This window comes from Achromobacter sp. Root565 (genome assembly GCF_001427425.1).
Classification (GTDB): Bacteria; Pseudomonadota; Gammaproteobacteria; order Burkholderiales; family Burkholderiaceae_B; genus Achromobacter; species Achromobacter spanius_D.
The window spans coordinates 429-56730 of record NZ_LMGO01000010.1 but is presented as its reverse complement, the minus strand read 5'-3'; the positions used below and the strand labels follow the sequence as shown (position 1 = coordinate 56730).

52 protein-coding genes, 6 tRNA genes and 2 pseudogenes (1 of these 60 running past the window's edge) are annotated in these 56302 nt (G+C 66.3%); 24 read left to right on the top strand and 36 right to left on the bottom strand.

All coding sequences use genetic code 11. The annotated features are described in order from the left end of the window. The 3 genes in view from fdhF to ASD71_RS26975 are tightly spaced (at most 13 nt apart) and all read right to left on the bottom strand, a layout consistent with a single transcriptional unit that may run on beyond the window. Window positions 1-457 carry the beginning of a formate dehydrogenase subunit alpha gene (fdhF, locus tag ASD71_RS26985; RefSeq protein ID WP_056571762.1) on the bottom strand. It extends 2420 nt beyond the left edge of the window, so 457 of the gene's 2877 nt are visible here — the first part of the coding sequence; it begins with the start codon at window positions 455-457; its stop codon lies off the left edge, out of view. 13 nt (window positions 458-470) lie between these two features. Next, complete coding sequence (locus tag ASD71_RS26980; RefSeq protein WP_056571759.1) at window positions 471-2051, bottom strand: NADH-quinone oxidoreductase subunit NuoF; 1581 nt, start codon at window positions 2049-2051, stop codon at window positions 471-473. Next, window positions 2048-2605 carry a formate dehydrogenase subunit gamma gene (locus tag ASD71_RS26975; RefSeq protein WP_056571757.1) on the bottom strand — a complete coding sequence of 186 codons (558 nt, stop codon included), beginning with the start codon at window positions 2603-2605 and terminating at the stop codon, window positions 2048-2050. The genes ASD71_RS26980 and ASD71_RS26975 overlap by 4 nt, the downstream gene beginning before the upstream one ends. Before the next feature lie 158 nt (window positions 2606-2763). Here ASD71_RS26975 and ASD71_RS26970 point away from each other — a divergent pair, with 158 nt between their 5' ends. Genes ASD71_RS26970 through mobA form a run of 3 tightly spaced genes read left to right on the top strand, consistent with a single transcriptional unit; the run spans window position 2764 to window position 5609 of the window. Next, window positions 2764-3873: a substrate-binding domain-containing protein gene (locus tag ASD71_RS26970; protein ID WP_056571753.1), complete on the top strand. Its 1110-nt coding sequence runs from the start codon at window positions 2764-2766 to the stop codon at window positions 3871-3873. 7 nt (window positions 3874-3880) lie between these two features. Continuing rightward, window positions 3881-4981: a GTP 3',8-cyclase MoaA gene (gene moaA / locus ASD71_RS26965; protein ID WP_056571750.1), complete on the top strand. Its 1101-nt coding sequence runs from the start codon at window positions 3881-3883 to the stop codon at window positions 4979-4981. Window positions 4982-4988: 7 nt separating this feature from the next. Continuing rightward, on the top strand, window positions 4989-5609 hold the full coding sequence (mobA, locus tag ASD71_RS26960) for a molybdenum cofactor guanylyltransferase MobA (RefSeq protein ID WP_056571747.1): 621 nt from the start codon (window positions 4989-4991) through the stop codon (window positions 5607-5609). On the opposite strand, the gene glp is transcribed toward mobA, so the two are convergent. Genes glp through moaC form a run of 5 tightly spaced genes read right to left on the bottom strand, consistent with a single transcriptional unit; the run spans window position 5594 to window position 8528 of the window. Next, window positions 5594-6799 (bottom strand): gephyrin-like molybdotransferase Glp, encoded by a 1206-nt coding sequence (gene glp / locus ASD71_RS26955; protein WP_056571744.1) that lies wholly within the window; start codon window positions 6797-6799, stop codon window positions 5594-5596. The two genes, mobA and glp, sit on opposite strands and share 16 nt — an antisense overlap. Window positions 6800-6802: 3 nt before the next feature. Further along, window positions 6803-7324 (bottom strand): molybdenum cofactor biosynthesis protein B, encoded by a 522-nt coding sequence (gene moaB / locus ASD71_RS26950; RefSeq protein WP_056571741.1) that lies wholly within the window; start codon window positions 7322-7324, stop codon window positions 6803-6805. Continuing rightward, window positions 7321-7803 (bottom strand): molybdenum cofactor biosynthesis protein MoaE, encoded by a 483-nt coding sequence (locus ASD71_RS26945; RefSeq protein WP_056571738.1) that lies wholly within the window; start codon window positions 7801-7803, stop codon window positions 7321-7323. Before ASD71_RS26945 ends, moaB begins: the two co-directional genes overlap by 4 nt. A 4-nt stretch (window positions 7804-7807) precedes the next feature. Continuing rightward, entirely contained in the window at window positions 7808-8059 is a 252-nt protein-coding gene (locus tag ASD71_RS26940) for a MoaD/ThiS family protein (protein ID WP_056571920.1), read from the bottom strand. Next, entirely contained in the window at window positions 8040-8528 is a 489-nt protein-coding gene (moaC, locus tag ASD71_RS26935; protein WP_056571735.1) for a cyclic pyranopterin monophosphate synthase MoaC, read from the bottom strand. The genes ASD71_RS26940 and moaC overlap by 20 nt, the downstream gene beginning before the upstream one ends. Before the next feature lie 166 nt (window positions 8529-8694). On the opposite strand from moaC, the gene ASD71_RS26930 reads away from it, so the two are divergent. Together ASD71_RS26930 and ASD71_RS26925 are read left to right on the top strand one after the other, a co-directional pair. After that, on the top strand, window positions 8695-12300 hold the full coding sequence (locus ASD71_RS26930; RefSeq protein WP_056571732.1) for a DUF748 domain-containing protein: 3606 nt from the start codon (window positions 8695-8697) through the stop codon (window positions 12298-12300). A gap of 68 nt (window positions 12301-12368) precedes the next feature. Next, window positions 12369-13250: a dienelactone hydrolase family protein gene (locus tag ASD71_RS26925; RefSeq protein ID WP_056571729.1), complete on the top strand. Its 882-nt coding sequence runs from the start codon at window positions 12369-12371 to the stop codon at window positions 13248-13250. A 407-nt stretch (window positions 13251-13657) separates the two neighbouring features. On the opposite strand, the gene ASD71_RS26920 is transcribed toward ASD71_RS26925, so the two are convergent. Beyond that, window positions 13658-14080: a hypothetical protein gene (locus ASD71_RS26920; RefSeq protein WP_056571726.1), complete on the bottom strand. Its 423-nt coding sequence runs from the start codon at window positions 14078-14080 to the stop codon at window positions 13658-13660. Between the two features lie 247 nt (window positions 14081-14327). On the opposite strand from ASD71_RS26920, the gene ASD71_RS26915 reads away from it, so the two are divergent. Further along, window positions 14328-14831, top strand: coding sequence for a peroxiredoxin (locus ASD71_RS26915; protein WP_056571722.1), 504 nt, complete (start codon window positions 14328-14330; stop codon window positions 14829-14831). A gap of 86 nt (window positions 14832-14917) precedes the next feature. Continuing rightward, entirely contained in the window at window positions 14918-16339 is a 1422-nt protein-coding gene (locus ASD71_RS26910; protein WP_056571719.1) for an MFS transporter, read from the top strand. Between the two features lie 7 nt (window positions 16340-16346). Here ASD71_RS26910 and ASD71_RS26905 read toward each other — a convergent pair whose 3' ends face one another. The 10 genes from ASD71_RS26905 to ASD71_RS28120 all read right to left on the bottom strand — a co-directional run bounded on the left by ASD71_RS26905 (window position 16347) and on the right by ASD71_RS28120 (window position 21394). After that, complete coding sequence (locus ASD71_RS26905) at window positions 16347-17222, bottom strand: EamA family transporter (RefSeq protein ID WP_056571917.1); 876 nt, start codon at window positions 17220-17222, stop codon at window positions 16347-16349. Then, complete coding sequence (bioB, locus tag ASD71_RS26900; RefSeq protein WP_056571716.1) at window positions 17219-18238, bottom strand: biotin synthase BioB; 1020 nt, start codon at window positions 18236-18238, stop codon at window positions 17219-17221. The genes ASD71_RS26905 and bioB overlap by 4 nt, the downstream gene beginning before the upstream one ends. Window positions 18239-18490: 252 nt before the next feature. Further along, a complete protein-coding gene (locus ASD71_RS26895; RefSeq protein WP_056571713.1) occupies window positions 18491-19984 on the bottom strand; it encodes a helix-turn-helix transcriptional regulator in 1494 nt (497 codons plus the stop codon). A 240-nt stretch (window positions 19985-20224) separates the two neighbouring features. Further along, window positions 20225-20301 (bottom strand) — tRNA-Asp (locus ASD71_RS26890). 79 nt (window positions 20302-20380) lie between these two features. Further along, window positions 20381-20456: transfer RNA gene (locus ASD71_RS26885), tRNA-Glu, on the bottom strand. Between the two features lie 34 nt (window positions 20457-20490). Next, window positions 20491-20566 (bottom strand) — tRNA-Ala (locus tag ASD71_RS26880). 104 nt (window positions 20567-20670) lie between these two features. Then, a tRNA-Asp gene (locus tag ASD71_RS26875) sits at window positions 20671-20747 on the bottom strand. Window positions 20748-20810: 63 nt separating this feature from the next. Further along, window positions 20811-20886, bottom strand: a tRNA-Glu gene (locus tag ASD71_RS26870). Window positions 20887-20918: 32 nt separating this feature from the next. After that, window positions 20919-20994: transfer RNA gene (locus ASD71_RS26865), tRNA-Ala, on the bottom strand. Window positions 20995-21115: 121 nt separating this feature from the next. Next, the gene (locus ASD71_RS28120) at window positions 21116-21394 is read right to left on the bottom strand and encodes a hypothetical protein (RefSeq protein WP_156395337.1); all 279 of its coding nucleotides are present in this window, start codon (window positions 21392-21394) and stop codon (window positions 21116-21118) included. A 43-nt stretch (window positions 21395-21437) separates the two neighbouring features. Between ASD71_RS28120 and ASD71_RS26860 the strand changes: the two genes are divergently transcribed. Further along, window positions 21438-22445, top strand: a complete 1008-nt coding sequence (locus ASD71_RS26860) for an aldo/keto reductase (RefSeq protein ID WP_082579086.1) — start codon at window positions 21438-21440, stop codon at window positions 22443-22445. A gap of 69 nt (window positions 22446-22514) precedes the next feature. Here ASD71_RS26860 and lnt read toward each other — a convergent pair whose 3' ends face one another. From lnt to miaB, 5 genes are all read right to left on the bottom strand, one after another. After that, the gene (gene lnt, locus ASD71_RS26855) at window positions 22515-24143 is read right to left on the bottom strand and encodes an apolipoprotein N-acyltransferase (RefSeq protein ID WP_056571707.1); all 1629 of its coding nucleotides are present in this window, start codon (window positions 24141-24143) and stop codon (window positions 22515-22517) included. Continuing rightward, a complete protein-coding gene (locus ASD71_RS26850) occupies window positions 24140-25030 on the bottom strand; it encodes an HlyC/CorC family transporter (protein ID WP_056571704.1) in 891 nt (296 codons plus the stop codon). Before ASD71_RS26850 ends, lnt begins: the two co-directional genes overlap by 4 nt. Before the next feature lie 168 nt (window positions 25031-25198). Further along, window positions 25199-25672: an rRNA maturation RNase YbeY gene (ybeY, locus tag ASD71_RS26845; RefSeq protein ID WP_056571700.1), complete on the bottom strand. Its 474-nt coding sequence runs from the start codon at window positions 25670-25672 to the stop codon at window positions 25199-25201. Continuing rightward, window positions 25662-26687, bottom strand: coding sequence for a PhoH family protein (locus ASD71_RS26840; protein WP_056571697.1), 1026 nt, complete (start codon window positions 26685-26687; stop codon window positions 25662-25664). The genes ybeY and ASD71_RS26840 overlap by 11 nt, the downstream gene beginning before the upstream one ends. Then, a complete protein-coding gene (gene miaB / locus ASD71_RS26835; RefSeq protein ID WP_056571694.1) occupies window positions 26684-28126 on the bottom strand; it encodes a tRNA (N6-isopentenyl adenosine(37)-C2)-methylthiotransferase MiaB in 1443 nt (480 codons plus the stop codon). Before miaB ends, ASD71_RS26840 begins: the two co-directional genes overlap by 4 nt. 169 nt (window positions 28127-28295) lie before the next feature. Between miaB and ASD71_RS26830 the strand changes: the two genes are divergently transcribed. Next, window positions 28296-29063 carry a phosphatase PAP2 family protein gene (locus ASD71_RS26830; RefSeq protein ID WP_082579079.1) on the top strand — a complete coding sequence of 256 codons (768 nt, stop codon included), beginning with the start codon at window positions 28296-28298 and terminating at the stop codon, window positions 29061-29063. A 108-nt stretch (window positions 29064-29171) separates the two neighbouring features. Here the strand turns inward: ASD71_RS26830 and ASD71_RS26825 are convergent, their stop codons facing one another. The 8 genes from ASD71_RS26825 to queA all read right to left on the bottom strand — a co-directional run bounded on the left by ASD71_RS26825 (window position 29172) and on the right by queA (window position 36518). Further along, window positions 29172-29849, bottom strand: a complete 678-nt coding sequence (locus tag ASD71_RS26825) for a VOC family protein (RefSeq protein ID WP_056571688.1) — start codon at window positions 29847-29849, stop codon at window positions 29172-29174. A gap of 74 nt (window positions 29850-29923) precedes the next feature. Continuing rightward, complete coding sequence (locus ASD71_RS26820) at window positions 29924-30241, bottom strand: helix-turn-helix domain-containing protein (RefSeq protein ID WP_056571685.1); 318 nt, start codon at window positions 30239-30241, stop codon at window positions 29924-29926. Further along, window positions 30238-30606 carry a type II toxin-antitoxin system RelE/ParE family toxin gene (locus tag ASD71_RS26815; protein ID WP_056571682.1) on the bottom strand — a complete coding sequence of 123 codons (369 nt, stop codon included), beginning with the start codon at window positions 30604-30606 and terminating at the stop codon, window positions 30238-30240. The genes ASD71_RS26820 and ASD71_RS26815 overlap by 4 nt, the downstream gene beginning before the upstream one ends. Before the next feature lie 161 nt (window positions 30607-30767). Beyond that, entirely contained in the window at window positions 30768-31703 is a 936-nt protein-coding gene (gene secF / locus ASD71_RS26810) for a protein translocase subunit SecF (protein ID WP_056571679.1), read from the bottom strand. A gap of 54 nt (window positions 31704-31757) precedes the next feature. Beyond that, entirely contained in the window at window positions 31758-33638 is a 1881-nt protein-coding gene (gene secD, locus ASD71_RS26805) for a protein translocase subunit SecD (protein ID WP_056571676.1), read from the bottom strand. 111 nt (window positions 33639-33749) lie between these two features. After that, entirely contained in the window at window positions 33750-34094 is a 345-nt protein-coding gene (gene yajC / locus ASD71_RS26800) for a preprotein translocase subunit YajC (RefSeq protein WP_054451553.1), read from the bottom strand. A gap of 232 nt (window positions 34095-34326) precedes the next feature. Continuing rightward, a complete protein-coding gene (tgt, locus tag ASD71_RS26795) occupies window positions 34327-35463 on the bottom strand; it encodes a tRNA guanosine(34) transglycosylase Tgt (protein WP_056571673.1) in 1137 nt (378 codons plus the stop codon). Further along, window positions 35460-36518 carry a tRNA preQ1(34) S-adenosylmethionine ribosyltransferase-isomerase QueA gene (gene queA / locus ASD71_RS26790; RefSeq protein ID WP_056571671.1) on the bottom strand — a complete coding sequence of 353 codons (1059 nt, stop codon included), beginning with the start codon at window positions 36516-36518 and terminating at the stop codon, window positions 35460-35462. Before queA ends, tgt begins: the two co-directional genes overlap by 4 nt. Window positions 36519-36744: 226 nt before the next feature. On the opposite strand from queA, the gene dacB reads away from it, so the two are divergent. Both dacB and upp read left to right on the top strand, forming a co-directional pair. Further along, the gene (gene dacB / locus ASD71_RS26785) at window positions 36745-38193 is read left to right on the top strand and encodes a D-alanyl-D-alanine carboxypeptidase/D-alanyl-D-alanine-endopeptidase (RefSeq protein WP_056571668.1); all 1449 of its coding nucleotides are present in this window, start codon (window positions 36745-36747) and stop codon (window positions 38191-38193) included. Window positions 38194-38316: 123 nt separating this feature from the next. After that, window positions 38317-38952, top strand: a complete 636-nt coding sequence (gene upp, locus ASD71_RS26780; RefSeq protein ID WP_056571665.1) for a uracil phosphoribosyltransferase — start codon at window positions 38317-38319, stop codon at window positions 38950-38952. Window positions 38953-38973: 21 nt separating this feature from the next. Here the strand turns inward: upp and cysG are convergent, their stop codons facing one another. Both cysG and ASD71_RS26770 read right to left on the bottom strand, forming a co-directional pair. Continuing rightward, window positions 38974-40383 carry a siroheme synthase CysG gene (gene cysG, locus ASD71_RS26775; RefSeq protein ID WP_056571662.1) on the bottom strand — a complete coding sequence of 470 codons (1410 nt, stop codon included), beginning with the start codon at window positions 40381-40383 and terminating at the stop codon, window positions 38974-38976. A gap of 115 nt (window positions 40384-40498) precedes the next feature. Beyond that, window positions 40499-41080 carry an ANTAR domain-containing response regulator gene (locus ASD71_RS26770; protein WP_056571659.1) on the bottom strand — a complete coding sequence of 194 codons (582 nt, stop codon included), beginning with the start codon at window positions 41078-41080 and terminating at the stop codon, window positions 40499-40501. A 418-nt stretch (window positions 41081-41498) separates the two neighbouring features. Between ASD71_RS26770 and ASD71_RS26765 the strand changes: the two genes are divergently transcribed. From ASD71_RS26765 to ASD71_RS26725, 9 genes and pseudogenes are all read left to right on the top strand, one after another. Continuing rightward, on the top strand, window positions 41499-42797 hold the full coding sequence (locus ASD71_RS26765; protein ID WP_082579078.1) for a CmpA/NrtA family ABC transporter substrate-binding protein: 1299 nt from the start codon (window positions 41499-41501) through the stop codon (window positions 42795-42797). Window positions 42798-42822: 25 nt separating this feature from the next. Next, a complete protein-coding gene (gene ntrB, locus ASD71_RS26760; protein ID WP_056571656.1) occupies window positions 42823-43653 on the top strand; it encodes a nitrate ABC transporter permease in 831 nt (276 codons plus the stop codon). A 4-nt stretch (window positions 43654-43657) separates the two neighbouring features. Beyond that, complete coding sequence (locus tag ASD71_RS26755) at window positions 43658-44536, top strand: ABC transporter ATP-binding protein (RefSeq protein WP_056571653.1); 879 nt, start codon at window positions 43658-43660, stop codon at window positions 44534-44536. A gap of 10 nt (window positions 44537-44546) precedes the next feature. Next, a pseudogene (locus ASD71_RS26750) lies at window positions 44547-45755 on the top strand (NAD(P)/FAD-dependent oxidoreductase); the annotation flags it as partial. 12 nt (window positions 45756-45767) lie between these two features. Next, the gene (locus ASD71_RS26745; protein WP_056571650.1) at window positions 45768-48488 is read left to right on the top strand and encodes a nitrate reductase; all 2721 of its coding nucleotides are present in this window, start codon (window positions 45768-45770) and stop codon (window positions 48486-48488) included. Between the two features lie 106 nt (window positions 48489-48594). Further along, window positions 48595-49320: a hypothetical protein gene (locus tag ASD71_RS26740; RefSeq protein ID WP_082579076.1), complete on the top strand. Its 726-nt coding sequence runs from the start codon at window positions 48595-48597 to the stop codon at window positions 49318-49320. A gap of 84 nt (window positions 49321-49404) precedes the next feature. After that, window positions 49405-49722: a YqjD family protein gene (locus ASD71_RS26735; protein ID WP_056326638.1), complete on the top strand. Its 318-nt coding sequence runs from the start codon at window positions 49405-49407 to the stop codon at window positions 49720-49722. A gap of 68 nt (window positions 49723-49790) precedes the next feature. Further along, window positions 49791-50207, top strand: coding sequence for a phage holin family protein (locus ASD71_RS26730; RefSeq protein ID WP_056571644.1), 417 nt, complete (start codon window positions 49791-49793; stop codon window positions 50205-50207). Window positions 50208-50210: 3 nt separating this feature from the next. After that, window positions 50211-50573, top strand: a complete 363-nt coding sequence (locus ASD71_RS26725) for a hypothetical protein (RefSeq protein WP_056571642.1) — start codon at window positions 50211-50213, stop codon at window positions 50571-50573. 63 nt (window positions 50574-50636) lie between these two features. Here ASD71_RS26725 and ubiD read toward each other — a convergent pair whose 3' ends face one another. After that, a complete protein-coding gene (gene ubiD / locus ASD71_RS26720) occupies window positions 50637-52181 on the bottom strand; it encodes a 4-hydroxy-3-polyprenylbenzoate decarboxylase (RefSeq protein ID WP_056571639.1) in 1545 nt (514 codons plus the stop codon). 81 nt (window positions 52182-52262) lie between these two features. Between ubiD and ASD71_RS26715 the strand changes: the two genes are divergently transcribed. After that, window positions 52263-53081, top strand: a complete 819-nt coding sequence (locus ASD71_RS26715; protein ID WP_056571636.1) for a lytic transglycosylase domain-containing protein — start codon at window positions 52263-52265, stop codon at window positions 53079-53081. 56 nt (window positions 53082-53137) lie between these two features. On the opposite strand, the gene ASD71_RS26710 is transcribed toward ASD71_RS26715, so the two are convergent. After that, entirely contained in the window at window positions 53138-54298 is a 1161-nt protein-coding gene (locus ASD71_RS26710) for a pyridoxal phosphate-dependent aminotransferase (RefSeq protein ID WP_056571633.1), read from the bottom strand. A gap of 43 nt (window positions 54299-54341) precedes the next feature. Between ASD71_RS26710 and ASD71_RS26705 the strand changes: the two genes are divergently transcribed. The 3 genes and pseudogenes from ASD71_RS26705 to ASD71_RS27850 all read left to right on the top strand — a co-directional run. Further along, window positions 54342-55247 carry a hypothetical protein gene (locus tag ASD71_RS26705; RefSeq protein ID WP_056571629.1) on the top strand — a complete coding sequence of 302 codons (906 nt, stop codon included), beginning with the start codon at window positions 54342-54344 and terminating at the stop codon, window positions 55245-55247. Between the two features lie 132 nt (window positions 55248-55379). Beyond that, window positions 55380-55788, top strand: a pseudogene (locus ASD71_RS27855) (NADP-dependent malic enzyme); the annotation flags it as partial. A 1-nt stretch (window position 55789) separates the two neighbouring features. Beyond that, a partial coding sequence (locus ASD71_RS27850) for a malic enzyme-like NAD(P)-binding protein (RefSeq protein ID WP_304438800.1) occupies window positions 55790-56302 on the top strand: 513 nt, incomplete at both ends.

Here is a 56302-nt window from a genome sequence, read left to right as displayed (position 1 = left end):
TCAGGTGGTTGGCGCCGTCGTAGCCGTAACGCACGTTGCGCAGGCCCACTACGCCCGCCATGTCCTGCAGTTCGCAGTCGCCGTTGGCCGGACAGGTCAGGCAATCGAGCGGATGGTCCGAGATGTACAGTTCCATCACGCCGCGCCGCAGATCGTGCAGCTTGGGGGTTTCGGTAAAGACCACCATGCCATTCTCGGCGGGCGTCGTACAGGACGCCGGGTAGCCGCGGCGGCCTTCGATCTGCACCAGGCACAGGCGGCATGATCCGAAGGGTTCAAGGCTGTCGGTCGCGCAGAGCTTGGGGATGTTGATGCCGGCGTCCGCGGCCGCGCGCATCAGCGACGTGCCTTCGGGGACGGTGATCTCCTGGCCGTCGATGGTCAGGGTGACGGTCTTTTCGGACACGCGCGCCGGCGTGCCCATGTCGCGATCGCGCTTGATGACGGTTTCTAGCATGGCGGTCTCGGGTTCAGGCCACGTGGGCGGCAGACTGGGAGGACTCGATGCCGAAGTCCTGCGGAAAATGGTTCAGCGCGGACAGCACCGGGTAGGGCGCCATGCCCCCCAGCGCGCACAGCGAACCGCCAAGCATCGTGTCGCACAGGTCGCGCAGCAGATGCACCTGCTGCTCGCGCTGTTCGCGGCTTTGGTTGCCGCCTGCGATCTTGTCGATGGTTTCCATGCCGCGCGTGGAGCCAATGCGGCAGGGCGTGCACTTGCCACAGGACTCGATGGCACAGAACTCCATGGCGTAGCGCGCCATGCGCGCCATGTCCACGGTGTCGTCGAACGCCACCAGACCGCCATGGCCGATCATGGCCGAGATCTGGATGTAGGCCTCGTAATCCAGCGGCACGTCCCATTGCGATTCGGGCAGATAGGCGCCCAGCGGGCCGCCCACCTGCACCGCGCGCAGCGGCCTGCCGGACGCGCTGCCGCCGCCGAATTCATACAGCAGATCGCGCAGGGTCAACCCAAAGGCCTTTTCGACCAGCCCGCCGTGCTTGAGGTTGCCGGCAAGCTGGAACGGCAGCGTACCGTGCGAGCGGCCCACGCCGTAGTCGCGGTAGTACGCCGCGCCTTTGGCCAGGATGATCGGCACGGTGGCCAGCGAGATGACGTTGTTGATGACGGTGGGCTTGCCGAACAGGCCCGAGATGGCGGGCAGCGGCGGTTTGGCGCGCACGACGCCGCGCTTGCCCTCCAGGCTTTCCAGCAGCGAGGTCTCTTCGCCGCAGATGTAGGCGCCGGCGCCCTTGCGTACTTCCAGGTCGAAGCGGCGGCCGCTGCCATGGACGTCGTCGCCCAGCCAGCCGACGCTGCGGGCGCGTTCGATGGCCGCTTCGAGCGTGGCGATGGCGTGCGGGTATTCGGACCGGACGTAGATGTAGCCGTAGGTCGCGCCGACCGCCAGGCCCGCGATCGTCATGCCTTCGATCAGGACGTACGGATCGCCTTCCATCAGCAGGCGGTCGGCAAAGGTGCCGGAGTCGCCTTCGTCGGCGTTGCAGACGATGTACTTGGTGTCGCCGGGCGTGCCCGCCACGGTCTTCCACTTGATGCCGGTGGGAAACGCCGCGCCGCCGCGGCCGCGCAGACCGGATTCCACCATTTCGTCGACGATCTGGGCGGGCGCCATGGCCAGCGCGCGCTTCAGGCCCTGCAGCCCGCCATGCGCGGCGTAGTCCTGCAAGGACAGCGGATCGATCACGCCGACGCGGGCGAACGTCAGGCGCTCTTGATGCTTGAGATAGGGGATTTCCTCGGTCAATCCCAGGCGCAGCGCATGTTCGCCGCCCGTCAGCCAACCGGCGTCGAACAGCGACGCGACGTTTTCCGGCTGCACCGGACCGTAGGCGATGCGGCCTTGCGGCGTGGCGATTTCAACCAGGGGTTCCAGCCACAGCAGGCCGCGCGAGCCGTTGCGCACCACCTGCACGGACAGGCCGCGCTGGTCGGCGATGCGTTCGACCTCACGGGCCACGATATCGGCGTCCATGGCCAGCGCCGCGGCGTCGCGCGGCACGTAGATGACGACGGGGGCGCTCATGGCGTGTCCTCCAGCGTGCGGGCCAGCAGGCGGTCGAGCTTGGCTTCGGTAACGCGGGCGTGCGGCTGGCCGTCGATCATGACGGCGGGCGACTGCGCGCACAGGCCCAGGCAATACACCGGCTCCAGCGTGAAGTTGCCGTCAGGCGTGCTGCCGTGGAAGTCACAGCCCAGCGCGGTGCGCGCGTGGGCGGCCAGGCGTTCGCCGCCCATGGACTGACAGGCCTCGGCCCGGCAGACCTCGAGCGTGTGGCGCGCGGCCGGCTCGGTGCGGAAATGGGGGTAGAACGTGATGACGCCGTGGACTTCGGCGCGGGAAAGGTTCAGGGCCTCGGCGATGGTTTGCACCGCCTCGGCCGGAATACAGCCCAGTTCGTGCTGGACCGCGTGCAGCACCGGGAGCAGCGGGCCGGGCTGGTCTTGCAGCCGGGCAAGGATACGGGCCGTGGCCGCGATGGCCGGGGTGGTGGATGCCTGGGCGGCGTCCAGGGCCAGCTTGCCGCCCCGTGCCCCACCGCTGGATGCCAGATCGGATTTTGCCTCGCGCAGGTGCACGTCGGTCTCCTCCTGTGTTGCATGACCCCGTCAACGGGGGCTTATGTGGCGGTTGGATCACAGCCAATTAATATGTTTAAAAAAACATATTAACCGCGCGTCCGCCGCGTTATTTGTGTACTCTAACGAGGTACTTGAACGCCTTCAATAAGAAATAAATGACATATAAGTTCCGAATCGGCCTGCGGCCGCAATGGACATTGGGCGGAGACGACGAGGCGACCCCCGTGCCGTTGCAGGACATGCTTGCGTTGCTGGCAGCCATCGACGCCACCGGCAACATCGCAGGCGCCTGCCGCGCCTGCGGACTGTCGTACCGGCACGCCTGGGGCGTGTTGCGGCGCTTCGAGACCCTCTTTGGCACGCAACTCCTTATCACCAACCGTCGCCAGGGCACGCAGTTGTCGCCCTTTGCGCAGCGCCTGCTGTGGGCCAACCGCCGCATCGAGGCGCGATTGATGCCCACGCTGGACAGCATGGCATCCGAACTGCAAGAGGAACTTGAACGCCTGCTGCCCGAAAGCGGCCCGCATCTGCGTCTGCACGCCAGTCACGGGTTTGCGGTGGAATCGCTGATGCAGCACATGAGCGGCCGCACGCCCGGGCTGGAACTGCGCTATCGCACGGCGATCGAGGCGCTGGCGTCGCTGGAACGGCACGAATGCGACCTGGCGGGCTTCCAGGTGCCGCTGGGCGATTTTGAATCACCCATCATGGAACGCTACGCGCAATGGCTGCATGCGGACGACTACATGCTGATCCACCTGGCCGTGCGCAATACGGGGCTCTTCGTCACCGCCGGCAATCCCAAGCAGATCCGAGGCATGGCGGATCTGGCGCGCCGCGACGTGCGCTTCGTGAACCGGCAGATCGGTTCCAGCACGCGGTACCTGGTCGGCCTGATGCTGCAGCGCGCCGGCGTGTCGATCGGCGAAGTGCAGGGCTACGAGACCAACGAATTCACCCACATGGCGATTGCCGCGCACATTGCCAGCGGCATGGCCGATACCGGGGTGGGGGTGGAGACGGCGGCGTGCCGGTTTGGGCTGGACTTCATTCAGCTGGTGCGCGAGCGCTATTTCTTCGCCATCCGCAAGGCGTCTTTGGACACGCCAGCCATGCAGGATTTGCTGTCCATCATGCGCGGGCCGGATTATGTCGGTTACGTGGGCCAGCTCGTCGGCTACGACGCCCGCGATACGGGCCGGCTGCTGACTTTGGAAGAGGCTTTTCCCCGAGAACGCGCGCCGCGATCCGCCGGGATATGATGTGCCAATGAGCAAAGTGATTTTCCTTGCCGATCACCGCGGCGCACCGCTTTCCGTGGCGCCCGGGGAACTGCCGCCGCCCGGGCAGCCCGCGCTGGACCAGCGCGCGCGTCCGCTGCGTGACCTGCGCATTTCCGTCACCGACCGCTGCAACTTCCGCTGCACGTATTGCATGCCGCGCGAGGTCTTCGACAGCAGCTACAGCTTCATGCCGCATTCGGCGCTACTGTCCTTCGAAGAAATCAGCCGGCTGGCCGGCATCTTCACGCAGTTGGGCGTCGAAAAAATCCGCCTCACCGGCGGCGAGCCGCTACTGCGCAAGCACATCGAAAACCTGGTCGGCATGTTGGCCGACCTGCGCACGCCGCAGGGCCGGCCGCTGGACCTGACGCTCACCACCAACGGCAGCGTCCTAGCGCGCAAGGCCGCCGCACTGAAAAGCGCCGGGCTTACGCGCGTGACGGTCAGCCTGGATGCGCTGGATGCGGCCATGTTCCAGGGCATGAGCGACAGCGGCTTCACGCCGGACGATGTGCTGCGCGGCATCGATGCCGCGGCGGACGCGGGTCTTGCGCCCGTCAAGGTAAACATGGTGGTGCGCAAGGGGCTTAACGACGGGCAGATCCTGCCCATGGCCGAGCGCTTCCGCCACAGCGGCCACATATTGCGCTTCATCGAATACATGGACGTGGGCAACAGCAACGGCTGGAACCTCGACGAAGTCGTGCCGTCGCGCGAAGTGCTGGACCGCATCGGCGCCGTGCATCCGCTGGAACCCGTGGAGTCTGTGGAAATGGGCCGCGTGGCCGAACGCTGGCGCTATGTGGACGGCGGCGGCGAGATCGGCGTCATCTCCAGCGTCACGCACGCGTTCTGCGGAGGCTGTACGCGCGCGCGCCTGTCGCCCGAAGGCAAGCTCTATATGTGCCTCTTCGCCCACGAAGGCCACGACCTGCGCGCCCCGTTGCGCGACGGCGCGACGGACGAAGAACTGGCGCGAATCCTGGCGGGCATCTGGTCCGCGCGCGGTGACAACTATTCCGAGCTGCGCGGCCGGAACATGGCGGATCCGTCGCGCAAGATCGAGATGAGCTACATCGGTGGTTGAATCTTCATTGGCACGTGGTGCTGTCGCCGGGTTGATCCTGGCCGGCGGCCAGGGCACCCGCATGAACGGGCAGGACAAAGGGCTGGTCGTCTTGCGCGGCGAACCGATGGTGGCGCATGTGGCACGTTGCCTGGCGCCGCAGGTTGGACGCTTGATCATCAGCGCGAACCGGCACGCGCCGGTGTATGCGCAATACGGCGAGGTTGTTGCGGACGGCGCGCCTGAACTGGGCGAATGGCAAGGCCCATTGATGGGCATCGCGGCGGCGTTGTCGGCGGTTTCTGCGCAAGATACCGCCACGCCGCAATGGCTGGTTGTCTCACCGTGCGACACCCCGTTCGTGCCCGCCGACTTGGCAAGCCGCCTGATCGGCGCGGCGCGGGCGGCCAGTGCGCCGATGGCTTACGCCGTCGCCCAAGGCCAACGGCATTCCGCCTGCATGGCGCTGCGCACGGCATTGCTACCTGAATTGCTGGCCTACTTGCGTGGCGGCGATCGCAAGGTCGGGCTGTGGCAGGCAAGGGCGGGCGCGGTCGAAGCGGTGTTCGACGATGCGCCGCCGCATGCCTTCATGAACGTCAATACGCCAGAAGAGCTGGCGCTGGCTGAACGCTACGCCAGCCAGTGACGCAGGTCGTAGTAAGCGACCGTGTCCCTGTCCTGCACCAGCACGTCCGCTGGCAGGCGCGCAAGACCCGTGGACCACGGCAATGAGCTGATCACGCCCGACCCCTGATGACCGTACGGCACGAGCTCGCTGCCGCCTTCGTCCGCCACGCGGCATTGCACGCGCAGGAATTCCTCGCGGCCATCCTGGCGCGGCTGCGCGGTGCGCAGAGGCAATTGGCTGACCGGCGGGAAGATGTCCTCGCGGCCCTGCATGCGGCGCATCAGCGGCGTTACCAGCGTGGCGAACACGGCATAAGCCGACACCGGATTGCCGGGCAGGCTGACCACGGGCTTGCCGTCGATCTGCGCCAGCGCCACCGGCTTGCCGGGCTTCATGCGCACCTTCCACAGCGACAGCTCGCCGCCCAGCGCGGCCAGCGCGGGCTTGACCAGATCGCGCTCGCCCACCGACACGCCGCCCACGCTCAGGACCAGATCGCAATCGGCCAGCAGGGTCTTGAAGGCGGCCTGCAGGTCGGCCTCGGTGTCGCGCGCGTGCAGCACGTGGACGGGCAGGGCGCTCATGCCGCGCACCATCGCCGCCAGCATCGGGCCGTTGGAGTTGTAGATCTGTTCCGTGGCGCGCGGCTGGCCCGGCAGGACGAGTTCGTCGCCGGTGGTCAGGATGCCGACGCGCAACTGGCCGTAGACGGGCACGGTGGCCATGCCCTGCGAGGCCAGCAGTGCAACGTGCGCGGCCTGCAGCAGCGTGCCCGCCGGCAGCAGCGCGGCGCCGGCCATCGTGTCTTCGCCGCGGCGGCGGATGTGCTGGCCCGGCCGGGGTTCGCGCGAAATCTGCACGTGGTTGTCGGCTTCGGTCGTGTCTTCCTGCATGACGACCACGTCGGCGCCCGCCGGAATCACGCTGCCCGTAAAGAGGCGGATGGCGTTGCCGGGCTTCAGGGGCTCGGGCACGTCGCCCGCGTAGCAGCGCTGCTGGATGGGCAGGCGGGCCTCGGGACTCCAGTCGGCCAGGCGCAGCGCGTAGCCGTCCATGGCGCTGTTGTCGGCCGGCGGAATGTCCACCGTGGCGTCAAGATGGCTGGCGAGCACGCGGCCGCTGGCCTGCGCCAGGTCGACGTGCTCGATGCGTTGGAGGGGGGCGCCGGCGTTGGCCAGCAGGGTCTGGGCTTGATCGAAATCCAGCATGGGTCAGGCTTCTTCTTCGCGGTTCTTGAACTGTGAGGCGAAATTGCAGGGGCCATGGCCGCTGTCGAGCTGCTCGCGCAGAATCTTGGTCCAGGCGGTCTCGCACGCATTGTTAGAGCCCGGCAGGCAGAAGATCAGCGTCTGGTTGGCCGACCCCGCGAACGCGCGCGACTGGATCGTGGAGCTGCCAATCTCGGTGTAGGAAATCTGGCGGAAGAGTTCGCCAAAGCCAGGGATCTCGCGGTCCAGCAGCGGCATGATGGCCTGCGGCGTGTGGTCGCGATGCGAGAAGCCAGTGCCGCCGGTGGTCAGAATGACCTGCACTTCGGGGTCGGCGATCCAGTCGCTGATGATGCGGCGGATCTGATAGATGTCATCGCGCACGATGTCGCGCCGGACGCACTGGTGGCCGGCTTGCGCCAGGCTGTGCGCCAACAGGTTGCCAGACGTGTCATCGCCCGCGCTGCGAGTGTCGCTGATCGTCAGTACGCCGCAGCCCAACGGGATCGGAATGGCTTCGCTCATGGATTTTCCTTTTTGTCGGCAGTGTCTTCGTCCCAGGCATCCGTGCGGTCCTGGTCGGATTGGCGCTGTTCCACCCAGAAGCTGTTGCCGCCCGCCAGGGTTTCGCGCTTCCAGAAGGGCGCGCGCGTCTTGAGCGCGTCAATGATGTATTCGCAGCCGCGGAAGGCGTCGCCGCGATGGGCGCTGGCCGCCGCCACGAACACGATCTGCGCATTGCGGTGCAGCGCGCCCACGCGGTGCACGATGACCGTGCCGGCCAGATTCCAGCGCGCGCGGGCCGTGGCGGCGATGTCTTCGAGCTCGCGCTCGCACATGCCCGGATAGTGTTCAAGATAGAGCGTGTCGGTGGGCGTGTCCGGCGCGTAGTCGCGTACATAGCCCACGAAGGTCACGATGCCGCCCACCCCGGGACCGGCGGATTCCCGCAGCGCGGCGGTGAGCGAAGCGCCGTCGAAGTCGGCTTCCTGGACGCGGATCATGGCGTCAGCCCCCCGTGACCGGCTCGAATACCGCGACTTCGTCGCCGGCGCGGATCGGGGCGGTGGGCTTGGCGTGTGTCTGGTTGATGGCCAGCTTCAGGCGTGTGGCCGGTTCCAGCTGGGGATAGCGTTCGCCCAGCGCGGCCAGCAGTTGCGCGCCGGTGGATTCGCCCTGCACGGGCCAGATTTCGGTGCGCTTGCCGACCAGTTCGGCCACGCGCGCGAAGTACAGCAGATTAATCGTTGCGCCATTCACCACTTTTACCTCCCGCCTTGTACTTAAGACGAACTTGTTCGATCACGATGCCTTTGTCGGCCGCCTTGCACATGTCGTAGATGGTCAGCGCAGCAACGCTGCACGCCATCATGGCTTCCATTTCGACGCCCGTCTTGTAGCTGGTGCGGCAGGTGGACAGGATGTCGATGCGATGCTCGGCGTCGTCCAGCGAGAATTCCACACCGACGAAGGACAGCGGCAGGCTGTGGCACAGGGGGATCATGTCGGCGCAGCGCTTGGCGGCCAGAATCGCGGCCACGCGCGCCGTGTTCAGCACCTCTCCCTTGCCCTGGCCCGGCTGGGTCAGGAGGCCATAGGCCACGGCGTTCATGCGGATGGTGGCGGCGGCGATCGCCACGCGCTCGGTATCCGTCTTGGCGATGACGTCGACCATGCGGACCTGGCCGGCTTCGTCCAGGTGACTCAAGGTGGGGGTGGTCTCGGACATGGAAATCGGGATCAAGAATTGTTAATGAATGAAAAGAGCGGGGCCGGGCAGGCCGGCAGGGTCCGCTGTTCCGCCTATGATAGACGAGCGTTAAAGGGGGCGCGATAATCGCGCCTGCAGTCAGTGGAAGGTTGGATCGCCTTCAATATGTATCAGGAGACTTTCAATGCCCGTGCGGATGCCCAAGCTACGGTTCACCCGACGCGCCGGCAAGATTCTCCTGGGTATTGTGGCGTTCGTGCTGATTCTCTTTGGCGTTGCCGCCTGGCAAGTGCCGAAGGTGCTGCACGGCGTCCTGACCGACGATGTCTCGAAGATGATCGGGCGCGACGTTTCCGTCGGCAAGATCACGTTCAATCCCTTCACGCTGACCGTCCGCGCGCAAGACCTGGCTGTGGCGCAACCTGGCGCGCAGACACCGCTGCTGACCTTGGCCGAACTGGATGCCAGCGCATCGTGGACATCGCTGTTCTGGTTTGCGCCGGTGGTCGATCGTCTGACGCTGCGGCAGCCTAACATTGCCATCGTCCGCGAAGACGTCCTGCGCTTCAATTTCTCTGACATAGAACAACGCGTCGCCGAATTGGCCGCCGCCAAGCCCGACGAGCCGCCCAAACCGGACGAAGGCCTGCCGCGGTTCTCGCTCAACAACATGGTGATCGAGAACGGCACGATCACGCTGGACGACAAGGTCACCGGCCGCAAGCAGGTCGTGGACGAATTCACCATCGGCATCCCGTTTATCTCGACCTTCGGCTACGCCACCGACATCGACGTGCAGCCGCGCCTGCATCTGCGCATCAACGGCAGTCCCTTCGACCTGACCGGCGTGGCGCGTCCGTTCGACGTGGTGCCCTCGTCCACGCTGCGCGTCGCCTTCGATGGCCTGCAGCTCGAAAAATGGGCCGACGTCTGGCCCATGCCGCTGCCGTTCAAGGTCGAGAGCGCGCTGCTCGATTCGAACCTGCAGGTCGTTTTCGAGCAGCCCAAGGACGCGCCGCCCAAGATCCGCGTGGTCGGCGACCTGGGCTTGCGCCGCCTGGACGTGCGGGATCCGTCCGGCGGCAATCTGGCCGCGTGGAGCGCGTTGACCGTCAGCCGGCTGGAACTGGAGCCCATCGCGCGACAGGTCTACATTGGCGAGGTCGGGCTGTGGGCGCCGCAGATTCACGTGCGGCGTCATGCCAATGAACATCTGAACTGGCAGGATGTTGTCGCCGGGCTGAAGGCGCTGGGCGGCGTGGAGCCGACGGCGACGCCCGTTCGCGATGAAATGCGCAAGGCCAGCGGCTTGAAACCACTGGCCGCGAGCGGGACGCCGGCTGCGCCCGAAGCACAGTCTTCGGCTACGTCATCGGCTTCGACGCCAGCCCCCGCCGCCAAGGCTGACGCGGGCACGGCCTCAACGGCGCAAGCGCCCGCGGGACAAGCGCCCGCCGGACAATCACCGGACACGCAACCACCCGCTGACCCGGCCGCCGCGCCCACCGAATGGAAGGTCACCCTCGATGCCTTCAACCTGCACGAAGGCGAGGTCTACGTCACCGACGCGGTCAGCAAGCTCGACTACGTGATGACCGGCCTGGCCGCCACTGTCGAAGGCGTCGAGCTGCCGCAGCAGCCGGACCGGCCCATCAACCTGTGGCTGACCATGGACAACAGCGCCGACGGCGGCTGGCTGCGCGCCAAAGGGCCGCTGGTCATCAAGCCGCTGTCGCTCGACATGAACGTGCGCCTGGGCAACGTCGCGCTGGCGCCGCTGGCGCCGGCCGTACGCAGCGCCGCGCCCATCAGCCTGCTCGATGGCCGGCTGGGCGCCACCGCGCAGCTCCATGTACGTGAAAAGGGCGGTGCGATCGACGCGTCCGCCACGGCCGTCCAGGCCGACCTGACCCAGTTCAAGGCGCGCGACGAATCGCTCAAGCCCGCGCTGGACGTCGCGATGCAGTCGTTGCGAATCACCGCCGACCGCCTCGCCCTCGGGCCCGGCCCCAGCAACTTCACGGTGGCCGCCGCGGGCGTCCAGGGCGAAGGCAAGCTGGATCTCAAAGGCGTCTTCACGCCGCAGCCGCTCACGCTCAAGACCGCCGTCGACCTGTCCGGCCTGAACGTCGCCAGCTTTGCGCCGTACTTCGCCTCCAGCCTGAACGCCACCGTCCGCGCCGTCACGCTGGGCGCCAAGGGCAACGCCGAATTCACCGCCGCCGCCGGCAACGCGCCGATGAAGGCCGTCTGGAAGGGCGCCGTCGACGTCACCGACCTGGATTTGCAGGATCGCGTCAACAAGGACGACTTCCTGAATTGGAAGCGCCTCGGCTTCACCGGCATGGACATCTCCGTGGCGGGCGAGAAGATCGGCGCCAAACTGGGCGACATCGTCCTCGAAGACTTCTACGGCCGCATTCTGCTCAATGCGCAAGGACGGCTCAACGTCATGGATCTGGTGGCCGCGCCCGGACAGGCCGGCGGCTCCATCACGCAGGACACGCAGACCCCCGGACGCAGCGCCGATACGCCGGCCGCGCCGCCGGCTGCCGCCGCGTCCACTTCCTCTGGCAGGGGCCGCGGGGCGAGCGCCATGCCCGACATCTCGGTCAATAGCGTCACGCTGACACGCGGCCGCATGACCTTCACCGACCGCTTCGTCAAGCCCAACTACGTCGCCGAACTGTCCAGCATCGAAGGCGATATCACCGCCGTCTCCTCCACCAATCCCCAGCCCGCCAAGGTCAAGGTCACGGGACGGGTGTACACCACGGCGCCGCTCTCCATCAGCGGCGTCGTGCAGCCTTTCGCCCAATACCTCTCCTTGGACCTGAAGGCCTCCGCCAAGGGCGTCGACCTGCCGCGCTTCAACACCTATTCGGCCAAGTACGTCGGCTATCCCATCAAGCGCGGCAAGCTCTCGGTCGACCTGGAATACAAGATCAAGAACCGTGCGTTGCAGGCCTCCAACCACGTCGTGCTCAACCAGCTCACCTTCGGCGACAAGACCAACAGCCCCGACGCCACCAAGCTGCCCGTGCTGCTCGCCGTGGCGCTGCTCAAGGACTCGCGCGGCAACATCGACATCAGGCTGCCCATCGCCGGCTCGCTCGACGACCCCGAGTTCTCGGTCGGCGGCATCGTCGTGCGCGTGCTGATGAATCTGGTGGTCAAGGCCGTGACCTCGCCCTTCAGCCTGCTCGCTTCCGCGTTCGGCGGCGGCGAAGAGCTGTCCTATGTCGAATTCGCGCCCGGCAGCGTCGTCCTCACCGACGACACCCTCCAGCGCATCGACACGCTCACCAAGGCGCTCACCGACCGCCCGGCCCTCAAGATGGACATCAGCGGCCGTGCAGACCCCAAGACCGACACCGACGGCCTGCGCCAGGCCTGGGTCGACGCCAAGATCCGCGCCGCCAAGGCCGCCGACGTCGCGCCGCGCGGCAAGAAGCCCGACCCGAAGGGCGTCACGGTCTCCAACGCGGAACGTGCCAAGTACCTCGAAGCCGTCTACGATGACGCAGACCTCAAGGACAAACCGCGCAACTTCATCGGCATGGCCAAATCCATCCCGGCCGCTGAGATGGAAGCGATGCTGCGCGCGGCGGCCCCGGTCGGCGAGGAGCAACTGCGCCAATTGGCCGATGCCCGCGCGCAGGCTGTTTATGAGAAGTTGCAAGCCCAGGAAGGACTCGCGGATCGCGTGTTCATCGTTGCGCCGCAGCTGGACGCCGATGGCATCAAGGACGAGGGACAACCCTCACGCGTGGACTTCTCCCTGAAGTGAACTCGGCGGGCTCAGGCAGGGACGCTAGGCGCGTCCCTCCGTGCCCGTCTTTTACCAGGAGATTTTCGATGAAAGACCAGGACGACGCGCACTTCGACAGCCTGCTCCCGCCCTTGCGGCTGGACCGCCGAGGGTTCCTCGCCACCACTGCGGCGGCGGGTTTCTCGCTGGCGGCAGGCCCGGTGGCGGCGCAAACCGTCATCACCACAGACGCCAAGGGCCTCGTGGCCGGCAAGATCGAAATCCCCACCTCCGATGGCAAGATCCCGGCCTTCCGCGCCGCGCCGGATGGCAAGAAGAATCTGCCCACGATCATCGTCGTCCAGGAAATCTTCGGCGTGCACGAATACATCCAGGACGTCTGCCGACGCCTGGCGCATCAGGGTTACCTCGCCATCGCGCCGGAACTCTATGCGCGCCAGGGCGACCCGTCCAAGTACACCGAAATCCCCAAACTGCAGGCCGAGATCGTCAGCAAGGTCCCGGACAAACAGGTCATCGCCGACCTGGACGCCACTGCCGCCTGGGCCGCCGCCAACGGCGGCAATCCCGACCGTCTGGGCATCCTGGGCTTCTGCTGGGGCGGCCGCCAGGTCTGGCTCTACGCCGCCCACAACCCCAAACTCAAGGCCGGCGCCGCCTGGTACGGCCAACTGGCGGGCGACCCGACCGAACTCAAACCCAAGTCGGCCCTGGTGATCGTCAATGACCTGAAAGCCCCGGTCCTCGGCGCCTACGGCGGCAAGGACGCCGGCATCTCCCAGGCCGACGTCGACCGCATGCGCGTCGAACTCGCCAAGGGCTCCGCCGCCGCCAAGGCCTCCCGCATCGACATCTACCCCGATGCCGGCCACGCGTTCCACGCGGATTACCGGCCGTCGTACCGCAAGGCTGAAGCCGAACAGGCGTGGACGCGAATGCTGGACTGGTTCAAGCAGAACGGGTTGTAAAAAACCCAAGCCCACGGGAAGGCCCCTAGACGCGCAGCGGCAGTACTCCGATACAAGACTCTGCGTAAGCCCCCGAAGGCCGCCCGCGCGGCCGACCGGGGGCGGGCACCGCGAGATATTCCATTGCTCACGGAACGCGGCTAGAACCTCAAGAACACGGCCGCCCCGGCGATGTCCAGCATTCGAAATAAGAGCCCGGTGCATCGGCCTTTCAGCGCGCGTGGGGCGTCGATAAGCCCGAGGGAATCTGAAGGCAGTCGCCGAAGGCGACAACGAAGATGACGAAGGGGAAGCCCGGAGCGAAGGCTCCGGGCCGCTATCGTGGACCCACGCGCGCTGAAAGGCCGATGTGCCGGGCGTCGAAAGAACTCAAATCATCCAAACCAGGATCCCAGGCTTTCAAGGAATTACCGAGCCTTCTCCCCCGGCAGCCCATCACTCACCTCCGCCAGCGCCCGCTTCATATCCTCGTACTTCATCACCCGCTCGCTCTGAAACCCGCCCAGCACACCCCGGCACCCATCCACACCAGACCGCTTCATCTCCTCCATCATCGTCTTCCCGTCGGCCTGCCCTTTGGCAAACGCCGCATCGAAGCCGCCAGTGGGAAACCCATATTCCTCGGCATACCGCGTCAGATTCTTGCGAGCCGTCTCCTGATGCTGCGCCAGATCAGGCTCTGAAGCCCCGCACGAACGCGCCGCGCCGTTGGAAGCGCCAGCGGCGATAACGAAGGAGTCGTATTGAGCCTGCTCCGCAGCATCGGGGGCCGCCCACGCCGGGGCAGCAGCGGCCAGCGTCAATGCCAGCCCGGTCAGGAATTTGCGCATCGAAAGTCTCCTGGTAAGACCCGCCACAGTGTTCGGTCTCTCGCGGACGCAGCGGGCGATATCTAACACGGCATTATGGCAACCGCGCGTTTCCACCCCGTGTACTCGCCGTGTGGAGTCGTTTCGAACTGTTCATCTTCTTTTCGCCTTCCGCCAAAGGCAGCAAGCCGGCCTCGCTCGAACTATGATGGGGGCTGTGAGGCGCTCCTGCCTCAATGCATTGCCCCCTTTCATTCTGGAGATCTACATGACGATCAAAGTCGGCGATCGCGTGCCTGATGGCACGTTGACCGAATTCATCGAAACTGAAACCGCTGGCTGCTCGCTCGGCCCCAACGCGTTTCAGGTGGCCGACCTGACCCGCGGCAAGACCATTGCGCTGTTTGCCGTGCCGGGCGCCTTCACGCCCACCTGCTCGGCCAAGCATCTGCCCGGCTACGTCGAACAGGCCGCTGCCCTCAAGGCCAAGGGCATCGACGAAATCTGGTGCGTGTCCGTCAACGACGCCTTCGTCATGGGCGCCTGGGGACGCGAACAGAAGACCGACGGCAAGGTTCGCATGCTGGCCGACGGCTCCGCGCTGTGGACCAAGGAACTCGGCCTCGAACTGGACCTCGTCCAGCGCGGCATGGGCGTGCGCTCGCAGCGCTACTCCGCCCTGATTGTCGACGGTGTTGTGAAGCAACTGAACGTGGAAGCCGCTGGCAAGTTTGAAGTCAGCGACGCGGCCACCATGCTCTCGCAAGCCTGATCCCCGCAGGTTCCTGTTTTACCGCCAGTGTTGCGGGCCGCCCCGGCGGCCCGCGGCGCTGAAAGCCAGCAGCGGTTGTCGACGCCATGCTCTCCACGATCTCTTCGTTTTCGTCGCTTTATTTTGCGACCTTGCTGATGCTTATCGGCACGGGTCTCTTCAATACTTACATGGGCCTGCGGCTGACTGCGCAGTCCGTCAGCGAAGTGTGGATCGGCACCCTGATCGCCGGCTACTACCTCGGGCTCGTGTGCGGCGCGCGGCTTGGACACAAGCTCATCATCCGCGTCGGCCACATCCGCGCGTTCGTCGCGTGCGCGGCCATTGCCACCAGCATGATCCTGGCGCAGACGCTGGTCGACTCCATGCCCATGTGGCTGGTGTTCCGCATCGTCTCCGGCATCGTCATGGTGACCGAGTTCATGGTCATCGAGAGCTGGCTCAACGAACAGACCGAAAACCACCAGCGCGGCCGCGTGTTCTCTGTCTACATGGTCGTCTCCGGCCTGGGCACCGTACTTGGCCAGTTGGCGCTCACGGCCTACGCCACGCTGGACCTGCGCCCGCTTACCCTGGTCGCCATGTGCCTCGTGCTGTGCCTCGTGCCGCTTGCCGTCACGGCCCGGTCCCACCCGCCGACGCCGCTGCCCGCGCCGCTGGACGTGCGCTTCTTCATGCGGCGCGTGCCGCTGTCGATGACCGTGCTGTTCGTGGCGGGCAACCTGTCCGGCGCGTTTTACGGCCTGGCCGCCGTCTATGGCGCCAAAAATGGCCTGACCACGTCGCAGGCCGCCATCTTCGTCGCCGCCGCCGTGACCGCGGGCTTGTTGTCGCAGTGGCCGATGGGCTGGCTGTCCGACCGTATCAACCGCGCGGGCCTCATCCGCTTCAACGCCTTGCTGCTGGTTTTGCTGCCCGCTGTCATGTGGGGCTGGATTGCGTTGCCGTTCTGGGCGCTGGTGGCCATGTCCTGCATCTTCGGCATCCTGCAGTTCACGCTCTATCCATTGGGCGCGGCCTTTGCCAACGACCACGTCGAATCCGAACGGCGCGTCAGCCTGTCGGCGGTGTTGCTGATGACGTATGGCCTGGGCGCCTGTGTCGGGCCCATGATCGCGGGCCTGATGATGTCGCTGGGCGGACCCGCTATGTACTATGTGTTCATCTCGGCGTGCGCCGTGATTCTGGTCTGGCAGGTGCGGCCGACGCGCGTCACCGGCGCGCACCAGGTCGACGAGGCGCCGACGCACTTCGTGCCCATGCCCGACACGTTGCAAAGCTCGCCCGCGGCGGCAGTGCTGGATCCGCGCGTGGATCCCGAGAACGACATCGCCATGGAAATGGTGCAGCCGGATCCGTCCGCGGCGCCGGCCCCGCCAGAGGTTGTCGCGGAACCGGCGCCCGCAGAGCCGATCGCTGCGGAAGCGCCGTTGGACGGATCCAACGACGCCGAATCCGAATCCGAAGCCGAATCCGAACCCGAACGCCAGCGGCGCACCGGCACGTGAAACGCCCCTACCAGGGCGTCATCAGCAAAATGGCGGACAGCGCCAGCGCAATGCCCAGCACGTTCACGCGCGTGAGCGGTTCACGAAACGCCAGGGCGCCCACCAGGGTGCCCAGCGTGATCACCCCCATGTTCATTGACGCGAACACCAGCGCGGGGTGCTCGGGCAGCGACTGGTGGGCGCGCACGTAGGTCAGGATGTTGCCGAAGTTGGCCAGCCCCAACGCCACGCCGGCGGCCAGATGCCGCGCCTGCCAACGTACGCGTCGCCACAGCAGATACGCCAGCATCAGCGCGCCCGCCAACAGGAACGCCAGCAGCAGGCCGCCCGCAAACGCGGTCCCCGTGCGCGCGACCTGCTTGAACAGGATGTCGATCACGCCATAGCCTGCCCAGACCACCAGCGGCCACAACCACATCGCGCGCCGGTCCTCGGCCGCGGTGGCGTCGGATAACCGAATGCGCGGCGGCTGGCGCAGCAGGCAGAAGAGGGCGGCGAAGGCCAGCGCGATGGCTGCCAGCTTGCGCCCCGTGACCGGCTCCCCGAACAACGCGAACGCGGCCAGGAGCGGAATGAAGAGCGACAGGCGCTGCGCGGCGTCGCTGCGCACGATGCCTGCATGCCGCAACGCGGCCGCCATGGCCAGGAAGATGCTGGGCAGCAATACGCCCAACGCGGCCAGCACCAGCCACGGCGTTTGCGGCGCCAGGAGGCGCGCCGCGTCGGGGCGCAGGATCAGCCAGCAGAGCAGGGCGGCCACGGCGTAGTTCATGGCGATCGCCTGGCGCACGTCTATTTGCCAACGCCTCGCCAGCTTGAGCATCACGGCCACAGTGACGCTGCAGGCCACGCTGGCCGCTAGATACAAAAGACCGGGCGTCAACGGCATGCTGTCTTTTCCTGGTGGTCGTGTGCGGTGGCGTCGACCCGCATGCCCAGGCGGTCCAGCAGGCGCTGGTCAGCCGCCATCTGCGGATTGGCGGTGGTCAGCAGCGCGTCGCCGTAGAACATGGAGTTGGCGCCCGCCAGGAAGCACAACGCCTGCAGCGCATCGTCCATCGCCTCGCGTCCGGCCGACAGCCGCACGGCGGCGCGCGGCATCGCGATGCGCGCCACCGCGATGGTGCGCACGAATTCGAACGGATCAAGGGCCTCCACGTCGGACAACGGCGTGCCTTCCACCTGCACGAGGTTGTTGATGGGCACGGATTCGGGATACGGCTCCATGCTGGCAAGCTGGGCGATCAGCCCGGCGCGTTCGCGGCGCGATTCACCCATGCCCACGATGCCGCCGCAGCACACGCTAATGCCGGCGTCGCGCACGCGGTCCAGCGTGTCCAGACGGTCCTGGTAGGTGCGCGTGGAGATGATCTTGCCGTAGAACTCCGGCGAGGTGTCCAGGTTGTGGTTGTAGTAGTCCAGGCCCGCGTTCTTCAACTGCTCGGCCTGGCCGTCCCTCAGCATGCCCAACGTCACGCAGGTTTCCAACCCCAGCGCCTTGACTGCGCTGACCATCTCGGCCACGGCGTCCAGGTGATGCGGCTTGGGACTGCGCCACGCGGCGCCCATGCAGAAGCGCTGGGCGCCGCCAGCCTGCGCCGCGCGCGCCGCGGCCACCACGTCTTCCAGCGGCATCAGCTTGTCGGCGTCCACACCGGTGTCGTAGTGCGATGACTGCGGGCAGTAAGCGCAGTCCTCGGGACAGCCGCCGGTCTTGATCGACAGCAGGCTCGACAACTGGATGGCGTTGGGATCGAAATGGGCGCGGTGCGCCTGCTGCGCGCGGTGCATCAAGTCCATGAACGGCAGCTCGTAGAGCGCCAGGATGGCATCGGCAGTCCATGCCGAGGCGGGCAGGCGCTTGGGCGCTGTCGGGACGGGAATGTACGCAGTCTGCATGGTCGGAGGCTCCTTCGTTCGAACCGGGGATGGGGCCGCTGGCCTGATGGCCGGGGCGGGATCGGCGGATCGTAAGAAAGGGCGGCCGCTTTGTGCAATGCGGTCGATTAAGCGGGATTTAGTGCAGAATTGGGGGTTGTTTCAAAGAAAATGGCCGTTTTTGAGCGGCCTGCCGTTCTAACTCGGCGGCATCTTCGCCGATGCGAAGGGGGCGGATATTTTGATTCAAATTGTAAATCCGACCTGCGCCACTCAAGTTTTTGCCGGTTTGTCCCGGTTGCGCGCGCTTTCGTGGCCGGTGATGCCCCGATCCCGCGCCCAGACGATGGCGGCGCTACGCCGATGCACGCCGATCTTGCTGTAGATCGTGGCCACGTGATTGCGCACGGTGTTGCGCGACAGCTTGAGCGCCTTGGCGATGCCATCGTCGTCGTGGCCTTGGCAAAGCAGGCCCAGGACCTCGCGCTCGCGCGACGTGAGCTGGGCCAGTTCCGCCACATCGCGGGTCGCGGGGGCGGGTTGGCGTAGCTGGGCCAGCTTCTCGATGATGCCGCGGCTGAACCAGGAGGTGTCCTGCATCACCGCCTCGATCGCCGTCAGCAGTTCGGTCTCGGACCGCTTGCGCTCGGTAATGTCCTGCATCACGATCAGCACGCGGCGCAAGCCCCCGATCATGACCGGCTCGGCCGACACCAGGCAGTCCAGTTCGCCGCCGTCCCGAGCGACCATCACCGCTTCGCGGTTGCGGACGCTCTCGCCGCGTTTCAGGGCGGCCAGCATGCCTTCGTATGGCCGCAGCCCCAGTTCGACAAGATCCTGCTCGGCCTTGTCATCCAACGTCAGGCCGGTGGCCGCGGCAAAGGCGTCATTGATGTTCAGCACATTCAAGGTGACGCCGTCGCAGACGGCCATCGGCACGGGCGCCAGCTGGAAGGCTTTGGAGAAGCGCTCTTCGCTTTCGCGCAGCGCCTCTTCGGTACGCTTGCGGCCTTCCAGGTCGATGAACGTGAACAGCATGCAGGGCTCGTCGTTCATGTCGATGGGCTGGCCGGCCACCACCACGAACTTGGTGCTGCCGTCGGGCAGCCTCAGCACGCCTTCGCGCTGCGGGATGGTCTTGCCTTCGTCCAGCCGCGCCACGTCTGTCTCTTTCTCGTCGCTGCCGTCCAGCACGTCCAGTTCGTACGCCGACTTGCCGAGCACGGCGTCGCGCGAGTAGCCGGTCATTTCCAGGAATCCCTGGTTCACTTTGACGTAACGCAGGTCGGACAGCCGGCAAATCAGCGCGGGGGCCGGATTGGCCGAGAAGGCGCGTTCGAAGCGTTCCTCGGCGTTGATCTGCGCCGTCTGGTCATGCAGGATCAGCACGCGATAGGGGATGGGGCCGCCATCGTCCAGGTTCACGCCGCGCGCGAGCAGGTTGCGCGCGAATTCGTCATCGTCCTTGCGGGTCAGATCCAGCAGCAGGTCTTCGAACTCTTCGCCCGCCGCCAGACGGTCCAGCGGATACTGGCGTGCCGGCACACGGTGATGGTTGCGATAGGTGAGCGTATATCGCTTGCGAAAGCCCGCAGGCGTGCCGCCCAGGTCTTCCATTGATTCGGCGCCATGCAGCTCAAGTGCGCTGGCGTTGGCCCAGGCGATCGAGCCATCGGCCTCAAGCAGGATGATGCCCTCGTTGAGGCCCGCGATAATGCTCTGCAGGTGTTGGCGATGTGCTTGGGGTGCGGCGTCATTGGGGGTCACGTAGGCCTCTTATTTCTTCGCATGGCGTCTACGCGCAAGCATGAAGCCGCGCGCCGGTGCTGTCCAGAGGTCAAAACGGAGGAGTCTCGCGGAAGGGGTACAGCGAGAGGGGATTGCACCGCGCGAATGGGGTGGCGGAAGTAAACGCGGCAGCAAGTACGAACGCGCAAAAGCAAAAAGCTCCGGAATCCGGAGCTTTAGGTGCGTGCTGCGAGCAGCGTTCGGTAAGCGCAAAGTGCTTGGCGGAGCGGACGGGACTCGAACCCGCGACCCCCGGCGTGACAGGCCGGTATTCTAACCAACTGAACTACCGCTCCGCAGCGGCTTACTGATAACTTCAAACTTCACTTCCATGCTGTGGTGTCAAGACAGCCTGTACTGCTTGCCAGCTGAAGCTGGCGTCCCCTAGGGGATTCGAACCCCTGTACTCACCGTGAAAGGGTGATGTCCTAGGCCTCTAGACGAAGGGGACCTGGAACGAACAACTTTACTACTGTACTGCGTACTGGTGGAGGTAAGCGGGATCGAACCGCTGACCTCTTGCATGCCATGCAAGCGCTCTCCCAGCTGAGCTATACCCCCAGGGCGTCCTGCTGTCCCAAACTTCAAACAACAAGGTCTCACACTTATAAAACAAAAAAGCCCCGAAAACGGAGCTCTTGAAAGACTCTGAGCGAGAGAGCTTTTGGCGGAGCGGACGGGACTCGAACCCGCGACCCCCGGCGTGACAGGCCGGTATTCTAACCAACTGAACTACCGCTCCGCAGCGGCTTACTCAACTACATAATCACTTCAACTGCATCACTACTACTGCATGCCAGTAGACTGGCGTCCCCTAGGGGATTCGAACCCCTGTACTCACCGTGAAAGGGTGATGTCCTAGGCCTCTAGACGAAGGGGACTTGGACTTGCTGAACTGCTCTTCGCTTTGGACTGGTGGAGGTAAGCGGGATCGAACCGCTGACCTCTTGCATGCCATGCAAGCGCTCTCCCAGCTGAGCTATACCCCCGTTTCTCTAATCAATCCGTTCAACGTTTTCGCTTTAAACGCGCTGTTTAGAGCGCGTTTTTTGCTGTTTCGTTGCCGGTTTTGTTTAGTGCCGTTGGCGAAGAAACGAGATTATGCACGAACTAAATTGGGCGTGCAAGTCGCTTCACGGCAAAAAGCAAAAAAGTTGCGAAAAAAGAGGGTTCGATGGCCTTGGATAGGGCGTATTTGGGGCGGTTCTGGCGGTGGGGTCGCCGCGGCATGCGCCTGCGATTGGTGCAGAAATCAACAAAATCAAAGACTTGTGCAAGTGCTATCGTGAATGGCTGAATTTTTTTGCGGCGCGCGGTTTTTTTGCGCCCGCGCAGCACGGAATGTTGCCGCGGATCGGCAAGGAAATCGACACATGAGCCATTCTTCATGAGCAGCACCGCGTTTCCCACCGTCGCCCTTGGCCGCACGGACATGGCCATCACGCGCATCGGCCTGGGCGCGTGGGCAATGGGCGGCAATGGGTGGGCAGTGGGCTGGGGGCCGCAGGACGACGCGGAATCCATCAAGGCGATCCGGCATGCGATCGACCGCGGCATCAACTGGATCGACACCGCCGCCGTCTACGGGCTGGGTCATTCCGAAGCGATCGTGCGCCAGGCGCTGGCCCAGATGCCCGCCAGCGAGCGTCCGTACGTGTTCACCAAATGCGGTTTGACGTGGTCGCCGGAGCAGCCGCAGGCCATGCCGCGTCGCACGGGAACGCCGTCCAGCATCCGCCGCGAGCTTGAGGGGTCGTTGCGGCGGCTGGGCGTCGAGCGCATCGATCTGTACCAGATGCACTGGCCGGCGGGCGATGGCACGCCGCTGGAGGCGTACTGGCAGGAATTGCTGGATCTGAAGCAGGCCGGCAAGATCCGCGCGGTCGGGCTGTCGAACCACAATCTTGCGCAGTTGCAGGCCGCGGAACAGCTGGGGCACGTGGACACGTTGCAGCCGCCGTTTTCGGCGATCCAGCGCGCCGCGGCCAGCGACCTGATCCCGTGGTGCGCGGCAAACGGCACGGGCGTGATCGTCTACAGCCCGATGAATTCGGGCTTGCTGACCGGCAAGTTCAGCGCCGAGCGTGCGCGGGCCTTGCCGCCCGACGATTGGCGCGCGCGGCACGCGGATTTCCGGTTGCCGGACCTGGATCGCAACCTGGCGCTGGCCGATGCCTTCAAACCCATTGCTGAGCGGCACGGCGCCACCGTGGCGGCCGCGGCAGCCGCGTGGACGCTGGCTTGGCCAGGCGTGACGGGCGCCATCCTGGGGGCGCGCAGCGCGTCGCAGGTGGACGGGCTGATCGGCGCGGTCGAACTGGAACTGGATGCCGATGACATGCAGGCCATTGCGGATGCGATTGAAGTCTCGGGGGCGGGCAACGGACCGCTGCAACCCCCCGACGAAACAGGCTCGCTGCCCGCGAACCTGTTTGCCTGAAGGAAGATGGCCGCGCCGGGAATCAACTGCGGCGTGAAAGCCGCCGCAGTGAAATCAGCCGCAGTGAAATCAACTGCGGCGTGGGCGGCGGGCGCTGCCCACGGCGGCGATGAGCGCCAGACCGATCAACGCGAGCGCGGTCTTGTCTCCAAAACGCGCATAGGGCGTCAGCCCCGTCATGCCCTGCACCGAGACGGGCAGCACGCCCGCCTGCAGCGGCGCAAGCTGGGCCGCGACATGGCCCTTTGCGTCGATGGCGGCGGTGATGCCGGTGTTGGTGGCCGTCAGCATCGGACGCGCGGTCTCGATGGTGCGCAAACGGCCGATCTGCAGATGCTGGCGCAGCGCCCAGCTATCGCCGAACCAGCCCAGGTTGCTGACGTTGACCAGTATGGTCGCGCCCGGTTCGCCGTTGGGGCCGGGTTGCAGAGCGGGCAGCAGGTCGGGTCCGAAGAGGTCTTCGTAGCAGATGTTGAACGCGATGTGCTGGCCCCCGACGGCAAAGGGCGTCTGGCGTTCGCCGCCGCGATCGAAGTCGCCCAGCGGGATGTTCAGCATTTCGACAAACCAGTGGAAGCCGGGCGGCACGTACTCGCCCCACGGCACCAGGTGGCGCTTGTCGTAGCGCATGGCGGTGTTGCCGCCCACCAGTTGTTCGACCGGCGTGGCGCCGTCAAAGCCGATGACGCTGTTGGTGTAGCGTTCGCGGCCGTTGACGCGGTCATGCAGCGGCACGCCCATCGCGATGACGGTGTTCCGTTGCCCGGCCAGGTTGCGCCAGACTTCCCAGACGCGCGGATCGAGCTGGTCCTGGAAGATGGGCACCACGGTTTCCGGCAGGATCACCAACTGCGGCGCGGGCACTCCGGGTGCCGCGGGCAGGGCCGTCAGTTCCAGATGGCGGCGCAGACTCTGCTCGAGCAGCGCGGGATCGAATTTCTGCGATTGCCCGATGTTGCCCTGAATGAGGCGCACATTGAGCGGGTCGCCAATCGGGGACGACCAGTCGATGCGAGACAGCGGCCAGCCCGCCGCGGCGAGCGCCACCGCGACGCCGGCGGCCAGCGCATGGCGCGGCCCCATGCCGGCCTTGCGGGAGGGCTGCCACAGGCTTGCGGCAGCCGCCGCGACGAACGCGGCCAGGAATGCCATGCCGTGCACGCCGAGCAGCGGCGCCCACCCCGCAATGGGGCTGTCGACCTGCGCATAGCCGATGTTGAGCCACGGAAAGCCGGTCAGCAGCACCGCGCGCAGCCATTCGAACGCGCCCCACATCGCCGCCCAGGCCAGCGTGGCGGCCAGAATGCGGGACGGGCCGGAATCGGCGGCCAGCGGCGCGTAGCGGCGCGCGAGAGCCGTTGCGGTGGCGGGAAACAGGGCCAGAAAGGCCGACAGCGCCAGCACGGCGGCGACCGCCAGCGGCGCGGCCAGGTCGCCGTAGCGGTGCAGGCTGATGAAGATCCAGTACAGCCCGAGCGCGTAGCTGGCAAAGCTGAACAGCCAGCCACGCAGCCATGCCTGACGCGCCGACGGCGCATACAGTGTGACGCGCGCCAGAATGGCCAGCGCGGCGATCTGGGTGAACGCCAGCGCCCACCCGGGCAGCGGGCCGGGGGCGAAGGTCAGGGCGTGGATGGCGCCCGCCAGCACGAGGCCGGCGGCGCCGCGCAGGAGTCGGCCGCGCGGGGTGCTGATCATGCGTCGGTGGCGGGTACTGTGGTCTGGGGCGTGGCCAGGCGCTTGACGCGTAGCCAGATGGCACGGCGGGCGTCGCCACGCGCCACTTCAAGGCGCAGGCCATCGAAGTCGGCATGGTCGCCACGGCGCGGAATGCGGCCCAACTGGCCGCCCAGCCAGCCGCCCACGCTGTCGTATTCGTCGTCGGGCAACTGGCAGCCGAACACTTCGTTGAAGTGCGAGATGTCGGTGGCCGCGAGCACGCGCCACTGGTTTTCGCCTTCGGGGAAGATGGAAACTTCTTCGGTCTCGTCGAACTCGTCTTCGATGTCGCCGACGATCTGTTCAAGCACGTCTTCCATTGTCACCAGGCCCGAAATGCCGCCATGCTCGTCGATGACGATGGCCTGGTGGTTACGGCTGGCGCGGAACTCGTGCAGCAGCACGTTCAGGCGCTTGGATTCGGGAATGAAGACGGCGGGGCGGACCAGCGTGCGCAGTTCGATGTTGGGCTCGAGCATGCAGCGCAGCAGATCCTTGGCGAGCAGGATACCGATGATGTTGTCGCGATCGCCCTCGTAGACGGGGAACCGCGAATGCGCGGTTTCGATCACCGAGGCCACCAGGTACGGGATGGGCTGCGTGACATCGAGCAGATCCATGCGCGAACGCGGGACCATGATGTCGCCGACAGTGCCCTCGGACACGGCAAGCGCGCCCTTGATCATCTTGTACGACTCCGCGTCGAGCAGTTGGCGTTCGTGCGCGGCTTCCAGGATGGCCTTGATGCCTTCGCGGTCCTCGGGCTCACGGCGCACGAGGGAAAGCAGGCGGTCTAGGAGGGATTTGGTGGCGGGTTTGGCAGAGCGAGCAGGCGTCGCTTCAGGAGCAGGGTAAGGGTCAGACATCGTCCGGGAGGACAAGTTAGGGAGGAGCCAGCATAACCGATACTGGCCCATCGTTTGTAACGCCGGCCCGGAAAATGGCTGCAATGGACGCGATCTGCGCCTTGCTGGATGCCATTTTCCGGCAATTTCTCAGGGTTGACCCGGAGCTCGGCGTTCGGATGGACAGGGTCAGGCCGTGACGTAGGGATCGGCAATGCCCATCTGTGCGAGCGTCGCGGTTTCGAGCGCTTCCATGCGCTTGGCCTCACGCGCCTTGATGTGGTCGTAGCCCAACGAATGCAGCACGCCGTGGATGGTGAGGTGGGCGGCGTGGTCAAGCAGCGTCTTGCGCTGCTCGCGGGCCTCGCGCACCAGCACGGGCACGCACATGACGATGTCGCCGCGAGCCACGCCCAGCGGGTCGACGCCGTACTCGAAGGTCAGCACGTTGGTGGCGTAGTCGCGGCCGCGAAAGTCGCGGTTCAGGCGGCGCCCCTCGCCCGCGCCGACCAGCCGCAGGCTGAGTTCGGCCGCCGAGAAGTCGACCAGGCCGTCTTCAAAGGCGGCGCCCAGCGCGCGTTCGGCCCAGCGGCGCAGGCGCCAGCGGGGCAGGCGGGCCTCTTCAACGCCGTACTGCACGGACAGGGACAGCTCAGGCTTCATCTTCGGCGGCGCGGTCGTAGGCGTCGACAATGCGCGCGACCAGGGGGTGGCGCACGACATCGCGGCTGGTGAACTTGGTGGTGGCGATGCCCTGGACGTCATGCAGCACCTTCACCGCATGCGCCAGCCCGCTGTCCTGGCCGCGCGGCAGGTCGACCTGCGACGGGTCGCCGGTGATGACCGCCTTGCTGCCGAAGCCGATCCGCGTGAGGAACATCTTCATCTGCTCGGGCGTCGTGTTCTGCGCCTCGTCCAGGATGACGAAGGCGTGGTTCAGCGTGCGGCCGCGCATGTAGGCCAGCGGGGCGATCTCGATGGTCTGCTTCTCGAACAGGCGCTGCACCTTTTCAAAGCCCATCAGGTCGTACAGCGCGTCGTACAGCGGCCGCAGGTACGGATCGACCTTCTGCGCCAGGTCGCCGGGCAGAAAGCCCAGGCGTTCGCCGGCTTCGACGGCGGGGCGGGTCAGCACCAGCCGCTGCACCGTGTCGCGCTCCATGGCGTCGATGGCGCAGGCCACGGCCAGCCAGGTTTTGCCCGTGCCGGCGGGGCCGACGCCGAACGTGATGTCGTGCTTGAGGATGTTGTTCAGGTAGTCGCGCTGGCGCGGCGTGCGCGGACGCAGGTCGCTGCGCTTGGTGCGCAGCGCGATGCCGTCGCTTTCGTCGTCCAGGGCGGGCAGCGCATCCAGTTCCTGGGCCTGCTCTTCCTTGAGTTTGTCCTCCTGTCGGCCCACGCCGATCTCGACCAATCCAAGCTGGATGTCGTCAATGGACAGGGCGCGGTGCACGGCCTGTTCGTGGAACCGGCGCAGGATGCGGCCCGCCAGTTCGGCCCGCTCGCCTTCGATCGTGACGCGGCTGCCGCGGCGGGACAGCTTGACGGTCATGCCGTCGGCCAGTTGCCGCAGGTTTTCGTCCAGGGGGCCGCAGAGATTGGCCAGGTGGGTGTTGTCGCCGTCCAGATTGACGATGACGGGCATGCTGCGGCGCGCGCGGGGGCGGGGTGTGGTCATTCAGCCTCTTGCGAAGTGCGGTCCACGTCGGCCACGCGGGCACGCAACGAATTCGTGTGCGCCTCGGTGATGATGACGTCGACCATTTGTCCGATGAGCCGCGCGGGCGCGGGGAAATTGACGATGCGATTGTTTTCGGTGCGGCCCATGAGTTCGTTCGGGTCGCGGCGCGAGGGGCCTTCGACCAGCAGGCGCTGGCGCGTGCCCACCATGTTGCGGGCGATCGTTGCCGCCTGGTCGTTGATGAGCGCCTGCAGGCGCTGCAGGCGGCGCAGCTTCACGTCCTGCGGCGTGTCGTCGGTGAGATCTGCGGCGGGCGTGCCGGGGCGGCGCGAGTACACGAACGAGAACGAGGTATCGAAGCCGACGTCCTCGATCAGCTTGAGCGTCTTTTCGAAGTCTTCCTCGGTCTCGCCGGGAAAGCCCACGATGAAGTCCGAGGACAGCGTCAGATTCGGGCGGGCGGCGCGCAGGCGGCGCACGACCGACTTGAATTCCAGCGTGGTGTAGCCGCGCTTCATGCCGGCAAGCACGCGGTCGCTGCCGGCTTGCACGGGCAAGTGCAGGAACGACACCAGCTTGGGCAGGCGGGCGTAGGCATCCACCATGCGCTGGGTCATTTCCTTGGGGTGCGAGGTCGTGTAGCGGATGCGCTCGATGCCGGGGATCTCATGCACGTATTCCAGCAGCATCGCAAAGTCGGCGATCTCGTCGGAATCGGTCATGCGGCCGCGGTAGGCGTTCACGTTCTGGCCCAGCAGCGTCACTTCCTTGACGCCCTGGTCCGCCAGGTCGGCCACTTCGATCAGCACGTCGTCGAACGGACGCGAGACCTCTTCGCCGCGTGTGTAGGGCACGACGCAGAAGCTGCAGTATTTGCTACAGCCTTCCATGATCGAGACGAATGCCGTGGCGCCTTCAACGCGCGGCGGCGGCATGTTGTCGAACTTTTCGATCTCGGGAAAGCTGATGTCGACCTGCGAACGGCCTTCGTTGCGGCGGCGCTTGATGAGGTCGGGCAGGCGGTGCAGGGTCTGCGGGCCGAACACCACGTCGACATAGGGTGCGCGCTTGACGATGGCTTCGCCTTCCTGGCTGGCGACACAGCCGCCCACGCCGATGACGAGGTTGGGGTTGGTCTTCTTCAGGTGCTGCACGCGGCCCAGATCCGAAAACACTTTTTCCTGCGCCTTTTCGCGCACCGAACAGGTGTTGAACAGGATGACGTCCGCCTCTTCGGGGTTGTCGGTCAGTTCGAGCTCGCCCTGGTCCTCGCGCAACACGTCGGCCATCTTGTCCGAGTCGTACTCGTTCATCTGGCAGCCAAAGGTGCGGATGTACAGCTTGCGGGGGGAGCCGGCGCCAGGAGTGGCCGAAGGCAGGGGGGCGGAGGTGTCGCCCGGGACATTGCCCGCGCGCTTGAGAGAGGTTTCTTGCATGATGGTCGCCGTGACGGGTGTAGATCCCGGGGGCTGGAAAGGGGGAAAGGGCGGATTTTAACCCTTGCCCAAGAATTGTTTCTTGGATGCGCGCGCGTTGGCCGTTACGATAGCGGTCCGCGCGCCCGCAGGCGCCGGTAAAATTTCTTTTTTCTCCCGAGCGGCACCGATGAATTCCGATCGCCTTACGCCTCCGGCAGCCGCTCCCTCCCTTGCTGGCGGGACCGGTTCCGCTGTCCTGAACGAATACCGCAATCCGTACCCCGCATCCGTGTGGGCGCTGCTGGCGTGCGCGCTGGCGCTGGCCGCCGCGGCGTGCGCGCTGTGGGTCGACCTGCCGCTGGCGATCTGGATCCAGAAATCGGTGTCGGAAGGGGTCGACCAATCGTTCGAATGGGTGGGCGAGCTTGGCGAAAGCGGCCATTACATCGTCATGGCGCTGGCGTTCTACGTGATCGGACTTGTGGGCCTGGCGCGCGGGTGGCGCAATCCGCTGCGTGTCAGCTATGCCGCCATGGCGCGCGGCAGCCTGCTGATGCTGTCGACGATGGCGGTGGGCGGGCTGGTGGTGCTGTTGCTCAAGCGCAGCGTGGCCCGGGCACGGCCCGAGCTGTATTTCGAACAGGGCATCTACGGGCTGGGTGAATCGTTTTCGCGCGCGCAGCAGTTCAATTCCTTTCCGTCCAGCCATACCTACGCCGCCTTCTCGGTGGCGGTGGTGCTGGGCATTCTGGCGCCGCGCTGGCGCTGGGTGTTCCTGATGCTGGCGGCGCTGGTGGCGATCAGCCGGCTGGTGAACCTGGATCACTACCTGTCGGACGTCATGACGGCTGCGGGCATCGCCGTGCTGGTCGGGCACTATCTGGCCCCTCGCGTGCTGTGCAGCAAGTACCAATGGCCGCTGCGCGCACCGTGGCGCTGGTGGAAGAAGGCTTGAGCCTGCGCTCGGGAAACAGACAAGGCCGCGGAATCCGCGGCCTTTTTTGCGTCCGGTAACCGGGTCCGGGGACGCAACGCCGATCGGCAGGGCGATGGACGGCGGGCGTCAGGCCAGCACTTTGACCCCGGACGGCGTTTCGATCTGCGCGCGCAGGCGGGGCGGGCCATCGGCCTGCTCGACGTCGATCAGGCTGTCCGCGCCCATCCAGGCCAAACCCTGGCGCAGCAGCGCGGCGCGGGGATGGCAGCCGGTCAGACGCAGCAGGCGCAGCGGCTGGCGCGGCAAGGTTGCACCGGGCGGGTTCTCGACATCCCATTGGATCAGCGTGGGCAGCAGGCCTTCTCCGGCTTCATAGCCCGCCTCGCGCCACCTGGGCAGACTGCCGTCGTCCGGCACGGTCAGGCGCCAGCGCAGGTCGCCGCGGGTCATGGCGATGGCTGGGGGCAGGCGGTCGGGGTGTTCGGCCTGCATGCGCGTCAGATCCAGTGGCGCCTCCACGCGCGCGGCCCAGTGGGCCAGGAATGGCCCTTGTTCGATGCGCGCGCGTACGTCGCCCTGGTCCAGCCCGAACCAGCGGGGGCGCTCAGGCGCCGGCGCGTCGGGGTCGATGGCAATGACTTCCAGGTACACCCCGTCCGCCATGCCCAGCACGCGGTTATGGGTGCCCATGCGCGGATGCGCCCCGCCGCCCTGCGGCGCGATGCCGAGCAGGCCGGCGATATATTCGGTGCCGCTGGTAAGGTCCGCGGCGGCGATGACAAGGTGGTCGATGGAGAGTTTCATGTGGGGCATGGTAACGAATGCGCGCGCGTGTGTACGCGTGGATCGTGGAGAAATTGATCGGGTAAGCGCGAACGTCAGGCAGCGACGGAGATGCCGGCCGTCTCGGGCCGACGTGCCTTGCGCACCCGGATCTCAACACGTTGGTCCAGCGCAACCAGCGCCTGCATTACCCGTTCCAGTGAAATGTTCTGGAGCTTGTATCTGCGGATTTGAGATACCTTGGGCTGCGTCATCCCTGTCAGGACGGCGACTTCACGCTGGTTCAGGCCGCGTTCGTCGATCAAGTCGTTGAATCGGATGGCCAATTGGACTTTGGCGGTGAGCTCCGCTGCGTCGTCAAAGCCGAGGTCGTAAAGCACGTTCTGCGTGCCGGAATTGGGGGGGCGTGTCATGGAGCGCTCCGGGCCAAGTTTTGGCGGGCCATCGCCCGCTTCAGCCGGCTTGAAATGAGATCGAGGTCGCTTTGCGGTGTACTGATGCCGGATTTGGATTTTTTCTGAAATGCGTGAAGGACATGGATCGCTGTGTCGATCTTCATCGCATAAGCGGTGCGGTAAGCATTGCCTCGCTCGGCGTCGACGAGTTCATACACGCCGGATCCTAGTCCTTTCATGGCCTTTGCGGCATCAGGCCAACGGCCGCATTGCAGGGTGTACAGCGACATCCCCATGCGCTTTTGCACGGGTACGGGGAACGTCTTGAAATCCTTCCTGGAAGATCCCTCCCAGAAAAGCAGCTTGGGTTTGTCCGTCCGCATGAATATACCTGTTCGGATATATATATCAACCGCCTTGGCGGGGAATCGGACAAACTAACCGGGGACACCGAGGCAGGCTATTCGTGCGGACCGCAAATTGCCGCGCCCCAAAAGAAAAACCCGTCGCAAGCGACGGGTTTTGCATGTCAGCACGAGGGCAATCAGGCGACTTCGCCTTCTTCGCCTTCCTTCTTGACCGGCTTGATCAGGTCTTCGCGCTTGACGCCCATCCACATGGCCAACGCGGCGGCGACGAACACCGACGAGTAGATGCCGAACCAGATGCCGATGGTCAGGGCCATGGCGAAGTAGTGCAGGGTGGGACCGCCGAAGAACAGCATGGCCAGCACCATCATCTGGGTCGAACCGTGGGTGATGATGGTCCGCGAGATGGTCTGGGTGATGGCGCTGTTGATGACTTCGTGCACGTCCGCCTTGCGGTACTTGCGGAAGTTTTCGCGAATCCGGTCCATGATGACCACGGATTCGTTCACGGAGTAGCCCAGCACGGCCAGCACACCGGCCAGCACCGCCAGCGAGAACTCCCACTGGAAGAACGCGAAGAAGCCCAGGATGATGACCACGTCGTGCAGGTTGGCGATAACGCCGGCGACCGCGAACTTCCATTCGAAGCGGAAGCCCAGATAGACCATGATGCCGATCACGACGACCAGCAGCGCCATAAGGCCGTTGTGCAGCAGTTCCTGCCCGACCTGCGGTCCCACGAACTCGACGCGGCGCAGCTCGACGCCGGAGTCGGCGGCCTTGAGCGCGGCCATGACGGTTTCGCTTTGGGTGGCGGACGTCTGGCCTTCCTGCAGGGGCAGGCGGATCATGACGTCGTGCGAGGTGCCGAAGTTCTGGACCTGGAAGTCGGTGTAGCCCAGCTTGGACACCACGCCGCGCACGTTTTCAAGCTGCGCCGTCTGGGCGTAGTTGACTTCCATGACCGTGCCGCCGGTGAACTCGATCGACAGGTGAAAGCCGCGGGTGAGAATGAAGAAGACCGCCAGCAGGAAGGTGACGAGACTGATGATGTTCAGCACCAGGGCATGGCGCATGAACGGGATGGTGCGGTGAATCCGGAAAAATTCCATTTTTCGCCTTCGGTTCTTTTCTGTGGCGGACGGCCCGGGCCGTCCGCTCTATTTTCAGTTTGCCTTCGGCTTCCAGACTTCGCCGATGGAGATCGAGGTGAGCTTCTTCTTGCGGCCGTAGTACAGGTTGGCCAGCGCGCGCACGCCCACGACAGACGAGAACATCGAGGTCAGAATGCCCAGGCAGTGAACCACCGCAAAGCCCCGGATCGGGCCCGAGCCGAAGGCCAGCAGCGCCAGGCCCACGATCAGCGTGGTGAGGTTCGAGTCAAGAATGGTGCCCCACGCGCGTTCGAAGCCGTGATGGATGGCCTGCTGGGGCGTGGCCCCCGCGCGCAGTTCTTCCCGTATGCGCTCGTTGATCAGCACGTTCGAGTCGATCGCCATGCCCAGCGTCAGCGCGATAGCCGCGATACCCGGCAGCGTCAGCGTGGCCTGCAGCATGGACAGGAGAGCCAGCAGCAGCAGCACGTTGAGTGTCAGGCCGATCGTGGAGAACACGCCGAACAGGTGGTAGTAAATGATGATGAACGCGGCGATGGCCAGGAAGCCGTACAGCGTCGAGTAGAAGCCCTTCGAGATGTTGTCGGCGCCCAGGCTCGGGCCGATGGTGCGTTCCTCGATGATGGACATCGGTGCGGCCAGCGCGCCGGCGCGCAGCAGCAGCGCGGTGTCGGCGGCTTCCTCGGAAGACATGCTGCCCGAGATCTGCACCTGGCCGCCCGCGATTTCGCCGCGGATGACGGGTGCGGTGACCACTTCGCCCTTGCCGTTTTCGAACAGCAGGATGGCCATGCGCTTGTTGATGTTGTCGCGGGTGACGTCGCGGAAGATGCGGGCGCCCTTGGAATCCAGCGTCAGGTGGACGGCGGCCTGCTGGGTCTGCGAATCGCGGCCGGGTTGGGCGTCCTGCAGGTTTTCGCCGGTCAGGATGACCTGGCGGCGGACCAGAATGGGACGGCCGTCGCGGTCGTTGTAACGTTCGAGACCGAACGGGACGCTGCCGCCCAGCAGCGCGGCCTGCGCGGCGGGGGTGTCGTCGACCATGCGGATTTCCAGCGTGGCGGTGCGGCCCAGCAGTTCCTTGGCCTTGGCCACGTCCTGCACGCCGGGCAGTTGCACCACAATGCGGTCCGAACCTTGCTGCTGGATGATCGGTTCGGCCACGCCCAGTTCGTTGATGCGGTTGTGCAGCGTGTTGATGTTTTGCTTGAGCGCGGAATCCTGCACGCGGGTGACGGCGGCCGGGTTCAGGGCGGCCAGCAGCAATTGCTTGCCGCCTTCTTCGCGTTCGGTGAATTCCAGGTCCGGCAGGCGCGAGCGCAGCGTCGAGATGGCGCGGTCGCGGTCGTCGGTGGTGGCGAAGGTGGCGGCGATGCTCATGCCGGAGCGTTCAACGCCGGTCACGGGGATCTTCTGGTCGCGCAGCACCGAGCGCACGTCGGCGGACAGCGAGTCGTAGCGTGCGGTCAGGGCGCCCTGCATGTCGACTTGCAGCAGGAAGTGCACGCCGCCGCGCAGGTCCAGGCCCAGGTACATGGGCTTGGGCGCGAACCAGCCCAGCGCGCGCATCCAGGGCGGCGAGGCGGGCAGCAGGTTCAGCGCCACGGTGTAGTGCGGGTCGCCGGGAACGGTATTGAGCGATTTTTCGATCAGGTCGCGGGCCTGCAGCTGCACGTCGGTGGACGGGAAGCGGGCGCGCACGGTGCCGAGCGTGCCGTTCAATTCGAAATAGGCGCCTTCGTTGGGGATCTTGGCATCGGTCAGGATCTGTTCCACGCGGGCCAGCACGGCGGTGTCGACCTTGACCGTGGCCTTGGCGCTGGACACCTGAACGGCGGGGGATTCGCCGTAGAAATTGGGAAGCGTGTACAGCAGGCCAATGAGGACCGCGACCAGGACCGTAATGTACTTCCAGAGGGGATAGCGGTTCATTGCCGGCTACTTCATTTAAAGAGATGAAAGGGCCGCCCGAGCGGGTGAGCGCGGCGGGCGGCGGTAGGCGCCTTCAAGGACAAGAGCCCCGTCGGGGCTCTTCTGGGACGCTTACAGGGCCTTGATGGTTCCCTTGGGCAGAACGGTCGAGACCGACGACTTCTGCATGATGACTTCGACGGGCTTGTCGGCCAGTTCGGAGACTTCGACGGTGACGTAGCTGTCGTTGACCTTGGTGACCTTGCCGAGCATGCCGCCGGCGGTGACGACTTCGTCGCCCTTGGCCAGGGCCGCGATCAGGTTGCGGTGTTCCTTCTGGCGCTTCATCTGCGGACGGATCATCAGGAAATAGAGGATCACGAACATCAGGATGATGGGCAGCATGCCCATCAGCGCATTGCCTTCGGGGGCAGCGGCCTGGGCCACGACGAGGCTGGCGGTATCGATAACGGACATTGAATTCTCCTGCGTTTGAGTCTGTTTGGGTTTATCGCTATGTTTTTAATGCGCCCATCCCCGCGCGAGCCATGGATAGGGCAAGCCGACTATTGTATAGAGGTTATCGCCCGCCTTTAACTAGGGTGTCATCCCAGGCGACAAGGCGGCTTCCGCTTGCAGCGGCGGCCTGCCCGGTCAAATGGGGGCGAAACCCGCCGGCAAAAGCCCCTGGCGGGGCTTTTTTATCCGGCTACTCGATGCCGCGAGCGCGGTCCGCGGCGAACTGGGCGCGCCAGGCGTCAAAACGGCCTTCCGCAATGGCCTCGCGCATTTCCTTCATGATAGTCAGATAGAAGTGCAGGTTGTGCAGCGTGTTCAGGCGCGCGCCGGTGATTTCATTGGCGCGCTGCAGGTGGTGCAGGTAGGCGCGCGAGAAATTGCCGCAGGTGTGGCAGCTGCAGCTCGGGTCCAGCGGACGGGTGTCGTCGCGGTACTTGGCATTGCGGATCTTCACGTCGCCAAAGCGCGTGAACAGCCAGCCGTTGCGCGCGTTGCGGGTGGGCATGACGCAGTCGAACATGTCGACGCCGCGGCTTACGCCTTCGACCAGGTCTTCGGGGGTGCCCACGCCCATCAGGTAGCGCGGGGCCTGGACGGGCAGCTTGGGCGTCACGTGCGCCAGGATGCGCATCATGTCTTCCTTGGGCTCGCCCACCGACAGCCCGCCGATCGCGTAACCGTGAAAGCCGATGTCCTGCAGTCCGGCCAGGGATTCGTCGCGCAGCGACTCGTACATGCCGCCCTGCACGATGCCAAACAGCGCATTCGGGTTGCCCAGGCGATCGAATTCGTCGCGCGAGCGGCGCGCCCAGCGCAGGGACATGCGCATGGAGCGCGCGGCTTCCTCGACGGTGGCGGGGCGGCCGTCGATTTCGTAGGGCGTGCACTCGTCGAACACCATGACGATGTCGGAGTTGAGCGAGCGCTGGATGCGCATCGACTCTTCGGGCGTGAGGAACAGGCGCGCGCCGTCGATGGGCGAGGCGAACTTCACGCCTTCCTCGGTGATCTTGCGCATGCCCTGCAGGCTGAACACCTGGAAGCCGCCGGAGTCGGTCAGGATGGGCTTGTCCCACTGCATGAAGCCGTGCAGGCCGCCATGCTTTTCCATGATTTCGGTGCCGGGGCGCAGCCACAGGTGGAAGGTGTTGCCCAGCACGATCTGCGAGCCGACTTCCTTGAGCTCGTGCGGCATCATCGCCTTGACGCTGCCGTAGGTGCCCACCGGCATGAAGATGGGGGTCTCGACCACGCCGTGGTTCAGCGTGATGCGGCCGCGGCGGGCGCCGCCGTCGGTGGCGAGCAGTTCGAAGTTGAGTCCGGTCATGAGGCAGGGGTTTCGATGAACATGGCGTCGCCGTAGCTGAAGAAGCGGTAGCGTGCGGCGACGGCGTGGGCGTAGGCGCGGCGGATGGGCTCGACGCCGGCCAGCGCCGACACCAGCATCAGCAGGGTCGACTGGGGCAGATGGAAGTTGGTGACCAGCGCGTCCACCACACGGTACTGGTAACCGGGGGTGATGAACAGGCGCGTGTCGCCTTGGGCGGGGGCCAGCGGGACGCCGGGGGCGGTGCGGCCCTCGGTCTGGGCGGCGGCGGATTCCAGGGCGCGCACGCTGGTGGTGCCGACGGCGACCACGCGTCCGCCCTGGGCACGGGCCGCGGCGATCGCGTCCACGGTGGCCTGGGGGACGGTGAACCATTCAGCGTGCATGACGTGGTCGGCCAGGTTGTCCACGCGCACCGGCTGGAAGGTGCCGGCGCCCACGTGCAGGGTGACGAAGGCGCGCGCCACGCCCAGCCCAGCCAGGCGCTCGAGCGTGGGCTGATCGAAATGCAGGCCGGCGGTGGGGGCGGCGACCGCGCCGGGTTCGCGGGCGTAGACGGTCTGGTAGCGGTCGTCGTCGCCGGCGTCGGCGGCGTGCGTGATGTACGGCGGCAGTGGCGTGGCGCCGTGGGCGTCCAGCAAATCGAGCACGGGACCGGGGAATCGGATGTCGAAGAGCTCGCCCTCGCGGCCCAGCACCGTGGCCTCGAAGGCGTCGGCCAGGCGCAGCACCATGCCTGCGCCGGGCGACTTGCTGGCGCGCACGTGCGCCAGGACGCGGTCGGGTTCGGTGATGCGCTCGACCAGCACCTCGATCTTGCCGCCGGTGATCTTGTGGCCGGGCAGGCGAGCCTTGATGACGCGCGTGTCGTTGAAGACCAGCAGGTCGTTGGGCCGCAAGAGGGAGGTCAGGTCGGCGAACTGGCGGTCATGCAGCCGACTGGCGGCGTCCAGGTGCAGCAGGCGGCTGCCTGTGCGCTCGGCGGCGGGCGTCTGCGCGATGAGCTCGGGCGGCAGTTCGTAGTCGAAGTCGGAAACGGTGAAGGACTGGGTCACGCTGGTATTGGGAGCAATGGGATCGGCCCTGCAAATGGCAAGCCGTGCCGGTTGGGCGGGCTGGGGGCAACCGCATATTGTAAAGGGGACAGTTAATAGGGGCGGATCGGTGCCTCGTAAATAATTACGCGGCCAAAGGCGCCCGCGGCCGTCCCGCGCCGCCCGTAACGGTTCCAGGTTTTGTATGCTCTCGGTTTTGCTGGACGAGCAACCAGGTGGGCATGGCATGACGGGACAAGTGATCAGGCGGGTGGGCGGAGTGAAGCAGTGGCTGGCCGGCGGCGTCCTGGCCTTGACCGCGTGCGCTGCCTTTGCGCAGGTTCCGGGGTTGCCGCCCGACGTGGTGAAGGCCTGGAAGGCCAGCAAGCTGCCCGATAGCTCGCTGTCGCTGGTGGTGCAGGAGGTCGGCGGCCCGCGGCTGGTGGCGCTGAACGCCAAGGAGGGGCGCAATCCCGCGTCCGTGATGAAACTGGTCACGACGTGGGCGGCGCTGTCCGAGCTCGGCCCCAATTACGTCTGGCGCACCGAATTCATGACGACCCCGGGCTCGCGTCCCGACGCCAAGGGCGTGCTCGCCGGTCCGCTGTACCTGCGGGCCGGGGGCGACCCGCAGTTCCTGATGCAGGACTTGTGGGCGCTGCTGCGCGAACTGCGGCTGCGCGGGGTCAAGCAGATCAACGACCTGGTGATCGACCGCAGCATCTTCGGCCAGGTGGCGATCGACCCGGGCGCGTTCGATGGCGCGCCCGACCGGGCCTACAACGCCAGTCCGGACGCGCTGATGGTGGGCTTTGGCGCGCTGCGCCTGCTGTTCACCCCGGACCCGGTCGCCAACAAGTGGGTGCCGCTGATCGACCCGCCACTGCCCGGTTTGAAGATTGAAGGTCAGGTGGAATGGAGCGACGTCCGCTGCCCGGGTCCGCCGGTGGTCACGACCGATCCGGTCATCACGCAGCAGGGCGTCACCATCCGTGTCAATGGCAAGGTGGCGGGTTCCTGCGGCGAGTTCAGTTTGTACCGCCTGGCGCTGTCCCAGCCCGAGTACGCCACCGAAGTCTTCCGCATGCTCTGGAAAGAGCTGGGCGGCACGTTCAAGGGCCAGGTCCGGTCGGGGATGGTGCCGGCGGACGCGGTGGTGCTGGCCTCGCACGACTCGCCCACGCTGGCCGAGGCCATCCGACAGATCAACAAGCGCAGCAATAACGTCATGGCGCGCACCCTGCTGCTGACGTTGGGCGCCGAACGCGGCCGCCGTCCGGCCACCGTGAGCAGCAGCGAAGAGGTTGCCAAGCAACTCCTGGCCAAGCAGGGGCTGAACATGCCCGAGCTGGTCATCGACAACGGCGCCGGCCTGTCGCGCGAGGCCCGCGTGTCGGCAGACAGCCTGGCGTCGATGCTGACCGTGGCCTGGAATTCGCCGGTGATGCCGGAATACATTTCGTCCTTCGCCATCGCTGGCGTGGATGGAACGGTGCGCCGCCGCCTGAAGGGCAACGGCACGCTCGGCATGGCGCATCTGAAGACGGGCTCGCTGCGCGACGTGCGCTCGATCGCCGGTTACGTGTTAGGCGCCAGCGGCAAGCGCTATGTGGTTGTCAGCATCGTCAACCACGAACAGGCTGGCGCGGTCCGAGCTTTCGACGACGCCTTGATTTCCTGGCTCGCCGAACAATAGCTAAACCGATTACGATCCTCCCGTACGGCCCCGCCACCGGCCGGCGCAATCCCGTCGCGCCGTTGCCGGTCCGTCCGAGGCCAAAAGAATTCTGACCAACAAATACTCTGGAGAGTTACGCACATGCCCGTGCACGAAATCCGCCATCCGCTGATCCGCCACAAGCTCGGGATCATGCGGCGCGCCGACCTCAGTACCAAGAGCTTCCGTGAACTGTCCCAGGAAGTGGGCGCGCTGCTGACGTATGAAGCGTCCAAGGACCTGCCGCTGGCGCCCGCCACCGTCGAGGGCTGGTGCGGCCAGGTCGAGGTCGAGAAGATCGCCGGCAAAAAAGTTACCGTGGTGCCCATCCTGCGCGCCGGCATCGGCATGCTGGACGGCGTGCTGAGCCTGATTCCGGGCGCCAAGGTCAGCGTCGTGGGCGTGGCCCGCAACGAAGAGACGCTGGAAGCCCACACGTATCTGGAACGCCTGGTCGGCGAACTGGACCAGCGCCTGGCGCTGATCGTTGACCCCATGCTGGCGACGGGCGGCTCGATGGTCGCCGCCATCGACCTGCTCAAGCGCGCCGGCTGCAAGGAAATCCGCGCGCTGGTGCTGGTGGCCGCGCCGGTGGGCATCGACGCCGTGCTGGCCAAGCACCCGGACGTGCACATCTACACCGCGTCCATCGACAACGGTCTGAACGAGCACGGCTACATCATGCCGGGCCTGGGCGACGCCGGCGACCGCATCTTCGGCACGCAGCAAAAGGGCTAAGAAACGCGTTTCGGCCGGTTTTCAGGCCGTAACCGCCGGCCGGCCCAGATGCTGGCCGAACCAATGCAACTGCGGCGCCAGGCCGGCGACCTCGCCCACGATCAGCAGGGCGGGGGACCGGACGGCATGTTCCCGGGCCAGTTCCGGCAGTTGCGCCAGCGGACCCGACACCACGCGCTGTTCGGGCCGGCTGCCGTTTTCGATGAGTGCAAACGGCGTCTCGGGTGAACGGCCATGGCGCAGCAGGCGCTGCGTCAGCAACTCAAGCTGGCCCACGCCCATGTAGAACGCCAACGTCTGCTTTTCGCGGGCCAGCGCGGGCCAATCCAGATTGTCTTCGTCTTCACGGCAATGCGCGGTGATGAGGCGCACGGATTGGGCGTGCTCGCGGTGCGTCAGCGGAATGCCGGCATAGGCCGCACAGGCCAGCGCCGCCGTGATGCCCGGCACGACTTCATACCGCACGCCGTGCGCGCGCAGATATTCCAGTTCCTCGCCGCCACGGCCAAAAATGAACGCGTCGCCACCCTTTAGCCGCACCACGCGGCGGCCGGCGTGCGCGTGTTCGACCAGCAGCGCATGGATGCGCGCCTGCGTCGCGTGATGGTTTTCGCCAGGCAGCTTGCCCACCGGCACGCGTTCGGCGTCGCGCCGGGCGAGCGACATGACCTCGTCGCTGACCAGGCGGTCGTAGAGGATGACGTCGGCCTCGTTCAGGGCGCGCAGGGCCTTGAGCGTCAAAAGGCCGGGGTCGCCGGGGCCTGCGCCGACCAGCACTACGCTGCCCTCGGCGGGCGCAAGCGGCGAGGTCAGCGCATCGGCCAGCGCGGTCTCGGCCTGCGCCGGCTGCTGCTGGCGCAGGAAGCCCGCCACCGGGCCGTCCAGCAACCAATCGTAGAAGCGGCGGCGCGCGCCCAGATCGGGGTGGCTGGCGCGGATGCGCTTGCGGTAGGTGGCGGCCAGGCCGGCAAGCTGGCCCAGCGTGTGATCGAACAGCGATTCGATGCGTTCGCGGATGCGGCGGGCCAGCACGGGGGCCACGCCCGACGACGAAATGGCGACGATGACCGGCGACCGGTCGACGATGGACGGCACCTGGAAGGACGACAGCTCGGGGTCGTCCACCACGTTGGTGAAAATGCGGCGCGCCGCGGCGGCCTGGGAGACTGCGGCGTTGACCGCGCGATCGTCGGTGGCGGCCACGACCAGCCACACGTCGTGCAGCCAAGCCGCGTCGAACGGCCCCGGCAGATGGCGAATACGGCCCTCGGCCGCAAGCGCTGCCAGCGCAGGCGTCAGTTCAGGTGCGCCGACGACCACATCGGCACAGGCCTCCAGCAGGGCGAGCGTCTTGCGTTCGGCGACCGCGCCGCCGCCAACAACGAGTACCAGCCGGTCTGTCAGATCGGCAAAAATCGGGAAAAGCTTCATGAATGCCAGCCTCGGGCGTACCCGGCTCAATGTGGGTCGATGATAGGGACGGGCTTTCATCCCCACAACTTTTGATTTCTTTAATTCATATAGCCATAACTTATTTGGCCGGGCGTCAGGCGCTGCCCAGCCATTGGCTCATTTCGACGACTTCGCGGGCGACGTCGCCCAGCCGCTTCTGGCTGTGCATGGCGCGTTCGCGCAGCAGCCGATGCGCGTCTTCCTCGGAAACGGCGCGCGTTTTCATCAGGATACCCTTGGCCTTCTCCACCCACTGCCGGTCCGCCAGGCGGAGCTGGGCCTCGCGCAGTTCCTCGCGGCGGGTCTTTTCCACGGCGAAACGCTCGATCGCCACGGTCAGCAGCGGTTCGATGCGGGCGGCCGGCACGTCGCCGACCACGTAGGCAGCCACGCCGGCGCGCAGGGCGGTGCGGATGGTCTCGCGGTTGCCGTTGTCGGTGAACATCACGACCGGGCGGTCGCTGTGCAAACTGGCGACACAGATGTTTTCCAGCGTGTCGCGGCCGGGGGCGTCGCTGTCGATCAGCACGACGTCGGCGGCGGACTGGGCGATGCTGGCGGCCAGGTCCGTACCCGGGGCCACTTCGGCCACGACGTGCACGCCCGCCGCGGCAAGCGTTTGCCGCAGCGACGCCGCGCGTCCTTCGCCATCGTTGAGCAGCATGACCTTCAGCATGAAACACCCCCTGTCTGTTTGCTGATGCAAGTTCCATGCCATCTGTTTCGCGCGTGGCGCGTGACCGGCGCGCACGGCGGCGGGGCGCGCTCCGCACAGCGATGGTGCGTTGCGGCATCGGCTTGCGCACCAACATGGCTCCGCCCCTGTTTCGCGGCGGCGCGGCGCGGGCCGCGTGGAAACCGCGCAGCGCCAGCGCCAGCGCGGCCCGCCGGGCAATTTGCATCGTCCGGGGCAAAACTGGCACAGCGATTGCTTCAGTGAAAACGGGGCGGCCAACGGCGGTCGCCCGACGCAACGCGCCGCGACACGCGGCCAGGGACAACGACGTTCCGCTGCGCCATCGGATGGAGATCCATGGCGCGCGGGACGTTTTTTTTTGCCGCCATTTATCCCGTCACCTCGCAAGGAACCAACGATGACGCCCATGACCCGCAGTCCCTCGACCGTCGCCGCGCCCGCCGACGTGACCGCCAACGCCAGCCGCCGCAAATGGCTTGGCGGAACGGCGCGCGCGGTGGCCGGCGCCGGCCTGCTTTCGCTGGTCGACCCGCTGGTGCGCGCCGGCGCTTGGGCGGCCGGGACCGATGCGCCGGAAAAGACCGAGGTCAAGATCGGCTTCATCCCGCTGACCGACTGCGCGTCGGTGGTGATGGCGTCGGTGCTGGGCATCGACAAGAAGTACGGGGTCAAGATCACGCCCTCGAAGGAAGCGTCGTGGGCCGCCGTGCGCGACAAGCTCATGAACGGCGAGCTGGACATGGCGCACGTGCTGTATGGCCTGGTCTACGGCGTGCACATGGGCATCGGCGGACCGAAGAAGGACATGGCGGTGCTGATGAGCCTGAACCAGAACGGCCAAGCCATCACGCTTTCGAACAAGCTGCTGGAAGCCGGGGCGCGCGACGGCGAGTCGCTCGCGAAACTGATGGCCGCGGACAAACGTGAGTACACCTTCGCGCAGACCTTTCCCACCGGGACTCACGCGATGTGGCTGTATTACTGGCTGGCCGCGCATGGCATCAATCCCATGAAGGACGCCAAGGTGATCACCGTGCCGCCGCCGCAGATGGTGGCGAACATGCGCGTGGGCAACATGGATGGCTACTGCGTGGGCGAGCCCTGGGGCGCGCGCGCCATCATGGACAAGATCGGCTTCACCACCGTGACGTCGCAAGGCATCTGGACCGATCACCCCGAAAAGGTCCTGGGCGCCAGCGCAGACTTCGTGAACCGCAATCCCAATACCGCGCGCGCGGTCACCGCCGCGATCCTGGAAGCCGGCAAGTGGATCGACGCCTCGCCCGAGAACCGCCGCAAGACGGCCGAGACCATCGCCGCCAAGTCCTACGTCAACACCGACGCGGGCGTCATCGTGGACCGCATGTTGGGGCAGTACGAGGATGGCTTGGGCAAGAAGTGGTCGGACGCGCACGCCATGCGCTTCTACGCGGACGGCGCGGCAAATTTTCCGTACCTGAGCGACGGCATGTGGTTCCTGACGCAGCACAAGCGCTGGGGCTTGCTGAAGGAGCACCCGGACTACCTGGGTATCGCCACGCAGATCAATCGCGTCGACGTCTACAAGCAGGCCGCGCAGGCCGCGGGTGTCGCGCTGCCCGCCAGCGAAACGCGCACGTCCAAGCTGATCGACGATGTGGTCTGGGACGGCAGCAATCCCGCGGCGTATGCCGACGGTTTCAAGGTCAAGGCCTGACGGCCGCCACGAAAGGGGACTCGCAATGTCTACCGTAACGATGACAGGCCGCGGCGACGCATTCGCCGCCTTGTGGCGGGAACGCCTGGAAGCCGCGTTGAAGGCGGTCGTGGGGCCGGTCGCCGGCTTTGCGCTCTTCGTGTTGGTCTGGCAGGTGGTGGCGATGCGCATACCGGAGATCCCGACGCCCGGCGTCACCTGGCATGCTGCCGTCGATCTGTTCTCGGACCCGTTCTACGACAACGGCCCGAACGACAAGGGCATCGGCTGGAACCTGCTGGCCTCGCTGGAACGCGTGGCAGTGGGATTCGGTCTGGCGGCGCTGGTCGGCATCCCCGTGGGCTTTGCAATTGGCCGCTATGCCGCCGTGCGAGCCATGTTCTCGCCGATCGTCAGCCTATTGCGGCCGGTGTCGCCGCTGGCGTGGCTGCCGCTGGGGTTGCTGCTGTTCAAGGCGGCCAATCCCGCTGCGATCTGGGCCATCTTCATCTGTTCGATCTGGCCGATGATCATCAACACCGCCGTGGGCGTGTCGCGCGTGCCGCAGGACTACCTGAACGTGGCGCGCGTGTTGAACCTGTCGGAATGGAAGGTCACGACCAAGGTGCTGCTGCCCGCGGTGCTGCCCTACATGCTGACCGGCGTGCGGCTGTCGATCGGCACGGCTTGGCTGGTGATCGTGGCCGCTGAGATGCTAACGGGCGGCACGGGCATCGGCTTCTGGCTGTGGGACGAATGGAACAACCTGAAGGTCGAGCACATCGTCATCGCCATTTTCGTGATCGGCATCGTGGGGCTGCTGCTGGAAACCCTGCTGGTCGCGCTGGCCCGCCGTTTCACCTATACCGAGGAATAGCGCCATGAAGAAATTCGTACGCATCGAACGCGTGGGACAGACCTTTGACACCCGCAAGGGCGCCTTCGTGGCGCTGCGCGACATCGACCTGACGGTCGAGCAGGGCGAGTTCATCACGCTGATCGGCCATTCGGGCTGCGGCAAGTCCACCTTGCTCAACCTGATCGCCGGGCTGACCCGGCCGACGAGCGGCGTGCTGCTGTGCGCCGAACGCGAGATCACCGGCCCGGGTCCCGACCGCGCGGTGGTGTTTCAGAACCACTCGCTGCTGCCGTGGCTGACGTGTTTTCAGAACGTGCACCTGGCGGTCGAGCGGGTGTTCGGCGCCACGGAAAAGCGCGCCCAGCTGGTCGAGCGCACGCGCGCCGCGCTGGATCTGGTGGGCTTGCTGCCCGCGCAGAACAAGCTGCCTCGCGAGATCTCCGGGGGCATGAAGCAACGCGTGGGCATCGCGCGCGCGCTGGCGATCGAGCCGGGCGTACTGCTGATGGACGAGCCGTTCGGCGCGCTGGATGCGCTGACCCGCGCGCACCTGCAGGACGAGCTGCTCAAGATCGTGGCCAAGACGCGCACGACCACCATCATGGTCACCCACGATGTGGACGAAGCCGTATTGCTGTCGGACCGCATCGTGATGCTGACCAACGGACCGGCCGCGACCATCGGAGAGATCCTGCCCGTGCCGCTGCCGCGTCCGCGCGACCGCGTGCGGCTGGCCAATGATCCGACGTATCTGGCGTGCCGCGCGGGCGTGGTGGATTTTCTGCATCGCCGCCACGGCAATCCCGAGCGCTCGCAGGCCGCGGCGCAGGCAAATGCGGCGCTGTCGGTCGTGCCTGCGCCGCTGGAGCAGGCAGCGACGACGGCACGCGCCGCCGCGTAGGAGTGTCGTCATGCAAGCCAGGCAGAAGCTCGTCGTGGTCGGCAACGGGATGGCCGGCATTCGCACCGTGGAAGAGCTGCTCAAGCTCGCGCCGGATCTCTACGACATCACGGTGTTCGGGGCCGAGCCACACACCAACTACAACCGCATCCTCCTGTCGCCGGTGCTGACCGGCGAGCGCACGCTGCAGGACATCGTGCTGAACGACGAGGACTGGTATGCGCGCCATGGCATCCGGCTGCTGCGCGGCCGCAAGGTGACGGACATCGACCGCGCGCGGCGCATGGTGGTGGCCGCCGACGGCACGCGCACGCCGTACGACAGGCTGCTGCTTGCAACCGGGTCAAACCCGTTCATCCTGCCGGTGCCGGGCCACGACCTGGAAGGCGTGGTGGCGTTTCGCGACATCGGCGACGTCAACCGGATGATCGATGCCGCCTCGCGCTACCGGCACGCGGTGGTGATCGGCGGCGGATTGCTGGGCCTGGAGGCCGCCAACGGCCTGGCGGCGCGCGGCATGACCGTGTCGGTGGTGCACCTGGGCGCGGCGCTGCTGGACCGCCAACTGGACGGCGAGGCCGCCGCACTGCTGCGCGAAAGTCTGGAAGCACGGGGATTGACGTTCTTGCTCCAGCGTCAGACCGAGTCGATCCTGGGGGGCGCGGACGGGCGTGTGCGCGCGGTGCGCTTTGCGGACGGGACGGAAATCCCCGCGGACCTCGTTGTGATGGCAGCCGGCGTGCGGCCGAACACCGAGCTGGCGCAACGCTGCGGATTGCACGTGGACCGAGGTGTGGTGGTGAGCGACACGTTGCAGACGTTCGACCCGCGCATCTATGCGGTGGGGGAATGCGTCAGCCACCGCGGCACGGCCTATGGCCTGATCGCGCCGCTGTTCGAGCAGGCCAAGGTTGCAGCCAACCATCTTGCCCTGCATGGGATCGGCCGCTACGAGGGCAGCGTCACGTCGACCAAGCTCAAGGTGACAGGCATCGACCTCTTCTCCGCGGGCGACTTCGCGGGCAGCGCGCAGACCGAAACCATCACGTTGGCCGACATGCCGGGCGGCATCTACAAAAAATTGGTGATCCAGGGCGACCGCCTGGTGGGCGCGTGCCTGTACGGCGACACGGCAGATAGCGCGTGGTACATGCGGCTGATCCGCGAAGGCGCGGGCATCGGCGCGCTGCGCGATCGGCTCATGCTGGGCGAAGCGGCGGGGGAGTAGGAAATGGACATGCCGATGGCGCGCCGGATTGAAATCATTACCGACGTGGCGCGGGAGGTCGCGTCGGTCTGCTGTTATTGCGGCACGGGCTGCGGCGTGCGCGTGCAGGTGCGCGGCGGCGCGGTTGCCGGCGTGCGCGGCGACGACGCGCATCCAGCCAATCAAGGGCGCCTGTGCAGCAAGGGGCTGGCGCTTGCCGACACGGTGCGGCGCGACGGCGCGCGCGTGCTGTCGGCGCAATGGCGCGAAACGCGCGGGCAACCTTTGCGGGATATCGCGCTGCCGCACGCGCTGGATATCGCCGCGGAGCGGCTGGCCGACGCGATCACGCGGCACGGCCCGGATACAGTGGGCTTCTATCTGTCGGGCCAGTTGCTGACCGAAGACTACGCCGTCTTCAACAAGCTGGCGCGTGCGCTGGCGGGCACCAACAACATCGACACCAATTCCCGCTTGTGCATGTCGAGCGCCGTCTCGGGCTACAAGCGCACGCTGGGCGCGGATGCGCCGCCCGCCTGCTACGACGACCTGGAATTGGCCGACACCGTGCTGATTGCCGGCTCCAACATGGCCTATGCGCACCCCGTGCTGTTTCGCCGGCTGGAAGCTGCGCGGGCCAGCCGGCCGCACATGAAGGTGATCGTGGCCGATCCGCGGCGCACCGACACTGCCGCGTTTGCCGACTTGCACCTGCCGATCACGCCGGGGTCGGACGTGGCGCTGTTCAACGCCATGCTGCATGTGATGCTGCGCGAGGGCTTGGTCGACGAGGCCTACATCGCGCGCCATACCGAGGGCTTCGAGACGCTGCGCGCGCGCGTGCAGACGTGTACGCCCGAGGCGGCGCAGCGCCTCTGCGGCGTGCCCGCTCGGGACATCGTTCAGGCGGCGCGCTGGTTCGGCCAGGCGCAGGCGGCGCTGTCGCTGTACACGATGGGCTTGAACCAGTCGGTGGCGGGCACCGACAAGAATGCGGCGCTGATTCACCTGCATCTGGCCACCGGCCAGATCGGGCGCCCCGGCGCCGGGCCGTTTTCGCTGACCGGCCAGCCCAATGCCATGGGCGGGCGCGAAGCGGGTGGCATGGCGACCCTGCTGCCGGGCCATCGCGATCCCGCGTCAGCCACGGACCGCGCCGAGGTCGCGCGGCTGTGGGGGGTGGAGAGCCTGCCCGACGCGCCGGGCGCGCCGGCGCTCGACATGTTCGACGCGGTGCTCGACGGGCGCATCAAGGTGCTGTGGATCGCGGCGACCAATCCGGCGCAGTCGCTGCCGGATCAGGCGCGCGTGCGGGCCGCGCTGGCCCGCGCCGAGTTCGTCATCGTGCAGGAAGCCTTTGCCGGCACCGAGACGCTGGCCCATGCCGACCTGGTGCTGCCGGCGGCGACCTGGCCCGAGAAGTCCGGCACAGTGACCAATTCGGAGCGGCGCATCAGCCGGGTCCACGCCGCCATCGCGCCGCCCGGTGATGCGCAGCCCGACTGGCGGCTGGCGCAGGCGGTCGCCCAGCGGCTTGCGGCGCGTATCGCACCGGCCAAGGCGGCGCTGTTTGCCTATGGCGACGAAAGCGAGGTTTTTGCCGAGCACGCCCGCATGACCGCCGGCCGCGACCTGGACTACAGCGCGCTGGATTACGCCGTGCTGGCGCAGCACGGACCGCAGCAGTGGCCGTACCGGGCGGGGCAGGGCATCGCGCGCCTATATGCCGACGGCGTGTTTCCCACCGCCAGCGGCCGCGCCCGCTTCTGCGACGTCGCATGGCGGCCGACCGCCGAAACCGTCTCCGACGACTTTCCGTTGCAACTCACGACTGGCCGGTTGCGCGATCACTGGCACACGATGGCGCGCACTTCGCTGGCTCGGGCGTTGACGCAGCATGTCGAGGAGCCGTGGGTGTCGCTGCATCCGGACGACATGCGCCGCCTGGACCTGGTGCCCGGCGCGCTGGCGAGGCTGCAGTCGCGGCGCGGCGCGCTGGTGCTGCCGGCGCAGGCCGACGAGTCGCTGCGTCCCGGCCAGGCCTTCGTGCCGATGCACTGGGGCAGCGCCTTCATGGCCGGGTTGGGCGTGAACGCGCTGACCAATCCGGCCGCCGATCCGATATCGCGCCAGCCCGAGCTCAAGTTCAGCGCCGTGCGCGCCGAGCCGGCGGGCCTGGCATGGCAGGCAGCGGCATGGCGGCGGGGCGATGCCGCTGCGCTGCGGAACCGGCTGGCGCCATGGCTGCGCCGTTTCGACTATGCCGTCGTGCTGCCGGTTGGTGCGGGCGGCGTCCGGTTGCGGCTTGCCAGCCGCGACGCGCCGCAGGCCGCCGTGCTGCACGAACTGGCCGACGCCCTGGACCTGCGGCGTCCCGACGTGGCGTACGACGATCCGGCGCGCGGCCATTTGCGCCGGGTCAGCGCCGGGCAAGGCGAGCTGCGCGCCTTTTTGCTGACGGGCGATCTACGCGCGCAGGAGCCGCTGCTTGCGTGGGCCGCGGGGGGCGAGGCGCCCGCCAGCATCGCGGCGCTGCTGATGGGACGCGTCGCGGGCGCGGTGCGTTCGCGTACGGTGTGCGTCTGCAATGGCGTCAGCGAAGCGGCCATCCTGAAAGGCGTCGAAGGCGGCTGCGATCTGGCGGCGCTGAAGGACACGCTGGGCTGCGGCACCGGTTGCGGCTCATGTGTGCCGGAGATCCAGGCGCTGATGGCGCGCGCCCCAGCGGCGCCGGCGCTGGCGTGACGACACGTTCGGACATACGCCGGGCACGGCAACCGGTGTAGTATCAAGCCAGCTGTCCCCGAGGCGGGACGGCGCTTTCGGATTTCTGGAGTGGCTTGTGACGACGATGCGAAAAATGGCATCCCTGGTTTTTTCGGCCGGCGCGTTGGGCGTGGCCGCCTCGGCGCAGGCCGGCGTGTGCGATGCGCAGTTCATGCACGACGGCGGCGCCGTCCAGCTGACCGGCACGGGCAATCTGGCGCTGGGCGCGGATCTGACCTTCGCCGAAGTTACAAAAAGCAATGGCGACAACTGCCGCGCGCGCGTGCAGGGCGTTGCCCGATTCAGCTATGCGGGTCTGCCGCCCGGCAAGTCCAAGCTCGATTACCTGATGACCGTCAAAGGCGGCCAAGCCACGTTCCTGCGTTACGCCAGCGCCGGCGAAGCGCCCAAGCCTTCCGAGGGCCAGTTCGACCTGCGCATGCTGGGCCTCTTTGCCTACGATGGCAAGCTGGCTACGGGCCAGAAACTGCCCGGCTCGTCGTTCCGCCTGAAGATCGGCAAAGAAGCGCCGGTGGGCGGCCAGCCCAGCACTACCGTACGCATCGGCGAGAAGACGGTCGGCCAGAAAACCGCGCTGGATACCGCGCTGGGCAAGCAGTCCTGCCACCCGATCACCTACACGCGCAATTCAGACCCCACGATGGCCACGTTCCAGGGCCTGACCATTCCCATCCCCGGCATGAACTCGACGGTTACCGATTGGTATTGCCCCGCCGTGAATCTGGTGATGAAGCAGGACATCGACCAAGGCGGCGTGAAATCCGCCGTTGAGATTACGCAGATCAAGTAGCACCCGGTAGCAAGCGGGCGATTGCGCCCGCATGGCGGCTGGTATCATCGTTTTCGTCATGGACACACAACAGGAGCTCAAAAAATGGCAACGAGAAAATCCGAAGACGTCGCAAAAGAAAAACTCATCGACAGTGTCAAGACCAGCCTGAACGACGCCGAAAGCCTGCTGCGCGAAGCCGCCAGCAGCACCGGCGACAAGGCCAACGAACTGCGCGACCGCGCCCTGACGTCGCTGCGGCGCACGCGCGAGGCCCTGTACGAAGCGCAGGACGCCGTCCTCGAGCGTGGCCGCAAGGCCGCCCGTGCGACGGATGACTATGTGCACGACAATCCCTGGCAAGCCATCGGGGTGGCAGGCGTGACCGGCCTGCTGCTCGGCTTGCTGATCAGCCGCCGCTGACAGGGCAGGGCGTCCGGGCGGCAGGCGCGGCTTGATGCCGCTGCCTGCCGCCCGGCGTTCTTTCAGCCATGGGTCTACGAAAAACTGTTTTCGGTGTTGCCTCCAGCCTGGTCGGGCTGATGCGCACGCGGTTGGAGCTGCTGGCTCTGGAAGCCGCGGACGAAAAGGCGCGCCTGCTCAAGCTGCTGGGCCTGGCATTTGCGGCCCTGCTATTTTTGACGCTGGCGGTGCTGGTGGCCACCATCACCATCGCCGTGGCGTTCTGGCCCACGGAAGACCGCTACCTGGCCCTCGGGCTGCTGGCGGCTTTCTATGGTGTTGCCGGCGTGGTGCTGCTGCTCGTGGTGCGCCATGGGCTGGTGTACGGACCGGCGCCGTTCTCGGCCACGCTCGAAGAGCTGGGCCGCGATGCGGAATTGCTGGATCGCGTGCGCGATGCGCAAGCCGATGACGACACCGCGGTCCGCCGACGCGAGGGGTTCTGAGCCATGCACAAACGATCTCCCACCGTCGACCGCGCCGTGCGCATCGAACTGCTGCGCGCCCGCGCCGCGATCGAGCGCGAATCGCTGGCGCAGAATATCGTGTCGGCCGGGCGCAGGCTTGAACCCAGCGCGCTCATCCGCGGCATGCTGCCGGGTCTTGCGTCGGGCGGCGCGTCCCGCTGGGCCTTGCAGGCCATCACGCTGGCGCGGCGCTATCCCATCATCAGTTCGTCGCTGTCCGCCATGTTCATGCGCGGCGGCAAGCGCGGCAAGCTTCTGAAGCTCGCCGGCGGCGCCTTCGTGGGCTGGCAGCTCTTGAAGGTCTGGCGCGGCATGCGCCAGGACGACGACCGGGAACGCGACTGACGCCAACCGTAATAACAAAGCCCCGTTTCCGGGGCTTTGTTATTTGGGCAAAGAGGCCAATGGCTACAGGCCCAACTGCCCCCACATATCGTCCACGCGTTTCTTCACGTCGGCGTCCATCGTGATGGGCGTACCCCATTCACGATTCGTTTCGCCCGGCCACTTGTTGGTGGCGTCCAGTCCCATCTTGCCGCCCAGGCCGGACACCGGCGAGGCGAAATCCAGGTAGTCGATCGGGGTGTTTTCGACCAGCAGCGTGTCGCGCACCGGGTCCATGCGGGTGGTCATCGCCCAGACCACTTCCTTCCAGTCGCGCGGATTGATGTCCTCGTCCACGACCACGATGAACTTGGTGTACATGAACTGGCGCAGAATGCTCCACAGGCCGAACATGACACGCTTGGCGTGGCCCGCGTACTGCTTGCGGATCGACACCACAGCCAGGCGGTAGCTGCAGCCTTCGGGCGGCAGGTAGAAATCCACGATCTCCGGCAACTGGCGGCGCAGCAGCGGCACGAAGACCTCGTTTAGCGCCACGCCCAGCACGGCGGGCTCGTCGGGCGGCTTGCCGGTGTAAGTGGAGTGATAGATGGGGTTGCGGCGCATCGTGATGCGCTCGACCGTGAAGACCGGGAACCAGTCCTTCTCGTTGTAGTAACCGGTGTGGTCGCCGTACGGGCCTTCCAGCGCCATTTCGTAGCCGGTGTCGGGCGGCGGATTGACGCCTTCGGGCACCACGGGCTTGATGGCGCGCGGGTCAGATGACGGCAGCAGATGGCCTTCCAGCACGATCTCGGCCCAGGCCGGCACGGACAGGTTGCTGCCCAGCGCCTGCGCGACCTCGGTGCGCGAGCCGCGCAGCAGACCCGCAAACTGGTATTCGGACAGGCTGTCCGGCACCGGGGTGACGGCGCCCAGCGTGGTGGCCGGATCGGCGCCCAGCGCCACGGCGATGGGGAAGGGCGTGCCCGGGTTGGCGATCGCGTGGTCGCGGAAATCGAGTGCGCCGCCGCGGTGCGACAGCCACCGCATGATGAGCTTGTTCGGTCCCAGCAATTGCTGGCGGTAGATGCCCAGGTTCTGGCGCTTGGCGTTGGGCCCGCGCGTGATGACCAGGCCCCAGGTCAAAAGCGGCGCCACGTCGCCCGGCCAGCAGGTCTGGATGGGCAGCCGGTTCAGGTCCACGTCGTTGCCTTCCCAGACGATTTCCTGGCAGGCGGGGCTTTTGACGTTCTTGGGGCTCATGTCCCACAGCGCCGACTTCAGCATCGACACCTTGGCCAGCGCGTCGCGCAGGCCCTTGGGCGCTTCGGGCTCGCGCAGCGAGGCCAGCAGTTCGCCGATGTCGCGCAGCGCGCTGACGTTGTCGGCGCCCATGCCGCGCGCCACGCGGGCAGGCGTGCCGAACAGATTGGCCAGCACCGGCATCTGCGCGGGCTGGCCATTGTGGCGGGCGTTTTCGAACAGCAGGGCGGGGCCTTCGGCCCGCAGCACGCGGTCGGAAATCTCCGTCATTTCAAGCTGCGTCGACACCGGCGCGGCAATGCGTTTGAGCTCGCCCATGCGTTCAAGTTGGGCGATGAAGTCTCTAAGGTCGCGGTATTTCACTACAGATCCCAGCGATTTGGTTACATTTCAGGTTCAAAGAGAGGTTAACATTGACTCCCTCTTTTTCACGCAGGAGGTTTTATGCCCGATGCGTCAGTGGCCAGCCTGTTCAGGAACATGGCCCAAGGAGTGCACCAATATCTTGCCGAATCCCTGCGCATTTGCTCTGTCTATCTGGGCATCGCGGTCATTGTGACGGTAAGCATGGGATTCGCCCTGCCTGGTTTGCGCGACCAGGCATTGCAAGTGCACAAAGCCTTGTTGACCGCCCTTGCGCCTTCATCCATGCAGGCCAGCTCCGAATCCGAAGCCGGCTCCGAACTGGGTGCCGACACGTCGTCGGCAATTGCCATGGCCGTACCCACCACACCCGCCAGCAACGCCACCGGCATGCTGGGTCCGGCCCGTGTTGCGCCGCCCGCGCCCAAGAAGACCGCTTCGGCGGCCACCGGACCGCAGGCCGAAGCACTGCGCAACTATATCTCGCGCAAGTACAAGGTTGCCTATGACGCGACCGGTCCGCTGCTGAACACCGTGTACAAGGTCAGCCGCGAAAAGCAGCTTGATCCCTTGCTGGTCCTGGCCGTGATCGCCATCGAATCGCGCTACAACCCGCTGGCCGAAAGCCATGTGGGCGCGCAGGGCCTGATGCAGGTCATGACCAGCGTGCATCAGGACAAGTTTGACGCGGTTGGCAAGAACCCGCTGGACCCCGCCGCCAACATCGGCGTGGGCGCCACGATCCTGCGCGACTGCATCAACCGCCGCGGTTCCGTGGACGGCGGCCTGGCGTGTTACGTCGGGTCCACCGGGCCGGACGACAACGGCTACGGCGCGAAGGTGCAGGCGGAACGCCGGCGCCTGGCGCTGGCATCGGGCATCGCGCTGGCGCGCGATTGATCCCTGTCCCCCTTTGCCAACAGGCGCGCTCCGCAAGGGCGCGCCTTTTCATTGGGTCAGCGTTGCAGCAGCACGCCCATCCGGGCCACCGCCTCTTCCAGGCGATCCAGGCCCGTGGCATACGAAAACCGCATCGTGTGCGCCGCATGCGCGGGTCCGAAGTCCAGGCCCGGCACGGCGGCCACGCCGGCTTCCAGCAACAGGCGCTGCGAGAACGCGGCGCTGTCCATGCCCAGGTTGCTGATATCGGCATAGATATAGAAGGCGCCGTCCGGCTTGACCGGCACGTCGATGCCCAGGCGCTCGAATTCCGGCAGCAGGTAGTCGCGGCGCTGCTTGAAGGCCTCGCGGCGGTGTTCGAAGATCTTCAGCGCGGCGGGCGTGAAGCAGGCCAGCGCGGCGTGCTGGGCCAGCGTGGGCGCGCAGATCGCCAGGCTGGAGGCGATCTTTTCCACCGGCGCGACCATGTCGTCGGGCACGATCATCCAGCCCAGGCGCCAGCCCGTCATGTGGAAGTACTTGGAAAAGCTGTTGATGACGATGACATCGTCGTCCAACGTCAGTGCCGAGCGCGGCTGGCCGTCATAGGACAGCCCCAGGTAGATTTCGTCGACGATGGCAAAGCCTTCGCGTGCACGGACCTGCGCCAGCAGCTCGGTCAGCTCGCCGTGGGCGATGGACGTGCCGGTGGGATTGCTGGGCGAAGCCACCATCACGCCCTGCGTGGCGGGCGTCCAGTGCCGCGCGACGTCGTCGGCGGACAACTGGAAGCGCTTTGCCGCCGAGCTGGGAATCAGGCGCGGCACGCCGCCGGCGGCCAGCACGAAATTGCTGTTGGCGGGATAGGACGGATCGGGCATCAGCACTTCGCCGCCGGTGTTCACCAGCGCCGCGCAGGCCAGCGTCAGGGCGCCCGAGGCGCCTGCGGTCACAATGACGCGGCGCGGGTCGATGGCGGCGCCGAACTGGTCACGGTAGAACTGCGCGATGGCTTCGCGCAGCGGGGCGATGCCCGCGCCCGGGCTATAGCCGCTGAGGCCGGCGCGCGCGGCGCGGTCCAGCGCTTCCACCACCTGAGGGGGCGCGGTAAAGTCCGGTTCGCCGATGCCCAGGCTGATAATGTCTCGTCCGGCCGCCTGCAGCGCCTGCGCCTGCTTGAACAGTTCCATCACCTGGAACGTCAGGAAATCGTGAGTGCGGGTAGCGAGGCGGGGCATCGGAATCTCGAAAGCGTCATCTAGCAAAAAAGGAATTGTAGTCATGCAGCCATCCCGGCGCGCCTTTCTCATGGGCCGGCGGCCTGTCCAGACGCCGTGGGCAGCCTTCGTGCAACGCCTGGCGCTGGTATGCCACGGCAAGGTCCGCGACCTGGGCGAGGGCGGGGCGGACGGCACGTGCGCCATTCTCACGCTCGCGTCCGAGGCCGACGTCGTCCAGGCGCGCAAGCTGTGCGCGGAATACCGCGTGACGCTGGAGCTGGAAGGGGCGGAGGGGCCCTTTGCGCCCTCCGCCCGACCGCGCCTGCGGGTGGATCCCGTGTTGTTGACCGAATTGACGCGCCTGGACGGCGACGTGCCGCAGTGGCGCGCGCAGCCGGGCGTGACGTTGGCCGAGCTGGCCCGCGCGGGGTTGCGGCAGTTCGCCGGGCTGCCGGGCGGCATGACGCTGGCCCAATGGGTGGCGGCCCCGGCGGCCTGGCCGGCGGGCCACTGCGCGGCCTCGGGCCTCGTTGCGGCCGACGTCCTGCTGGCCGATGGCGTAGAGGAGACGCTGGGCGCGTTCGGCGAAACCGACGTGCAGCCGCTGCGTTCAGCCACCGTGCAGCGCCTGGTGCCCGCGCTGTTCCAGTTGGCGTCCGGCGGCGATGCGTTCGCCACCAACGACGGCTATCACTGGCTGGGCCGCTACCGGCTGGACGCGCTCAAGCCCGTGGCGCCGGCCACCGTCAACCTCGCGCAATTGCTGCTGGGCCATGGCGGCACGCTGGCCTGGCTGCAGGGCGCGGTGCTGATCGACGTGCCGCCCGGCGACGCCCGCCAGGCCGAAGGCGGGGCCGGGCCCACCCCGGCCACCCCGGGATTGGCGACCGTGCGGCTGGACGGACGTGTCAAAACCAATTTCGACCCCGATGGCTGCTTCCCCGAAATCGAATGGCCCGAAGTCTGACAATCGTTCAGCTTGCTGTAAGATTTCGGCGCTCGACCTCAAGAAAGACGCAGGTCCGCGTATCGCGCGGCCTGTCATGGGAATAGAATTCCTCCCTCTTTCGTGTCACACACTCTAGCCAGTAGCCGACCTATGGATGCCAACCTTCGCAAAGCCGCCCTTGAATATCACGAGCACGGGCGCCCCGGCAAAATCTCGGTCACGCCGACCAAGCAACTGACGAACCAGCGCGACCTGGCGCTGGCGTACTCGCCCGGGGTGGCGGCGGCCTGTGAGGAAATCGTGGCGGATCCCGCCAACGTGTTCCGTTACACGGCCCGCGGCAATCTGGTGGGCGTCATCACCAACGGCACCGCGGTGCTGGGCCTGGGCAACATCGGCGCGCTGGCCTCCAAGCCGGTCATGGAAGGCAAGGCGGTGCTGTTCAAGAAGTTCGCCGGGCTGGACGTCTTTGACATCGAAATCAACGAGACCGACCCGGACAAACTGGTCGAGATCATCGCCGGCCTGGAAGCCACCCATGAGCAACGAGTATGTGATGNGCCTCCAAGCCGGTCATGGAAGGCAAGGCGGTGCTGTTCAAGAAGTTCGCCGGGCTGGACGTCTTTGACATCGAAATCAACGAGACCGACCCGGACAAACTGGTCGAGATCATCGCCGGCCTGGAAGCCACTTTCGGCGGCATCAACCTTGAAGACATCAAGGCCCCGGAATGCTTCACCGTCGAGCGCAAGCTGCGCGAACGCATGAAGATCCCGGTCTTTCACGACGACCAGCACGGCACGGCGATCTGTGTGTCGGCGGCCTTCATCAACGGCCTGAAGGTCGTGGGCAAGGACATCAAACAGGTCAAGGTCGTCACGTCCGGCGCGGGCGCTGCGGCGCTGGCTTGCCTGGACCTGATGGTCGATCTGGGCCTGCCGCTGGAAAACATCTGGGTGACCGACATCGAGGGCGTGGTCTACGAAGGCCGCACCACGCTGATGGACCCGGACAAGGCGCGCTTTGCGCAAAAGACCGACGCCCGCAAGCTGGCCGAGAGATCGGAAGAGCGT

Coding starts and splice junctions, on each gene's coding strand:
- ASD71_RS26980 (WP_056571759.1), bottom strand. CDS start 2,051: ATGAGCGCCCCCGTCGTCATCTACGTGCCGCGCGACGCCGCGGCGCTG.
- ASD71_RS26970 (WP_056571753.1), top strand. CDS start 2,764: ATGACATATAAGTTCCGAATCGGCCTGCGGCCGCAATGGACATTGGGC.
- moaA (WP_056571750.1), top strand. CDS start 3,881: ATGAGCAAAGTGATTTTCCTTGCCGATCACCGCGGCGCACCGCTTTCC.
- glp (WP_056571744.1), bottom strand. CDS start 6,799: ATGCTGGATTTCGATCAAGCCCAGACCCTGCTGGCCAACGCCGGCGCC.
- moaB (WP_056571741.1), bottom strand. CDS start 7,324: ATGAGCGAAGCCATTCCGATCCCGTTGGGCTGCGGCGTACTGACGATC.
- ASD71_RS26945 (WP_056571738.1), bottom strand. CDS start 7,803: ATGATCCGCGTCCAGGAAGCCGACTTCGACGGCGCTTCGCTCACCGCC.
- moaC (WP_056571735.1), bottom strand. CDS start 8,528: ATGTCCGAGACCACCCCCACCTTGAGTCACCTGGACGAAGCCGGCCAG.
- ASD71_RS26930 (WP_056571732.1), top strand. CDS start 8,695: ATGCCCGTGCGGATGCCCAAGCTACGGTTCACCCGACGCGCCGGCAAG.
- ASD71_RS26925 (WP_056571729.1), top strand. CDS start 12,369: ATGAAAGACCAGGACGACGCGCACTTCGACAGCCTGCTCCCGCCCTTG.
- ASD71_RS26920 (WP_056571726.1), bottom strand. CDS start 14,080: ATGCGCAAATTCCTGACCGGGCTGGCATTGACGCTGGCCGCTGCTGCC.
- ASD71_RS26915 (WP_056571722.1), top strand. CDS start 14,328: ATGACGATCAAAGTCGGCGATCGCGTGCCTGATGGCACGTTGACCGAA.
- ASD71_RS26910 (WP_056571719.1), top strand. CDS start 14,918: ATGCTCTCCACGATCTCTTCGTTTTCGTCGCTTTATTTTGCGACCTTG.
- bioB (WP_056571716.1), bottom strand. CDS start 18,238: ATGCAGACTGCGTACATTCCCGTCCCGACAGCGCCCAAGCGCCTGCCC.
- ASD71_RS28120 (WP_156395337.1), bottom strand. CDS start 21,394: ATGAAGAATGGCTCATGTGTCGATTTCCTTGCCGATCCGCGGCAACAT.
- ASD71_RS26860 (WP_082579086.1), top strand. CDS start 21,438: ATGGCCATCACGCGCATCGGCCTGGGCGCGTGGGCAATGGGCGGCAAT.
- lnt (WP_056571707.1), bottom strand. CDS start 24,143: ATGATCAGCACCCCGCGCGGCCGACTCCTGCGCGGCGCCGCCGGCCTC.
- ASD71_RS26850 (WP_056571704.1), bottom strand. CDS start 25,030: ATGTCTGACCCTTACCCTGCTCCTGAAGCGACGCCTGCTCGCTCTGCC.
- ybeY (WP_056571700.1), bottom strand. CDS start 25,672: ATGAAGCCTGAGCTGTCCCTGTCCGTGCAGTACGGCGTTGAAGAGGCC.
- ASD71_RS26840 (WP_056571697.1), bottom strand. CDS start 26,687: ATGACCACACCCCGCCCCCGCGCGCGCCGCAGCATGCCCGTCATCGTC.
- miaB (WP_056571694.1), bottom strand. CDS start 28,126: ATGCAAGAAACCTCTCTCAAGCGCGCGGGCAATGTCCCGGGCGACACC.
- ASD71_RS26830 (WP_082579079.1), top strand. CDS start 28,296: ATGAATTCCGATCGCCTTACGCCTCCGGCAGCCGCTCCCTCCCTTGCT.
- ASD71_RS26825 (WP_056571688.1), bottom strand. CDS start 29,849: ATGAAACTCTCCATCGACCACCTTGTCATCGCCGCCGCGGACCTTACC.
- ASD71_RS26820 (WP_056571685.1), bottom strand. CDS start 30,241: ATGACACGCCCCCCCAATTCCGGCACGCAGAACGTGCTTTACGACCTC.
- ASD71_RS26815 (WP_056571682.1), bottom strand. CDS start 30,606: ATGCGGACGGACAAACCCAAGCTGCTTTTCTGGGAGGGATCTTCCAGG.
- secF (WP_056571679.1), bottom strand. CDS start 31,703: ATGGAATTTTTCCGGATTCACCGCACCATCCCGTTCATGCGCCATGCC.
- secD (WP_056571676.1), bottom strand. CDS start 33,638: ATGAACCGCTATCCCCTCTGGAAGTACATTACGGTCCTGGTCGCGGTC.
- yajC (WP_054451553.1), bottom strand. CDS start 34,094: ATGTCCGTTATCGATACCGCCAGCCTCGTCGTGGCCCAGGCCGCTGCC.
- tgt (WP_056571673.1), bottom strand. CDS start 35,463: ATGACCGGACTCAACTTCGAACTGCTCGCCACCGACGGCGGCGCCCGC.
- dacB (WP_056571668.1), top strand. CDS start 36,745: ATGACGGGACAAGTGATCAGGCGGGTGGGCGGAGTGAAGCAGTGGCTG.
- upp (WP_056571665.1), top strand. CDS start 38,317: ATGCCCGTGCACGAAATCCGCCATCCGCTGATCCGCCACAAGCTCGGG.
- cysG (WP_056571662.1), bottom strand. CDS start 40,383: ATGAAGCTTTTCCCGATTTTTGCCGATCTGACAGACCGGCTGGTACTC.
- ASD71_RS26770 (WP_056571659.1), bottom strand. CDS start 41,080: ATGCTGAAGGTCATGCTGCTCAACGATGGCGAAGGACGCGCGGCGTCG.
- ASD71_RS26765 (WP_082579078.1), top strand. CDS start 41,499: ATGACGCCCATGACCCGCAGTCCCTCGACCGTCGCCGCGCCCGCCGAC.
- ntrB (WP_056571656.1), top strand. CDS start 42,823: ATGTCTACCGTAACGATGACAGGCCGCGGCGACGCATTCGCCGCCTTG.
- ASD71_RS26755 (WP_056571653.1), top strand. CDS start 43,658: ATGAAGAAATTCGTACGCATCGAACGCGTGGGACAGACCTTTGACACC.
- ASD71_RS26745 (WP_056571650.1), top strand. CDS start 45,768: ATGGACATGCCGATGGCGCGCCGGATTGAAATCATTACCGACGTGGCG.
- ASD71_RS26740 (WP_082579076.1), top strand. CDS start 48,595: ATGCGAAAAATGGCATCCCTGGTTTTTTCGGCCGGCGCGTTGGGCGTG.
- ASD71_RS26735 (WP_056326638.1), top strand. CDS start 49,405: ATGGCAACGAGAAAATCCGAAGACGTCGCAAAAGAAAAACTCATCGAC.
- ASD71_RS26730 (WP_056571644.1), top strand. CDS start 49,791: ATGGGTCTACGAAAAACTGTTTTCGGTGTTGCCTCCAGCCTGGTCGGG.
- ASD71_RS26725 (WP_056571642.1), top strand. CDS start 50,211: ATGCACAAACGATCTCCCACCGTCGACCGCGCCGTGCGCATCGAACTG.
- ASD71_RS26715 (WP_056571636.1), top strand. CDS start 52,263: ATGCCCGATGCGTCAGTGGCCAGCCTGTTCAGGAACATGGCCCAAGGA.
- ASD71_RS26710 (WP_056571633.1), bottom strand. CDS start 54,298: ATGCCCCGCCTCGCTACCCGCACTCACGATTTCCTGACGTTCCAGGTG.
- ASD71_RS26705 (WP_056571629.1), top strand. CDS start 54,342: ATGCAGCCATCCCGGCGCGCCTTTCTCATGGGCCGGCGGCCTGTCCAG.